Below are 56,644 nucleotides of genomic sequence, written 5' to 3' on the forward strand. Positions count from 1 at the left end.
GCATAAAACCATTCGTGCAGGTCATCAGTATCCTTTCTGACGTCCCGACGTCGCCATTGTGGAATACCGCATACGTGGAACCCGCAACGCCCATCACAGCCCCTGCAGCAGGCCCAGCCTCCGACCCCGGCCGTGGCACGCCACCTTCGCTACGCAGTCGGTGGATCGGCCGTCTGCCCTTGCTCAGCCTCGCATTGTTTCTTGGCGCAATCGCCGCCCTGGTATGGCTGACGCGCGCATACGACAGCGACGAGCAGAAGACCACCCTGATCAGCGACGTGTTGTGGATGGAGCAGAACCTGCGCTTTCATCTCGACCGCAACGAGGTACAGCTGCAGCAGCTCGGCCCCGCCCTCTATGGCGGCAAGCCCAGCGCCCAGACCGAGGCCCAGCTACGCCACCTGCTCAGCCAGGAACGCGGGCTGGTCCGCATCCTGTGGATGAGCACCGACGGCAGTCTGGTGGGCACGATGCCACCGCCGGGCGACGGCCAGACCGACGACAGCGCGCGGCTGGCCGCCGACACCGCCTTTGCGCTCGCACGCAGCGTGGGCCGTCCGGCCTACGGCAACACTTATCCGGTGCTGGGCCACCCGCACTTCCCGATCTACATCCCGGTATGGTCCGACGAGGCCTTGCTGGGCGTCGTGGTCGGCGTCTACTCCCTCTCGGATCTGGTCATCCGTGAGCTGCCATGGTGGTTCTCCGAGCGCTACCGTGTTGCCGTGCTCGACAACGACGGCCGCGAGATCACCGCCAAGTCGAAGGTCGCTCCGATCGCGCCGCAACTCAGCTACCGCATGCCCTTCGACCCCCCGGGTCACGGCCTGACCCTCGACATCACCGCCTACCGCTCCGAGACGCGCTGGATTCCGGTGCTGCTCATCGCATCGATCGTGCTGCTGGCCGGCATCATCGTGTGGAGCGTGATGCAGTTGCGGCGCCAGCTCGCGCGCCGCCAGCGCGCGGAAGCCGCGCTGCTCGAAGAGTCGGCGTTCCGCAAGGCGATGGAAGACTCACTGCTCACCGGCATGCGCGCGCGTGATCTCGACGGCCGCCTCACTTATGTGAATTCGGCGTTCTGCAGCATGACCGGCTATAGCGCCGAAGAGCTCATCGGCCTCAAGCCGCCCATGCCTTACTGGGACCCGGAGCGCATCGAGCGCACCTTCGAGCTGCACAAGGAGATCATGGCAGGCGGCACATCCAGCGAAGGCACTGAAGTGCGCTTGCAGCGCAAGAACGGCGAGGAGCTTGACGTGCTGGTGTTCGAAGCACCGCTGATCGATGCGCGCGGGCGCCAGACGGGCTGGATGGGTTCGGTGCTGGACATCACCGAACAGAAGCACGCACGCGAGCTCGCCCGCCAGCAGGATGAACGCCTGCAGGCCACCTCGCGCCTGGTGACAATGGGCGAGATGGCCTCGACGCTGGCGCACGAACTCAACCAACCGCTCGCGGCCATCGCCAGCTACAGCAACGGCTGCATCAACCGCCTCGGAGGCGATGGCTTCGACCGCGCCGAGATCCTCGACATCCAGCACCGCATCGCACGCCAGGCCCATCGTGCGGGCGAGATCATCCGCCGCGTGCACGACTTCGTCCGCCGCGCCGAGCCGCAGCGCGCGCCCCTGGACCTCAACGCCGTCATCCGCGACGCGGTCGGCCTCATCGATGCCGACGCCCGCAAGCGCCAGATGCGCATCATCAGCGAGCTCGCACCTGCGTTACCGACGGTGCAGGCAGATGCGGTGATGATCGAGCAGATCATCGTCAACCTGGTCCGCAACGGCATGGATGCGATGCGCGACACCCCGGTTGCGCGCCGCCAGGTGCGCATCCGCACCCTTCTCGAAGGGCGTAATGTGCAGGTACGCATCTCCGATCGCGGGAGCGGAATCCCCCCCGAAACAGCCATCCGCCTGTTCGAGCCCTTCTTCACCACCAAACCCGAAGGCATGGGCATGGGACTCAACATCTGCCGCTCGATCGCCGAACTGCATCATGGCCGCCTGACTTTCGCCGCCGACCCCGAGGGCGGCACCCTGTTCACCCTTTCCCTCCCGGTGGATCCCGCATGAACCAAGCCTGCGCTCACATCATCGACGACGACGAAGCCATTCGCGACGCGCTGCAGTGGCTGCTCAAGACCCGCGCCGTCGCCTGCCGCACCTGGGACAGCGGCGAAGCCTTTCTCGAGGCCTGGCAGCCGAGCTGGCGCGGCTGCATCGTGCTCGACATCCGCATGCACGGGATGAGCGGGCTGGAGTGCTTCGACGCCCTGCTTGCGCGCGGTTGCGAGTTGCCGGTGATCTTCATCACCGGTCATGGCGACGTACCGATGGCCGTGGCGGCGCTGAAAAAAGGCGCGTTCCACTTCATCGAGAAGCCCTTCACCGATCACGACCTTGAAGATCTGGTTGAAAAGGCGCTCGCCCTGGATGCCGAACGTCAGCGCGCCGCAGCCAACCGCGACAACATCGAAGCCCACCTGGCCACGCTCACCCAGCGTGAGCGCGAGGTCATGGACTTGATCCTGGAGGGCAAATACAACAAGGTCATTGCCGACCAGCTGTCGATCTCGATGCGCACCGTGGAAGCCCACCGTTCGCGCATCTTCGACAAGATGGCCGTGCGCTCCGCGGTGGAGCTGGCGCAGATGCTGACCGTCCTGCGCGGCTGAGGACACGGACTCGCCGCCTGCCCTGCGCTCAGCGGCCGGGCCGCGGTGCTCAGCGCAACAGCCCCCTGAGCCTGTCCCTGAGCAAGTCCTGCGGTGTGACGGGGGCCGGCGCCTGATCGCCCGCCGCCGCCGGCAGACCCAGCCGGGTGCCGAGTTTCTCGCTTAGCCTCTCGCTGAGCTCGTCCTTGAGCTTCTGCCTCACCGCCGCGGCGGCAACGCTGGACCACTGAATCTTCCAGTCGATGGCGTCGAACGGCCCCGACAAGGCCACCGGTATGCTCACCCCGCGCAAGGCCTCGAGCTCGGCACCGCCCTGGCCGGCGGACGAGGCGATCACGGTGGCGCGCGCCTCGTAGTCGATGCGACCACGTCCGATGTCGAAGCGGCCTTCACCACCGATGCGCAGGAAGGGGCTCTTGATGTCGAGGTCATCGCTGTATGCGACCCCGTCGGCGATGCGCGCGCTGATGCTCAACTCGGAGAAATCGGTCCTTTCGCTTGCCTGTGCCCGTGCGATCGCATCCTGCTGGCGCGACAGCGCGGCCTTGGCCTGGCGCAGCGCGCGTGCCAGGTTGATGCCCTTGATCGCGCCGTCGCGCAGTTGCAGCACGGCCCTGCCGCCCAGCCTGGAGCGCAGCGCAGAGATGGTGCTCCCGCTCGATGCGAGCTCGGCGCTGACATTGCCCCTGCCTTCGAGCAGGTCCTTGCCGGCGACGTCCTTGAGCAGCGGATTCACATCCACACCCCTGGCGTCGAGTTTGGCGGCGATGCCCCCGGTGCTGGCGTCGGCGCTGCCGCTGCCAGCAAAACTGCCGCCCCACGCGCGGCCAGAGAGTGTAGAGACGCGCAGCACCCCCTTGTCGAGCGTGGCGATGAGCCTGGCATCGGCCACCTTGTACTGTCGAAACACCAGCGCGCCAGCCTCCAGCGCCAACTCAGCGTTGACCGCCTGCAGGCCATTGAGCTGCAGCGGCGTATCGGCAGGCTCGGTCGCCGCGGAAGTGGTCATCATGGTGTCCGCCGCAGCCGGCCTGACGGCCGCCAGCAGCTGGTTGAGGTCGAGACTGTCGAAGCGCGCACTGGCCTTGATGTGAGGCACGGTCCCGCCCAGGGTGGCCTGGCCGCTGGTGTGAAAGTGATTGGTATCGAGCGCGCCGTTCAGCTTCCATTGCACCATCCCGGTGTCGGCGTCGGCGCTGCCGTGCGCGGCCAGCGAGCTGGCCCTTACCGTGCTGCCGTCCCAGGCCAGCGCACCTTCGAGCACCAGCGACACGGCGTCGACACCGGCGCCCGTGCTTTCGACGCCGAGCTTGAGCGCGCTCATTGCGATGGCGCGCTCATCGAGGTCAAGCCCCAGCGTCATGCTGCCGTCGAGCGCCAGCTCCACTGCTTGCGGCCGCGTCAGCCGCACCGTCGCACGCAGGGACAGGGGCGACTCCACCTTGTTTGCGAGGCGACCGGAGGAAAACGACAGCAAGACGACTTCGCCGTCGACATCGGCCAGTTCGTCACGCACCCGCAGGCGCAGATCATCGAACTGCACCGCACTGACGTCGAAGCGCATGGCACCAGCGCTCGCGCCCGCGTCCTCACCCACATCCTCGCCGGCCTTGGCCTTGCCGGTCACGAGGTCGTCGATGTTGCGCACGCCCTCGGCGTCACGCGCGTATGTCGCGTGCACGCCGCGCGCGCTGATACGGTCGATCACCAGCTTGTTGCTCAGCAAGGGCATCACGCGCACGGCGAGAGCCGCCTCCTCGACCGCGGCAAACTCGTCGTCGCGACCGGCTTCGGAGAGTCGCAGGGCGGAAACCTTCACCGCCAGCCGCGGGAAGAACGCCAGCTCGATCGGACCGTCGATGGCCAGCGTGCGCTGATGCTCGGTCTTCATCCAGTCGATCGCCACGGTCTTGTAACGATTGGCATCGAAAGTGGCGATCAGCACAGCCGCCGCGGCCAGGAGCAGCAGAACCAGTATGCCGAGAGCAATTGCGATGCGGCCGGTCCAGTTCCTTGTCATGTCGATGCAGCCTCGAGGTGAAGTTCTCGTACTCTCACAGGGGTCGAGACCCCATTGTAGGCGGATGAATTCGTCCGAATCGAATGCGTCCGCTGGCGCCGAGATTTCGAGACCGAATGCAGCGATGTGCTGGCGATATACTTCCTGCATGTTGCGACTGATTATCGCCTTCGTGCTCATGATTGCCGGGATCGCCGTGTTCCAGGACCGCCTGCTCTACTTTCCCGACAAGGCTCCACTGTCGGAACTGATCACCGACCACCTTCGCGCCTGGCCGACGCCCGAGGACTTCCGCGGTCTGGTGGCGGAAGCAGCGGGCCCGGCGCGCGCCACGGTGATCGTCTTTCACGGCAATGCCGGGCATGCCGGACACCGTGACTTCTACGCCACCGCGCTCACCCCGCTGGGCCTGCGCGTGATTCTCGCCGAGTACCCGGGCTACGGTCCGCGCAGCGGCGAGGTGGGCGAACAGCCTTTCGTTGCCGATGCCGAACAGACCATCGCACTCGCGCACCAGCTCTATGGCGAGCCTCTGCTGCTCGCCGGCGAATCGCTGGGGGCCGCCGTGGTGGCGGCTGCGAGCGTGAGCCAGCGCGAGCGGACGGCGGGGCTGCTGCTGATCACGCCATGGGACCGGCTGGAGAACCTTGCCCGCTTCCACTACTCCTGGCTGCCGGTCAAATGGCTGCTGCAGGACCGCTACGACAGTCTGGCTCATCTGGCGAGCTTCGAGCGCAGGATCCTGGTGGCGGTCGCCGAGCGCGACAGCATCGTGCCCGCTCGCTTCGGCGAGGCCCTCCATCGGCTGCTGCCGGGCTCCAGGCTGAGCGTGATGGTGGGCGCCGAGCATAACGACTGGCCATCTCGGGTCGACGCCCTGTGGTGGCGCGACGCGATCTCCTTCCTGCTCGACGAATCCCGCTGACCGGGGCCGAACAGCTGCATTGAAGTCGATGCCCGCGAGGGCTCACGGCGAGTTCCTGACGCCGACCTAAGCCTGCGAGCTCCCCTGCCATTTCCGCCATTGCGGCACCAGTCCGGCATGCGACACAGGGCAGGCGAAATCCGCCGCCAGTCCGATACCGCCGATCCAGGCCGGCTCGCCATCGACCCACAGCACCGGCAGACGGTCGCGCATCCACGCTGGAATCTCCGCCTCCTGGCACAGCTTCTTGAAACTTCGCCGCGGCCGTCCGACCCCCACACGCATGCGCAAGCCAGGCCGCCGTGTGCTCAACACCACCTCCCTGGCGCCATCGAGCACGGCGCGCGCGATGCCCTCACCGTGGCGCGGAAGGAAATGAACTTCACCGCCTCCCCAGCGCAGGGCGTCGCCACCCGACCAGCGCTGCGCCAGCAAAGGCTCAAGCGCAGCGGGCTCCAGCCACAGCCGTCCACGGTAGACACAGCACGCCATATCCCCGAGTTCGACGCGTAACGGATGAGAGGCAGGCACGGCGCGCAGTTGACGCAAGGCCTCGCCCAGGCGCGAGCGCGACGGGGCACGAAAATTGTCCTGACGCGCCCGCCAGCGCAACAGATTGGCAACACGAGCATCGCTCAGCGCAAGCACCCGCTCAAGCTGCAAGGGCTGACCACCACAAGCGGACTGGTCGAGCGCCGCGAGCTCATCGAGCAACTCGCTCGCTTCACGGAAATGCTCAGCCGCGCGCGCGAGCGTGGCCGTCGCCGCAGGAAAACGCTCACCAATGACAGGGAGCACGCGATGACGCAGATGGTTGCGGCTGAAATCGAGCTGCGCGTTGCTCTCGTCTTCGACCCAGGCCAGGCCACGATCGCGCGCCCAGGCCTCGATGGTCGAGCGCGGACAGTCGAGCAAGGGCCGCAGCCGCCCAGGACGGGCAGCGCGCGGCGGATCGACTGCCCTCATCGCCGCTGCGCCGCGCACACCGCTGCCGCGCAGCAAGCGAAACAACAGAGTTTCCGCCTGATCGTCCTGATGATGGCCGAAGACCAGCCAGTCGCACGCGACGCCATCGAGCGCGGCGTGGCGCTGATCTCGCGCCGCGGCTTCAAGTCCAGCGCTCGCATCGCGCGCAACCGACACCTGGAACAAGGAAAAAGGCACTTCAAGCTGCGCGCAACGCGTCGCGCAGGCCTGGGCCCAGGCATCGGCATGCGGGCTCAGACCATGGTGCACATGCGCGGCCTGCAAGGAAAAGCCGAAGCGTGGCGCCAGGGCGTGCAGCACATCGAGCACAACGACCGAGTCCACCCCGCCCGACAGGGCGCAACACAAGCGTGCCCCCGGGCCGACGCCCGCGGCCGTCAGCGCGCGAGCGGCGACCTGCAGCAGCATGTCAGACCGCCACTTCCTTGAAGCGGCCGTAGCCCATGAGCTTCTCGTAACGCTGCGCCACAAGCTCGGACGGTGGCATGTGGTCCACCTGACGCAGGGCGTCGGCGAGCGCGCGCTTGAGCGAGGTGGCCATCGCGCGATGGTCGCGGTGGGCGCCACCGACCGGCTCATTGACGACCTTGTCGACGAGGCTGAGCGACTTCAGGCGCGCGGCGGTGATGCCCATCGTCTCCGCGGCATCCGCTGCCTTGTCGGGGCTCTTCCACAGGATGGAGGCACAGCCTTCGGGCGAAATCACCGAATAGGTCGAGTATTGCAGCATCAGCACCTGATCGCCGACCGCGATCGCCAGCGCGCCACCGGAGCCGCCTTCACCGATGATGGTGCTGATGATGGGCACGCGCAGCTCAGCCATCAGATACAGACTGTGGCCGATCGCCTCGGACTGGCCACGCTCTTCGGCGCCGATGCCCGGATAGGCTCCCGGTGTGTCGATGAAGGTGAACACCGGCAGGCCGAACTTCTCCGCCAGCTTCATCAGCCGCATCGCCTTGCGATAGCCCTCGGGCCGCGGCATGCCGAAGTTGCGCACGATCTTCTCCTTCGTGTCGCGCCCCTTCTGGTGACCGATGATGACGCAGCTTTCGCCGTTGAAGCGTGCCAGACCGCCGACGATGGCCTTGTCATCGGCATACGAGCGGTCGCCATGCAGCTCTTCGAAGTCGGTAAAGATGTGCTGCGCGTAATCGAGCGTATAGGGCCGCTGCGGATGGCGGGCAACCTGAGCGATCTGCCAGGGCGAGAGCTTGGCGTAGATGTCCTTGGTCATGGACTGACTCTTGGCTTCGAGGCGGGCAATCTCTGTGGAGATGTCCACCGCGGGATCATCCGATACGAAGCGCAACTGGTCGATCTTGGCTTCCAGCTCCGCAACCGCCTGTTCGAAATCCAGAAAAGTGGTCTTCATCCAAGCATTCCCACTGAAAAATGTGCGCCATTGTAGCGCCACATGGGGCGAATCGCGCCGCTCGCCGCTCATCGACGCCGCCAATGTCCACCTTGGCGACAAGTAAACAAAAGGGGTGACCGCCCCTCGGCAGCCACCCCGCAAACCATCGCAGCGCGGCGACGATCAGTCGTTGTTCATGAAGCCCAGCAGGTGCAGCAGGCTGGTGAAGAGGTTGAAGATCGACACGAACAGCGTCACCGTCGCCATCACGTAATTGGTCTCGCCGCCGTTGATGATGTTGCTCGTCTCATACAGGATCAGGCCGGACATCAACATCACGAAGGCTGCGGAAACGGTCAGCGACAAGGCCGGGATCTGGAAGAAGATCGCACCCAGGCCGGCCAGAAAGGCCACCAGGATGCCAACCATGAGGAAGCCCCCCATGAAGGAGAAGTCCTTCTTTGTCGTCACCGCGTAGGCCGACAGGCCCAGAAAGATCGCCGCCGTGCCTGCCATGGCCTGCATCACGATACTGCTGCCGTTGGGCAAGGACAGGTAGGCGGAGATGATCGGGCCGAGGGTGAAGCCCATGAAGCCGGTAAGCGCGAACACGAACAGCACGCCCAGGCCACTGTTGCGGAACTTGCTGGTTGCAAACAGCAGCCCGAAATACCCGACCAAAGTCACCACGATACCCAGGCGCGGCGCACCCATGGACATCGAGATTGCAGCCATCAGCGCAGAAAATGCCAGCGTCAGCGACAGCAGCATGTAGGTATTGCGGATGACCTTGTTGGTCGACAGCACCGATGCTTCGGAGCGTGTCATCGTCGAAAATCGGTTTTCCATCATCTTGTCTACTCCAGGGAAAGAATCTTGTTTTGAGAGCGCGCACCGCAGCGGGAGGTCAATTCACTGCGCAGGCGCTGCATGAAGCTCAGGCGGGCAGGACCTGCATGGGCGCCACACGGTTGCGCTCGGCGCCCTGGGTGCGGCGTACACGCTGCGCCAGCACCCGTGCCACGCGCTCTGCGGCCTCATCGATCGCAGCACGCACGTCGAGTTGGGTGATGGCGAACACGACGTCCGGCAGCTTGCGCAAGCGCAGTTGTACCACGCAACGCTTGTCACTGCCGCCTTGTGGCCCGCTGACATCGGCGACCTTCACCCGCGCCCATTGAATATGGTTCCGAAACCGTCCCATCGCGAGGCTCATCCGGCGAGTCACGTAGTCGCGCAGGATGGGAGTGGCTTCAGCGTCATCACAAAGCAGATCGATTCGCATGTGGAACCTCCTTGAATAGTTGCGTATCACCATCAGGCGATCGTCAAGTTCTACGCCTGCTGAATACTAAACCTCAGACTCTTCGATGAAATATCAATTCACCAGAACATTTATCTGTTTTTTTCGAAGTGTTCGCCATTCAGGACGAGCGCTGCGATCAAGCATGCGCAGCGGCGCCGACTCCGAACCGCAGCACCGAGTGGTGGGAGTGCGAGCGCAACAGAAGGTTCCATGCGCGCAATCAGCGCAGCGGCGAACAAGCAGCGCAAGCTGGGGTGAAGCCGGGAATGTGACGCGCAAGGCCAGAAAGGCAGCGGCGAACTGGCGCGCGCCGAGCAGGCATCGCAGCAAGATTTGCCATTGCGCCTGCGGATGATCCAGAATCTCGCCCCTGACGCGGCGGGAACCCGACCTTCGCCCAGGCGACAGGCAGATGCGCTGAAGAGCGCGGTGATGGTGCCGGGAGGGGGACTCGAACCCCCACGCCTTGCGGCGGCGGATTTTGAATCCGCTGCGTCTACCGATTCCGCCATCCCGGCAGGGAAGGCGCGCATTATCCACGAATATTGCTCATTGCAGCAAGCCGGTCGTTGTGCTCCGTGCTGCCGCTACCGCAGGACCCTTGATGCCTCTCACGCTGAACGACTTTGACTACACCCTGCCCCCCGACCTCATCGCCCAGGCCCCGCTCGCGCAGCGCAGCGCCAGTCGCCTGCTGGTCGTACACCCGCCCATGGAGGGCGCCGAGGTCTTGGTGGACCGCAACTTCGCCGACCTGCCCGCGCTGATCGGCCCCCAGGACCTGCTTGTATTCAACGACACGCGCGTGATCCACGCCCGCGTGCACGGCAGCAAGGCCAGCGGCGGCCAGATCGAAGTGCTGATCGAGCGCGCCATTGGCCCGCACGAGGCCCTGGCCCAGGTGCGTGCGAGCAAATCGCCGCGCAGCGGCAGCACGCTGCGTCTGGCCGATGCCTTCGACGTCGAGGTGCTCGGCCGCGTGGGCGAGTTCTACCACCTGCGCTTTCCCGCACACGAGAACCTGTTCGAACTGCTCGAGCGCCACGGCAAACTGCCCCTGCCGCCTTACATCCAGCGTGCGGCCGGTGATGACGACGAGAGCCGCTACCAGACCGTATTTGCCCGCAGCCCGGGTTCGGTCGCCGCGCCCACCGCTGGCCTGCACTTCGACGAAGCCACCCTTGCCCAGGTGCGCGCGCGCGGTGCGCAATGCGCCTGGCTGACACTGCACGTCGGCGCGGGAACCTTCCAGCCGGTGCGGGTGGACAATCTCGACGAGCACCGCATGCACCGCGAGCGCTACTTCATCCCGCCGCAGACCGTCGATGCGATCGCCCGCACGCGCGCCGCCGGCGGGCGCGTGATCGCGGTCGGCACCACCAGCCTGCGCGCGCTCGAAGCCGCCGCGCACAACGGTGCACTGGGCGCCGGTGAGGGCGAAACCGAGATCTTCATCCTGCCCGGCTTCAAGTTCCAGGTCGCGGATGCCTTGCTCACCAATTTCCACCTGCCGAAATCGACGCTGTTGATGCTGGTGTCCGCCTTTGCCGGGCGCGAGCCCATCCGCCGCGCCTACGCCCACGCCATCGCCGCCCGCTATCGCTTCTTCAGCTATGGCGACGCCATGCTCCTCACCCGCAATCAAGACGCCCAACACGATGCAGTTTGAACTCCTCACCTCCGACGGCGGCGCCCGCCGCGGCCGCCTCACGCTGGCCCACGGCGTCGTCGACACCCCGGTCTTCATGCCGGTCGGCACCTACGGCACGGTCAAGGCGATGACGCCGACCATGCTCGCCGACATCGGCGCGCAGATCTGCCTGGGCAACACCTTTCACCTCTGGCTGCGCCCCGGGCTGGACGTCGTCCAGGCTCACGCCGGCCTGCACCGCTTCATGGCCTGGGACAAACCCATCCTCACCGACTCCGGCGGCTTCCAGGTTTTCAGTCTCGGTGCGCTGCGCAAGATCACTGAAGAAGGGGTGAAATTCGCCAGCCCGATCGATGGCGCGAAACTGTTTCTGACCCCCGAGATCTCGATGCAGATCCAGACCGTGCTGAACTCGGACATCGTGATGATTTTCGACGAATGCACGCCCTACCCTGCCACCCACGACGAAGCCGCAAGCTCAATGCGGCTTTCGCAGCGCTGGGCAAGGCGTTCGCGCGACGAATTCGACCGCCTGGAAAACGCCAACGCCTTGTTCGGCATCGTCCAGGGCGGCATGCACGAAGACCTGCGCGACGAATCGCTGGGCGCGCTGGAAGAGATCGGCTTCCACGGCTTTGCCATCGGCGGTCTGTCGGTCGGCGAACCCAAGGAAGACATGACCCGCATCCTCGCCCACACCGCGCCCCGCCTGCCGCAAGGCAAGCCGCGCTACCTCATGGGCGTGGGCACGCCCGAGGACATCGTCGAGGGCGTCGCCGCCGGCATCGACATGTTCGACTGCGTGATGCCAACGCGCAACGCGCGCAACGGCTGGCTGTTCACCCGCTACGGCAACGTCAAGATCAAGAACGCAGTGCACAAGGCCGACACCCGGCCGCTTGATGCGTCCTGTGCCTGCTACACCTGCCGCAACTTCAGCCGCGCCTACCTGCACCACCTGCATCGCACCGGCGAGATCCTCGGCAGCATGCTCAACACCGTGCACAACCTGCATTACTACCAGACCCTCACCGCGGAAATGCGTGACGCCATCGCGGGCGGTAGCTTCGACGCCTATGTGAAACGCTTTCGCACTGAGCGCGCCACTGGCGCCCTGTAATTACGCGCCTCTGAGCCTGTCTGCGCAGGCCTGCACGCAGTCTGTCCTTCAGCACCCCGGAGAGCCTTGCGGCTACTGCTATAATTGTGTGTTTTTTTCGCTAACCCGGAGTAAATGACGTGCTGATTTCCAATGCCTACGCCCAAGCCGCGGGCGGCGACCCCACCAACGGCCTGATGGGCCTGCTGCCCCTGGTGCTGATGTTCGTGGTGCTGTGGTTCCTCATGATCCGGCCCCAGATGAAGCGCGCGAAAGAGCACAAGGCGCTGGTCGAGGCGCTGACTCGCGGCGATGAGGTGGTGACGGGTGGCGGCATCGCCGGCCGCGTGACTGAAGTTGGCGACAGCTTCGTGCAGGTCGAGATCGCCCCCAACACCGTGATCGCAGTACAAAAACAGGCGGTTGCCACGGTTCTGCCCAAGGGCACGCTGAAGTCCTTGTAATTCCATTGCCGCGGCGCCGGAGTCCGTCTCCGGCACCGTGCAACACCGTGTGCAGGCGGCCCTGCCGATGCAGGCTCGCACTGCGGCGCGGTGCAATACTGTTTGCTGCCGACGATGAACCGATACCCTCTCTGGAAGAACCTCCTCATTGGCCTCGTGCTGGTGTGGGGCCTGATCTACACCTTGCCCAATCTCTATGGCGAGGTCCCCGCGGTCCAGGTGTCCAGTGCCAAGGCCACGCTCAAGCTCGACCCCGGCACGGTATCCGAGCGCATGGCTGGCGCGCTCAAGGAAGCCGGCATCGAGCACGAGGGCATCTTCGCCGACCTCAACACCGTGCGCGCCCGCTTTCTCAGCACCGACGAGCAATTGCGCGCCAAGGACGCCATCGAGCGCGCCTTCAATCCCGACGCCGCGGACCCGTCCTACGTCGTTGCCCTGAATCTGCTATCGGCCTCGCCCGCCTGGCTGAGCTCGATCCACGCCCTGCCCATGTATCTGGGCCTGGACCTGCGCGGCGGCGTGCACTTCCTGCTGCAGGTGGATATGCCGGGCGCGCTGACCAAGCGCCTCGACTCCACCACCGGCGACCTGCGCACCCTGATGCGTGACAAGAACGTGCGCCACGCCGGCATCACGCGCGAAGGCACGACCGTGGTCGTGCGCTTCCGTGACGCCGAACAACGCGAAGCCGGTCGCCAGGCCATCCAGAACAGCACCGCCGACCTGCAGCTGGCCAACCGTGATGATGGCTCCGAAGATTTCAAGCTGATCGCCACGCTCACCGCGCAGGCGCAGCAGACGATGCGCGACTTCGCCCTCAAGCAGAACATCACCACCTTGCACAACCGCATCAACGAACTGGGCGTCGCAGAGCCGGTCATCCAGCAGCAGGGTGTGGACCGCATCGTGGTGCAACTGCCTGGCGTGCAGGACGTGGCCAAGGCCAAGGACATCCTGGGGCGCACCGCGACGCTGGAAGTGCGCATGGTGGACGACACCCCGGGCCAGCTCGAGCAGGCGCTCAGCGGCAGCATCCCCTTCGGCACCGAGCTCTACACCGAACGCGGCGGCTCGCCGCTGCTGGTGAAGAAGCAGGTGGTGCTGACCGGCGACCGCCTCACCGACGCCCAGCCCGGCTTTGACGGCCAGACCAATGAAGCGGCCGTGCATCTGACCCTGGATGCGGCTGGCGCGCGGATTTTCCGCGACGTCACGCGCGAGAGCGTGGGCAAGCGCATGGCCATCCTGCTGATCGAAAAGGGCAAGGGTGAAGTCGTCACCGCACCTGTGATCCGCAGCGAAATCGGCGGCGGTCGGGTGCAGATCTCCGGGCGCATGACCACCACCGAGGCCAATGATGTCGCGCTGCTGCTGCGCGCCGGCTCCCTGGCGGCGCCGATGGAGATCATCGAGGAGCGCACGGTAGGCCCCAGCCTGGGCGCGGAGAATATCCAGAAGGGCTTCAACTCGACGCTGTGGGGCTTCATCGCGATCGCGGTGTTCATGTGTGCCTACTACATGTTGTTCGGTGTGGTGTCGAGCATCGCCCTGGCCGCCAACCTCTTGCTGTTGCTGGCCTTGCTGTCGCTGCTGCAGGCCACGCTGACGCTGCCCGGCATTGCCGCGATGGCACTCACCCTGGGCATGGCGATCGACGCCAACGTGCTCATCAACGAGCGCATCCGCGAGGAGCTGCGCAACGGCTCCAGCCCGCAAGCGGCGATCGCCGCCGGCTACGACCGCGCCTGGGACACCATTCTCGACTCCAACGTCACCACCCTGATCGCCGGCATCGCATTGCTGGTTTTCGGCTCGGGTCCGGTACGCGGCTTCGCGGTCGTGCATTGCCTGGGCATCCTGACTTCGATGTTCAGCGCCATCCTGGTGTCGCGCATGCTGATCAACTTCATCTACGGCCGCCGCCGCAAGGTCGACGCGCTGTCGATCGGCCAGGTCTGGAAACCGAGCAAGTAAGCGCTTGAGGCGAAAGGAAAAGTAATCATGGAATTCTTCCGCATCAAGAAGGACATCCCCTTCATGAGCCGCGCGCTGGTGTTCAACGTCATTTCGTTGATCACCTTCGTGCTGGCAGTGTTCTTCCTCGCCACGCGCGGGCTTCACCTTTCGGTGGAGTTCACCGGCGGCACGCTGATGGAGGTGAGCTACGCCGAGGCGCCTCCGCTCGAGCCCATCCGCCAGGGTCTGTCTGCCAGCGGCTATGCCGATGCGCAGGTGCAGAACTTTGGCAGCTCACGCGACGTGCTGATCCGCCTGCCGGATCGCGACGACATGGACACCACCCGCGTCTCGGAAAAAGTGATGGAAGTCCTGCAGGCACAGGCCGGGGCTGCACCCGAGCTGCGCCGTGTGGAGTTCGTCGGGCCACAGGTGGGCAAGGAGCTCGCATCCGACGGTGCGATGGCGCTGCTGCTGGTAATCATCGGCATCATGCTGTACTTGGCGATGCGCTTCGAGTGGCGCTTCGCGGTGTCGGCCATCATCGCCAACCTCCACGACGTCATCATCATCCTGGGCTTCTTCGCCTTCTTCCAGTGGGAGTTCTCGTTGCCGGTGCTGGCAGCCATCTTGGCGGTGCTGGGTTATTCGGTGAACGAGTCGGTGGTGGTCTTCGACCGCGTGCGTGAGACCTTCAAGAAGCGCCGCGACCTGACCACGCCGCAGGTTCTGGACCACGCCATCACCAGTACCATCTCGCGCACCGTGATCACGCACGGCAGTACCCAGATCATGGTGTTGTCGATGCTGTTCTTTGGCGGTGAGACGCTGTACTACTTCTCGCTCGCCCTCACGATCGGCATTCTGTTCGGCATCTACTCCTCGGTGCTGGTCGCCAGCCCGCTGGTGATGTGGCTGGGCGTTTCACGCGAGCAGTTCGTGAAACCGAAGAAGGAGAAAGAAGAAGCGGTGGTCTGAGCGCAGCTTCTTGCTCGACTCAAATACGAAAAAGGCACCCTCGCAGGTGCCTTTTTTCGTTGCTGGGGTGGGAAGACGGAGTGATCGTGCCTGCGCTGCGGTCGTGGGCTGGGCCAGCGCTCGCCGCCTGCATTCGCGGCCTGCGGCTGCCCTCGATGGAGAACGTCGCGGGGGCGGCGACGCAAACTCGTCGCTACGCTCCTCAGACAGGCGTCGCCTTGAGTCCCCCGCGCCGCCCTCCACCTCGGCGCTCATGAAGTTGGCGAGCGCTGGCCCACCCCACGACCCTGTGTCTGATACCCGATCCTGTTGCCTCCCGGCAAAAAGCCTATAAGGCAAAAATCTGCTTCACACGCAAGGTCTCGCCGCGCTCGATCAGACCGATCAGACGGTCGATGTTGGGATGTTTGCCGGGATGCTTGTGCGCGTCCTCGGTGTGCTCGGCATAGAGTTCCATGCCCTTCATTGCTGCTTCTGGCGAGATCGCGCCATAGAGCTGGGCGAGGTGGTTATACACCGCCAGTGAACCGGTTTGCCCGGGTTTGTTCTCGATCGTGGCCACGACCGCATCATCCGCGTCGATCAGGTTCAGCGCCGCGAGATGCGACACGCGCGGCAGGGTCTTGAGCTTGTCGGCAAAAGCCATGGAGGACTCCGGACATTGAAACGCCACCCGCAGGTGGCGCAAGTAGTGAATCGGGTGCGGCCACTGAACAGGCACACCCTGATGGCGTTCAGATGCGGCGTGCGAGCTCGGCTGCCTTGCCGATATAGCTCGCTGGCGTCATCGCCAGCAGGTGGTCACGCGCCTCGGCGGGAATCGCCAGGGTGTGAATGAAGGCCTGCAAGGCCTCGCGGGTGATGCCCTTGCCACGCGTCATGGCCTTGAGCTGCTCGTAGGGGTTTTCGACGCCGTAGCGGCGCATCACCGTCTGCACCGGCTCGGCCAGCACCTCCCAGCAATCGTCCAGGTCGGCTGCCAGGCGCACTGGCTCGACCTCGAGCTTGCCCAGGCCGCGCAGACAGCTGTCGAGCGCGAGCACGGTGTGGCCGAAACCGACACCCATGTTACGCAACACGGTCGAGTCGGTGAGGTCGCGCTGCATGCGCGAGATCGGCAGCTTCTCGGAGAAGTGCTTGAGCACCGCGTTGGCGATGCCGAAGTTGCCCTCGGCATTCTCGAAGTCGATCGGGTTGACCTTGTGCGGCATGGTCGACGAGCCCACCTCGCCGTCCTTGAGCTTTTGCTTGAAATAGCCGAGCGAGATGTACATCCAGATGTCACGACAGGCATCGATCAGGATCGTATTGGCGCGCGCGATGGCGTCGAACAGCTCGGCCATGGCGTCATGGGGCTCGATCTGGATGGTGTATTCGTTGAAGGTCAGACCGAGGGATTCGATGAAACGACGATTGAAGCCCTCCCAGTCAAAGTCCGGCCAGGCCGACAGGTGGGCGTTGTAGTTGCCGACCGCACCATTGAACTTGGCGCTCATGGCCACGCCGGCGATCGCCACACGAGCACGCATCAGGCGTGCGGCGATGTTGGCCATCTCCTTGCCGAGCGTGGTCGGGCTGGCCGGCTGGCCGTGGGTGCGCGACAGCATCGGCAGATCGGCCAGCGCATGGGCGAGTTCGCGGAAGCGCGCAATCACGGCGTCGAGCGCCGGCAGCAACACACGGTCGCGGCCTTCGGCCAGCATCAGCGCGTGCGAGCTGTTGTTGATGTCTTCAGAGGTGCAGGCGAAGTGGATGAACTCGGATGCCTTCATGACTTCGGCGTTGTGGCCGAGGCGCTTCTTGAGCCAGTACTCCATCGCCTTGACGTCATGATTGGTGGTGGCTTCGATCGCCTTCACTGCCTCGCTGTCAGCGGTCGAGAAGGCGCTCAGCACGGCGTCGAGTTCGGCAACGGTGGCGGCCGAAAAGGGTGCGATCTCGGCCAGCCGGGGTTCAGCAGCGAGCGCCTTCAGCCATTCGATTTCCACCTTCACCCGATTACGGATCAGGCCGTGCTCGGAAAAATGCTCGCGCAGGTCCGCGACCTTGCCGTGATAACGGCCATCGAGCGGAGACAAGGCGGTGAGCGGAGACGGTATGGCTTGGGACATGGCTGCGGTTCCGGGCAAAAGTGCTATTTTAACGCCTCACCCCGGCGAAACAGAGAACAAACGACCGTGAACACACCCGAAGCGCCCACCACCCCCTACTGTATCGAAGTATCGGCGAAGGCCGAGTACGTCGCGTCGCAGTCGCGCCCGGAAGACGAGCACTACGTCTTCGCCTATCACATCACCATTCGCAACACCGGCAGCGAGCCCGCACAACTCATCAGCCGCCACTGGGTCATCACCGACGGCAACGGCAAGATGCAGGAAGTGCATGGTCAGGGCGTGATCGGCGAGCAACCCCTGCTCGCCCCCGGCGAGAGCTTTCGCTACACCAGCGGCTGTGTGATGGAGACGCCGGTCGGCACCATGCACGGCAGCTATCAGATGCTCGCGCGTGATGGCCATCGCTTCAACGCGAACATCGCGCCCTTCATGCTGGCGATGCCGCGCATCCTGCATTGAGCTCAGTCCACACGTGCAAGCGCCGCGATGCCAGGATCGCGGCGCTTGATGACAAGTGATCGACGCTGATTACACCTAGCTGCGGTAATCGGCGTTGATCTTCACGTAGTCGTAGGAAAAGTCGCAGGTCCACACGGTGGCTGCGGCCTGGCCGCGTGCAAGATCGATGCGCACGCTCAGCTCGGCGTGCTTCATGATGCGCGCGCCGGCGTCCTCAAGATAGGACACAGCACGCCCGCCGTGCTCGGCCACCAGCACTGACTCTTCGGGATTGCCCAGCCACACACGCAGCTTTGACACCTCCAGATCATCGATCCCGGCGTAGCCGATGGCGGCCAGGATGCGACCCAGATTGGGGTCGGAGGCAAAGAAGGCGGTCTTCACCAGCGGCGAATGTGCCACTGCGTAAGCCACCTTGCGGCACTCGTCACGGTCCGCTCCGCCTTCGACCGTGATCGTCATGAACTTGGTTGCGCCTTCGCCGTCGCGCACGATGGCCTGCGCGAGCGCGATCGACACCTCCACCACCGCATCGCGCAGCGCCTGGTAGTCGGCGCCGTTGGTGGCGGCGATCTCGGCATTGTCGGCCGCGCCGGTCGCGATCAGGATGAAGGAGTCATTGGTCGAGGTATCACCATCGACCGTGATGCTGTTGAAGGACAGATCAGCCGCCTCCGTGACCAGTTGCTCCAGCACTGGCTGCGCCACCGCCGCGTCGCAGGCCAGAAAGCCGAGCATGGTCGCCATGTTCGGCCTGATCATGCCCGCGCCCTTGCTGATGCCGGTCAGGGTCACCGTCTTGCCACCGACCTGCACTTGCCGGGACACCGCCTTGGCCAGCGTATCGGTGGTCATGATCGCGTGTGCGGCGTCGAACCAGCCGTCGGCGCACAGGTTGGCGATCGCTCGCGGCAAGCCGGCGACCAGCCGGTCAACCGGCAGTGGCTCCAGGATCACCCCGGTGGAAAAGGGCAGCACCTGCGCCGCGGTGATGCCCATCTGCGCGGCGAGCGCCGTGCACGTCACACGGGCAGCAACCAGCCCGGCCTCACCGGTGCCGGCATTGGCATTGCCGGTGTTGATCACCAGCGCACGGATCGCCGCGGACGACAGGTGCTCCTTGCACACTTGCACCGGCGCCGCACAGAAGCGATTGCGGGTGAAGACACCGGCCACGCGGCTGCCCTCGGCCAGCTCGATCACGCTCAGGTCGCGCCGTTCGGCCTTGCGAATACCGGCTTCGGTGACGCCCAGGCGGACGCCACCAACCGGCAGCAGGTGGGCGGGATTGGGGGTGTGCAGATTGACAGCCATGCGGATCTCCGACGAAAAGGCTCAGCTCAGTTTGCCATGACAGTGCTTGTACTTCTTGCCCGAGCCGCAGGGGCAGGGATCGTTGCGCCCGGCCCGCGGCCCGCCTTGTGCCAGCGCAGCACCCTGCTTTGCATTCGCCGCGGCCAGCGCTGCGTCCTGATCGGCATGGTGGTACTGCACGTTGTCGAGCACCGGCGGCGCTTCGGCCTCCTCGAGCTGGGCCTCGGTGCGCACCTGCACGGTCATCAGCACCTTGCTGACATCGGCACGCACTGCGTCCAGCAAGGTCTCGAAGAGTTCGAAGGCTTCGCGCTTGTATTCCTGCTTGGGGTTCTTCTGCGCGTAGCCGCGCAGGTGTATGCCCTGGCGCAGGTGGTCCAGCGCGGCGAGGTGCTCGCGCCAGTGCGTATCCAGGCTTTGCAGCATCACATTGCGTTCGAACTGGTGCCAGGCTGCCCTATCGACCACCGCGATCTTCGCCGCGTAGGCTTCCTCGCCCGCAGTGATGATGCGCGCCAGGATGGCATCGTCGTCCAGACTCGGCTCCGCCTTGATCCACTCCCCCACCGGCAGCTTCAGCGCCAGCTCGGACGCCAGCGCCAGCTCCAGGCCGGCGATTTCCCATTGCTCCTCGACACTGTCGACCGGCACATAGCGCCGGAACAAATCGTGTACCACGCCCTGGCGCATGGCCTGGACGGTGTCGGAGATGTCCTCCGTCTCCAGCAGCTCGTTGCGTTGCTGGTAGATCACCTTGCGCTGGTCGTTGGAGACGTCGTCGTATTCGAGCAGCTGCTTGCGGATATCGAAGTTGCGCTGCTCGACCTTACGCTGCGCCGATTCCAGCGAACGCGTGACCATCGCATGCTCGATGGCCTCACCTTCGGGCATCTTGAGCCGCACCATGATCGCATTCAGGCGCTCGCCCGCGAAGATCTTCATCAGCGAGTCTTCCAGCGACAGGTAGAAGCGGCTGGAGCCGGGGTCGCCCTGACGACCGGAGCGGCCACGCAGCTGGTTGTCGATACGACGCGATTCGTGGCGCTCGGTGCCGATGATGTGCAGGCCGCCGGCCGCGATCACCTGCTCATGCACCTTCGCCCATTCCGCGCGCAGGGTGGTGATCTTCGCTTCCTTGTCCTCAGGCGAGAGGCTGGCATCGTCGCGCACCAGCGACACCGGCTGCTCGATGTTGCCGCCGAGCACAATGTCGGTACCGCGGCCCGCCATGTTGGTGGCGATCGTGACCACGCCCGGGCGACCCGCCTGCGCCACGATCTGCGCTTCGCTGTCGTGCTGCTTGGCGTTGAGCAACTGGTGCTCGATCCTGGCCGCCTTCAGCAAGCCGGACAGGAATTCGTTGGTCTCGATCGAGGTCGTGCCCACCAGCACAGGCTGACCGCGCTCGACGCAGCTGCGGATGTCGGCGATCACCGCATCCCATTTTTCGTTCGCGGTGCGATAGACCTTGTCGTTCTCGTCCTTGCGCAGGGTGGGCTTGTTGGGCGGAATGACCACGGTCTCGAGGCCGTAGATGGAATGGAACTCGAAGGCTTCGGTGTCGGCCGTGCCGGTCATGCCGGCCAGCTTGCCGTACATGCGGAAGTAGTTCTGGAAGGTGATCGAGGCCAGGGTCTGGTTTTCGGCCTGGATGCGCACGCCTTCCTTGGCCTCCACCGCCTGGTGCAGGCCGTCGGACCAGCGCCGACCGGCCATCATGCGGCCGGTGAACTCATCGACGATGACCACTTCGTTGTTCTGCACGACGTAGTGCTGGTCCTTGTGGTACAGCGCATGCGCCCGCAGGGCGGCGTACAGGTGGTGCACCAGGAGGATGTTGCCCGGGTCGTAGAGACTGGCGCCTTCGGTGAGCAGCCCCATACGCATCAGGACCTGTTCGGCACTCTCATGACCTTCTTCGGTCAGCAACACCTGATGCGCCTTGAGGTCGACGGTGTAGTCGCCGGGCACGCTGACATCGTCACCTTCGCCTTCCTGGCGCTTCAACATGGGCGCGACCTGGTTCATCTTCAGGTAGAGCTCGGTGTGGTCCTCTGCCTGACCGGAGATGATCAGCGGCGTGCGCGCCTCATCGATGAGGATGGAGTCCACCTCGTCGATGACGGCAAAATTGAGCGCGCGCTGCACGCGCTCATTGGACGCGTAGACCATGTTGTCGCGCAGATAGTCGAATCCGAATTCGTTGTTGGTGCCGTAGGTGATGTCGGCCGCGTAGGCCGCCTGCTTTTCAGCATGCGTCATGCGCGACATGTTGCAGCCGGTGGTGAGGCCGAGAAAGCCGTAGATGCGCCCCATCCACTCGGCGTCACGGCTGGCGAGGTAATCGTTGACCGTGATCACATGCACGCCCTTGCCGGAGAGCGCATTCAGGTAGGCGGGCAGGGTCGCGACCAGGGTCTTGCCTTCGCCGGTACGCATCTCGGCAATCCTGCCGTTGTGCAGCACCATGCCGCCTACGAGCTGGACGTCGAAGTGGCGCATGCCATGCACGCGCTTGCCGGCCTCGCGCACCACCGCGAAGGCTTCCGGCAGCAAGGCCTCCAGGGCCTCGCCGTCGGCCACGCGTTGCTTGAATTCGGCCGTCTTGCCACGCAAGGCCTCATCGGACAGAGCGGAAATTTCCGGCTCCAGCGCATTGATCTTGCGCACCGCAAGGAAGTACTGACGGACAAGGCGGTCATTACGACTACCGAAGATTTTCTTGAGCAGGCCGGAGATCATGTTTTGGGGCTCGACGTCGATTCGGCAAAGGCGCGAGTTTATCATGCCGTACCGGGCGCCCCGTGCCCCATGTCTGCCGCCGCGACGAGAACGCAGGCAAGCTCTGCCTGCGCTTGCGCTCCCTGGCATCATCCCTGCCCACCTTGAACTCAGCCCCACCCACGCTTGCCCGAGAACCATGAGCCGACTCATTCAACGCTTTCTTGGCAGCGGCGAAGCTCTCGCCCGCCTGCAGGATCACGCCGCACGCCTGCGCCGCCTGCAGGGCACGCTCGAGGCCGCCTTACCCGCAGCCCTGGCCGAACAATGCCGGGTGGCCAACTGCAAGGACGGCACTCTGGTCGTGAGCACGCGCAACGGCGCCACCGCGGTGCGGCTCAAACAGATGCTGCCCAGCCTGCTCGAACACTTCGCACGCACCGGCCACGTGCTCGACACGATCAAGGTCAAGGTCGGCACGCCGGAACAGGTGGAGTGGCGTGCGCCGCCGCCAGAGCGCCATATCTCGGCCACGGCAAAACAGGGCCTGAGCGCGTTTGCCGAATCCCTGCCCGCTGATTCGCCCCTGCGTGAGGCGCTGGAGCGACTGGTCAGACGTGGCCGGGAGTAAGTTGCAGCGCAGGCAGAGCCACACTCACAACATCGGCGCCAGCACACGCTCGATGGCAAACAGCGCAAGCACGGCGAACACCAGCATCACGCTGACGCGAAAAATCTTCCATGCCCAAGTGCGATATCGGGGCTTGCCGGTGAGCAGCCACAGCACCATCGCCGCGCCGACGCCCAGCACCGCAAGCATCAGCAAGGCGCGCAAGATCAGCATGACTCAGGCCTGCGCCAGCAAGGCATCACCGAACTGATGCGTGACCGCAGGCGGTGTCAGCTTCGGCTGCTCGAAGCTGACGATTTCCCAGGCCGTTTCGTCTTCCAGCAACACCCGCAAGACCTGGTTGTTGAGGGCATGACCGGCCTTGTGCGCTGAATACGCTGCCAGCAAGGGATGGCCGCAGAGGTAGAGGTCACCGATGGCGTCGAGCACCTTGTGCTTGACGAACTCGTCGGCGTAGCGCAAGCCTTCGGCATTGAGCACGCGATACTCGTCCATCACGATCGCATTCTCGAGGCTACCCCCCAGCGCCAGGCCGTTGGCACGCATGAACTCCACATCCTGCATGAAGCCGAAGGTGCGCGCGCGCGCGACGTCGCGGATGTAGGAGTGCTCGGCAAAATCAATCGTCACCCGCGTCGAGGTGCTGTCGATCGCCGGGTGGTTGAAAACAATCGAAAAGCTGAGACGAAAGCCGTCGTAAGGCTCGAGACGCACCCATTTGTCGCCTTCGACATACTCGACCATCTTCTTGACGCGAAGAAACTTCTTCGCCGCAGACTGCTCCTCGATGCCCGCTGATTGCAGCAGGAACACGAAGGGCGCCGAGCTGCCATCAAGAATGGGAATTTCGGGCGCATCGACATCGACATGGAGGTTGTCTATGCCCAGGCCGGCCAGCGCCGACATCAGGTGCTCGACCGTGCCCACTTTCTCGCCGTCCTTCTCCAGCCCGGAACACATGCGCGTGTCGCACACCGCGTAGGGATCGGCCGGCAGGCTCAAGGGCGGGTCAAGATCAACGCGATGAAAGACGATGCCGGTATCCGGCGCCGCCGGACGCAGCACCAGCGTCACCTTGCGTCCGCCGTGCAGACCGACGCCGGTGGCCTTGACGATGGATTTGAGGGTGCGCTGCCTGATCATTGTTGTATTCCGCATTTATCGGCCCGAATTTTACCACGCAGCCCCATCCAGCAAGACTATCGGCCCCATACCCCCTGCCCGCGTCAGCACAGCCTCCGTAGCGCAATGGTGCAAACGTGATTGGCGCAAAGACTGAGCAAACGACATGGGCACCCGTCACGAACCGGAGGCGGCGGCTCGCAGCGGGTGCCCATCTGTTTCATCCGCGCGCAGGACGAGCGCGGCGCAAAAGCGGGTCAGTCGGCCTGACGACGCAGGAAGGCGGGAATGTCGTAGGTACCCACGCCACTCGTGCTCATGGCCTCGACCGTGGTACGACGACCACTGCGCATCACCGCCGGTACGTCGAGGTTGTTCATGTCGACCGCAGCGCCACCGCTCATCGCCGGACCGTAAGTGCCGGTGCCCTGCACCACCTGCATGACCGGCTGGCGCGCGGCGCGCGGAGCGCCCAGACCCGTCGCCACGACGGTGATGCGGATGCGGTCCTCCATGCTCTCCTCGAACACGGTGCCGTACTTGACGAAGGCTTCGGGCGCGGCGAAAGCCTGTACCGTCTTCACCGCGTCACGCACTTCGGACATCTTCAGCGACTTGCTCGCGGTGATGTTGATCAGCACGCAACGCGCACCGGACAATTCCGTGCCTTCGAGCAGCGGCGACACCGCGGCCTGCTCGGCCGCGATGCGGGCACGATCCATGCCTGCGGCTTCGGCCGAACCCATCATGGCGCGGCCCATCTCGGCCATCGCAGTGCGTACGTCCTGGAAGTCGACGTTGACCAGGCCGGGAACATTGATGATCTCGGCGATGCCACCAACAGCCGAGCGCAGCACGTTATCGGCCGAACGGAAGCACTCCTCGAAGCCAGCATCGTCGCCATAGACGTCGAGCAGTTTGTCGTTGAGCACGACGATCAGCGAATCGACGTGGCGAGTCAGCTCCTCGACACCACTTTCGGCAACGCGGATGCGATTCTCGAAATCGAAGGGCTTGGTCACCACGGCGACGGTCAGGATGCCCATCTCCTTGGCAATCTCGGCCACGACCGGCGCCGCGCCGGTGCCGGTGCCGCCACCCATGCCGCCGGTGATGAACACCATGTGCGCGCCCTCGAGCGCGGCAGCGATCTCTTCGCGCGACTCCTGCGCTGCCGCACGCCCCGCCTCCGGCTTGGAGCCCGCGCCCAGACCACTGCCGCCGAGCTGAAGCTTGTGCGTGGCCAGATTGCGGTTCAGCGCCTGGGCGTCGGTGTTGGCGGAGATGAAATGAACGCCCTTCACCCCTTCACGGATCATGTGATCGACCGCGTTGCCGCCTGCACCGCCCACCCCGATCACCTTGATGACCGTACCGGTTGGCTCTTTTTCAACGATTTCAAACATTTGCCTCGCCTCCTGAATTTGCGACCCTGCTCAACAACGATTGCCGAAAAACCTGCATATAGTGCAAACCGGAAAGTTTAATACTAAATGCGGACTCAATAATCGACTCTCATCCAAAATGATCGGACTTGAGCTGCGTGCTCAGAAATTGCGCTCGAACCACAGCTTGATGCGCCCAAAAAACTGCTTCACGCTGCGCGTGTCGCGTGTCTGCTGACCACGCCGACGCTGAGCGGCGCCCTCCATCACCAGCCCCATTGCGGTCGAGTACCGCGGCTGGCACACGACGTCAGCCAGCGCGCCGTCGTACTGTGGCGCGCCCACGCGCGCCGGCATGTGAAAGACATCTTCGCCGAGCTCCGCCATGCCGCGCATCACCGCAGACCCGCCGGTCAGCACGATGCCCGAGGACAGCAGCTCCTCGTAACCGCTGCGGCGCAGTTCAGCCTGCACCAGCTCGAACAGCTCCGACACCCGCGGCTCGATCACGTCCGCCAGCGCCTGACGTGACAACTTGCGCGGCGGCCGGTCGCCCACGCCCGGCACCTCGATCATTTCCTCCGGGTCCGCCATCTGGTGCATCGCCACCCCGTGGCGGATCTTGATCTCTTCGGCTTCGGCGGTGGGCGTGCGCAGCGCCATCGCGATGTCGTTGGTGATCTGGTCACCCGCGACCGGAATCACCGCCGTATGACGGATCGCACCCTGGGTGAACACTGCGATATCGGTCGTCCCGCCGCCGATATCGACCATGCACACGCCCAGCTCCTTCTCGTCGTCGGTGAGCACGGCGTGGCTGGAAGCGAGCGGCTGCAGGCTCAGATCCATCACCTCCAGACCGCAGCGCCGCACGCACTTGATCACATTCTGCGCCGCCGATTGCGCGCCGGTGACGATATGCACCTTGACCTCGAGACGCACGCCGCTCATCCCGATCGGCTCACGCACACCACCCTGGCCATCGATGATGAACTCTTGGGTGAGGATGTGCAGGATCTGCTGCTCGGCCGGGATGGGCATCGCACGCGCGACCTCGATCACGCGCTCCACGTCCAGGGGCGTGACCTCCTTCTCCTTGATCGCGACCGTGCCGCTGGAGTTGAAGCTCTTGATGTGACTGCCGGCGAGACCCGTATAGACGTCGTGGATCTTGCATTCGGCCATCGACTCGACCTCCTGCACCACGCGCGAAATCGCATCCACCGTGGCCTCGATGTTGACCACCACGCCACGCTTGAGACCGTTGGTGGCCTGCGTGCCGAGGCCGACAATGTTGAGTCTGCCGTCCGGGCGCACTTCGGCGACCATGCAGGTCACCTTGGCCGTGCCGATGTCGAGACCGACGATCAATTCCTTGTATTCCTTGCTCATTGCTTGCCCTTGCTGGCGCCTTTAGGCGCGGACTGCAACAGCACCGTGCCGTCAGCCGGCGTCAGTGCAAATCCATTTGGATAGCGTAAATCCGCCACCTTGATGTCAATGTCGATCTGCTCGCGCACACGCGGCCAGGCGGCGATGAAGCGCTGCAGCCGGTCGCTGAGTTGAGACCTTTCCTGCTCGCGGCCTAGCATGATCACCAGGCCGTTGTCGAGTCTGAGCTGCCACGCCTGGCGCGCGGAGAGCGCAAGACCCACCAGGCGCGCGCCCATCGGCTGCAACAGGGTCGAGAACTCGCCATAGCGTGTCAGCAAACCACTCGATGAGCCCTGCGGACCGTCAAACTGCGGCAGTTCGGCGTCGCTGGCAGCAACGAAGACCTCGCCCTGGGCATTGACCAGGCGCGCCTCCCCACTGTCCGACGCCGTCCAGTAAGCCACCGCCTGATGCTCCTCGACGTGCAGCTCGATCGCATCCGGCCAGCGCCGTCTCACCTCGGCCTTGCGCACCCAGGGCAGCTTTTCGAAAGCGGTTTTCATGCTTGCGAGATCAACGGTGAAGAAGTTGCCGTCGATGGCGGTGCGCGCTGCGTATTCCAGTTGCTCCTCGGTGACGTGTGCGAGCGGGCTGAGGACAACGACCTCACTGAGCGGAAACAGCGGCCGCGACACGAACCAGAGCATCAGCGCCCAGCCCAGCCCGATGGCCCCGAGCAGGGTGAGCAGGTCCGAGACCAGGTTGAGCAGCTCCGGCCTGTGCCACATCCCGTTATCGACGCGCACGCGCGCAGTCCGGCGCGGCAGCCGGGTCGAACGGATGGCAGCAGGGCGCGCGCTCAAATCAGCCAAGGCGGGCTCCTTCAAGGATCTTCAGGCACAAGGCCTCGAACTCCAGCCCCGCAACGCGGGCCGACATCGGCACCAGTGAATGGCTGGTCATGCCCGGCGAGGTGTTCATCTCCAGCAGATAGGGGCGTCCCTGTGCGCTCAGGATCAGATCCGCCCGCCCCCAGCCACGGCAACCCAGAACCTGCGCCGACTTCATCACCAGCGCGCGCAGTTCGGCTTCGTGTTCGGGGGCCAGGCCACAGGGGCAGTCATAGCGCGTGTCGTCGGTGAAATACTTGTGCTGGTAATCGTAGTTGCCATCCGGCGCCACGATGCGCACCAGCGGCAGCACCTGATCCTCGAGGAAAGGCGCGGTCAACTCCTCACCGTCGATGAATTCTTCGGCCAGCACCAGGCGGTCGTACTGCGCCGCCAGTTCCCACGCCGCCTGCAGTTGATCGGCCGCGGTGACCTTGGTCGCGCCCATGCTCGAGCCTTCATGCGCCGGCTTGACGAAGATCGGCAAGCCCAGGTCGGCAACCACCGCGGCCCAATCCGTGTCGGCCTGCAGGATGGCGTAACGCGGCGTGGGCAGGCCACTGGCCAGCCACACCATCTTGGTGCGCCACTTGTCCATCGCCAGCGCCGAGGCCATCACACCGCTGCCGGTATAGGGAATACCCATCAGCTCGAGCGCACCCTGCACCGTACCGTCCTCGCCGCCACGGCCATGGAGCGCGATGAAGACGCGCTCGAAGCCCTCTTCCTTGAGCACATGCAGATCGCGCTCGGCCGGGTCGAAGGCATGCGCATCCACGCCCGCCGCCTGCAGCGCCGCGAGCACCGCACGACCCGACATCAGCGACACCTCACGCTCGGCGGACGTGCCGCCGAACAACACCGCAACCTTTCCCAAGCCTGGCATTACTGCACGTCCTCAATGCGGGCAAGTCTGGCGGGCACCGCACCGATGCTGCCCGCCCCCATGGTGATCACCACGTCGCCATCACGCGCGGCAGAAAGAATCATCCGTGGCATGTCGGCGACATCCTCGACAAACACCGGCTCGACATCGCCGACCAGACGCAGCGCGCGCGCCAGCGAACGCCCGTCAGCGGCCACGATCGGCGCTTCGCCCGCCGCGTACACCTCGGCGAGCAGCAGCCCATCGACCGTCGACAAGACCTTGACGAAATCCTCGAAGCAGTCGCGCGTGCGGCTGTAACGATGGGGCTGGAAGGCCAGCAGCAGACGCCGCCCGGGGAAGGCGCCGCGTGCGGCCGCAATCGTCGCCGCCATCTCCACCGGGTGATGACCATAGTCGTCGACCAGGGTGAAGCTGCCGGCCTCGTCGCCGTCGAGATCGAGCAGGTGCACCTCGCCATAGCGCTGGAAGCGACGCCCGACACCGCGAAAATCGGCCAGCGCCTTGACGATCGCGGCATCGGGCACCTGCACCTCGGTCGCCACTGCAATCGCGGCGAGCGCGTTGAGCACGTTGTGCATGCCAGGCAGGTTGAGCTCGATGGGCAGACGCGAAGTCGTGCCATTGACCCGCACGCAGTCGAACAGCATGCGTCCGCCATCGGCACGCACGTTCTCGGCGCGAATGCTCGCACTCGCGCTCAGTCCGTAGCGCACGATCTGCTTCGATACCTGCGGCATTATCTCGCGCACGTTGGGGTCTTCATCGCACAGCACGGCGACACCGTAGAACGGCAGGCGCTGCAGGAAGTCGACGAAGGCCTGCTTGACACGGCCAAAGTCGTGGCCGTAGGTATCCATGTGATCGGCGTCGATGTTGGTCACCACCGAGATCACCGGACTGAGCAGCAGGAAGGAGGCATCGGACTCGTCCGCCTCGGCCACCAGGAAGTCGCCCTTGCCCAGCCGCGCGTTGGCGCCGGCGGCATTGAGCCGACCACCGATGACGAAGGTCGGGTCCATCGCGCCCTCGGCGAGGATGCTGGCCACCAGCGAGGTGGTGGTGGTCTTGCCGTGGGTGCCGGCGATGGCAATGCCCTGCTTGAAGCGCATCAACTCGGCCAGCATCTGCGCGCGCGGCACGATAGGGATGTGACGCTCACGCGCGGCCACCACCTCGGGGTTGTCGTCCTTGACCGCGGTGGACACCACCAGCACATCCGCGTTGTCCACATTCGCTGCGGCGTGACCACGCATCACGCGCGCGCCCATCTTCTGCAGGCGGGCAGTGGCGGCATTGACGCCGAGGTCGGAGCCGCTCACCGCATAACCCTGATTGACCAGCACCTCGGCGATGCCGCTCATGCCCGAGCCGCCGATGCCGACAAAATGAATATTCCTGACCTTGTGCTTCATGTCTTGTCTCCGCCGGCCAGTTGCTCGCACACGCGCGCCACCTCCGCCGCGGCCAGCGGGCGGGCAAGGGCACGTGCGTGTTCAGCCATCTGCAACAGGCGTGGGCGATCGATGCTGGCGAGAATGCCGGCCAGACGCTCGGCGTTGAGTTCGGTTTGGGGCAACAGGTAAGCGCCACCGCGTTCGGCGAGAAAGCGCGCATTGCCGGTCTGGTGGTCATCCACCGCATGCGGGAAGGGCACCAGCAGGCTCGCCGCCCCCACCACAGCCAGTTCGGCCACCGTCAGCGCGCCGGCACGGCAGATCACCAGATCGGCCTCGGCATAGGCGGTCGCCATGTCTTCAATGAAGGGCCGCAGATCCCCCTCGACCCGGGCGCGGGCATACGCCGCGCGCAGGCCTTCAATCTGCTTCTCGCCGGCCTGATGCAGCACCTGCGGGCGCTGCTCGGCGGACAAGCGTCCAAGGGCTGCAGGAACCGCCTCGTTGAGCGCAGCCGCACCCAGGCTGCCGCCCACGACCAGGATGCGCAGCCGCCCCTCACGCCCGGCGAAGCGCTCGCCCGGCGGCGCCACCGCCGCGATCTCGGCGCGCACCGGATTGCCAACCCAACGCCCCTTGTCGAGCACCGCGGGGAAGCCGGTCAGCACCGCGTCAGCCACTCTGGCCAACACGCGGTTCGCCAGCCCCGCCACCGAGTTCTGCTCATGCAACACCAAAGGACGACCGAGCAGCGCCGCCATCATGCCGCCGGGAAAGCTGATGTAACCCCCCATGCCCAGCACCACATCGGGGCGGGTACGGCGCAGCGCGCGCCATGCCTGCCAGAAGCCGTAGACAAGATTCAGCGGCAGCAGCATCTTGCGCATGACGCCCTTGCCGCGCAGCGCGCCGAAACGCACCCAGGCCGTTTCGTAGCCGTGCGCGGGCACGATGCGCGCCTCCATGCCCTCGGGGTTGCCCATCCACACCACCCGCCAGCCACGCGCACGCAAGGCCTCGGCGACCGCGATACCGGGAAAGATGTGGCCGCCGGTGCCGCCGGCCATGACCATCAGGGTCTTCATGTGGCAACCCCCCGTTTGAGCTGGCGCACCTCCCAGTCACAGCGCAGCAAGATCGCAATCCCCACGCAGTTGGCGACGATGCCCGAACCACCAAAGCTCATCAGCGGCAGGGTCAGCCCCTTGGTGGGCAGCAGCCCCATGTTGACGCCCATGTTGATGAAGGACTGCACCCCTATCCACAGACCGATGCCTTGCGCCACCAGGCCGACGAAGTAGCGCTCGAGCTTGATCGCCTCGCGCCCGATGACGAATGCGCGCTGCACCAGGACCGCAAACATGAGGACGACCGCCATGATGCCGACGAAGCCGAGCTCCTCAGCGATCACGGCAAGCAAAAAGTCGGTGTGCGCCTCGGGCAGGTAGAACAGCTTCTCCACGCTCGCGCCCAGACCCACGCCGAACCATTCCCCGCGCCCGAAAGCGATGAGCGCGTGCGAGAGCTGATAGCCCTTGCCAAAGGCATCCTTCCACGGATCCATGAAGCCGAGCACACGCTCCAGGCGGTAGGGTGAGCTCAGGATCAGGAGGATGAAGCCGATCACCGCCACCACCGCAAGCAGGGCGAACACCCGCCCATTCACGCCGCCGAGGAAAAGCACACCGAAGGTGATGGTGGTGATGACGACGAAGGCACCGAAATCAGGTTCGCGCAACAGCAGCCCACCGACGAGGATGATGACCGCCGTCATCGGCAGAAAGCCACGCTTGAAGCTGCTCATCGCATCGAGCTTGCGCACCGTGTAGTCGGCGGCATAGAGCGCAGCGAAGATCTTCATCAGCTCGGAGGGCTGCAGGTTGATCGGGCCAAGCGAGAGCCAGCGCTGTGCACCGTTGACCTCGCGCCCCACGCCGGGAACGAGGACCAGGATCAGCAACAGCACGCCGGCGACGAACAGGCCTGGCGCCGCGCGTTGCCAGCTCGCCATCGGGAACTGGAAGGCAATCAGCCCACCGAAGATGCCGACGCACATGAAGAGCGCGTGGCGCATCACGAAGTAGTAGGGCTGGTAGCCGGTGAAGCGGCTGCCCTCGGCAATCGCAATCGAGGCCGAATACACCATCACCAGGCCAAGCAGGAGCAGGCCAAGCGCCGACCAGATCAGCAGCGCGTCGAGCTCGCGCACCGAGCTGCTGCCGCGGGCCGAACGATCGCTGGCGCGCGCCGTGCCCTCCGCCCTGCCCGAGGCGCTGGAGAGCATCCCACCCAAGTGGCCACCGAGCTTCATCGCGCCTCCACCTCCGGCAGGCGACGCGCTGCGGCGACGAACACCTCGGCCCGATGCACGTAGTTGCGGAACATGTCCAGGCTGGCGCACGCCGGCGAGAGCAGCACGATGTCCCCGGGGTGCGCCAAGCGCGCTGCACGCAGCACCGCGTCATCGAGATCGGTAGCGCGCTCGATGCGCACGCCTGCGCCCTTGCCGGCGTCCGCACATGCGCCCACGCCGGCAAGCGCAGCCTCGATGCGCGCGGCATCGCGGCCCATCAAGACCACCGCCCGCGCCTTGTGCGCAATGAGCGCGGCCAGCGGCGCAAAGTCCTGACCCTTCCCATCGCCACCCGCGATCAACACCACCGGCGCATCGAAACCAGCAAGGGCTGCAACCGCCGCCCCCACATTCGTGCCTTTCGAGTCGTCATAGAAACGCACGCCATCGGCGCGTTCAGCGACCAGCTGGACACGGTGCGGCAGTCCCCGGAAGGCAAGCAGGCCCGTGATCAGCCGTTTCGGTTCGATGCCAAGCCCGCTTTCGCACAAGGCCAGCGCCGCCAGGACGTTCATCGCATTATGGCGCCCGGCGAGCGGCAGGTCGGCCAGGGCGATCAACGCCTGCTCGCCGCGCACCAGCCAGTCCGCGCCGCCCCTGCGCGCAATGCCGTAATCTTCTACCCCTTCCGGCGCCTGGACACCAAAGCGGATCACCCGCCGCCCGGGCAAGGCCATCGCCGCGACGCGGGCATCGTCACGATTGAGCACCTGCACTCCATTGCCCTGAAAGATCACCGCCTTGGTGGCCGCATAGTCCTGGACGCTGGGGTAGCGGTCGAGATGGTCATCGCTGACGTTGAGCACCGTCGCCGCATCCGCATCGAGACCATGCATGGTCTCGATCTGGAAGCTGGACAGCTCCAGCACCCAGCACTCCGGCAGCGCAAGCCCGAGCTCGAGACGCTCCATCAGCACATCGAGCGCGGCCGGGCTGATGTTGCCCGCCGCCACCGCATCGACGCCGACCGAGCGCGCCAACGCAGCGCTCAGCGCCGTGGTCGTGGTCTTGCCATTGGTGCCGGTGATGGCAAGGATGCGCGTGTGCTCGCGTACCCCGAGCTCACGCAGCGCATCCGCAAGCAGGGTGATTTCGCCGCTGATGGGCAGGCCGCGCCGACGCGCCTCAGCCACCACGCCCACACGCGGGTCCAGCCCGGGGCTGAGCGCGACGAGATCGACGCCGTCCAGCACCTCGGCACCGAAATCACCGCTGATGAGTTCGGCCAGCGGCGCATCTTCACGCAAGGCATCCCGCCCGGGCGGCACACGGCGGCTGTCGGCCACACGCACGCGCGCGCCGCGCAGCGCACACCAGCGCGCCATCGCCAGACCCGACTCTCCGAGCCCGAGCACCAGAACGTGTTTGCCGGTCAGAACACTCATCGCAGTTTCAAGGTCGACAGGCCGAACAGCACCAGCATGATGGTGATGATCCAGAAGCGGACCACGACCTGCGTCTCCTTCCAGCCACTCAATTCATAGTGGTGATGCAGCGGCGCCATGCGGAAGATGCGCTTGCCGCCGGTAGCCTTGAAGTACAGCACCTGCAGCATGACGGACAGGGTCTCGGCAACGAAGAGGCCGCCCATGATGAAGAGCACGATCTCCTGGCGCACGATCACCGCGATCGTGCCCAGCGCCGCACCCAGCCCGAGCGCACCGACATCGCCCATGAACACTTCTGCCGGGTAGGCGTTGAACCACAGGAAACCCAGACCGGCGCCGCAGATCGCGCCGCAAAACACCGCCAGCTCGCCGGCACCCGCGACATAGGGCACGCCCAGGTACTTGGAAAAGCCGACGTGGCCCGCCACATAGGCGAAGATCGCGAGCGCACCGGCAACCATCACCGTCGGCATGATCGCCAGACCATCGAGGCCATCGGTCAGGTTCACCGCATGGCTGGTGCCGTTGATGACGAAATAGCTCAGGGCGATGAAACCGACCACGCCCAGCGGATAGCTCACCGCCTTGAAGAAGGGCACGATCAGCTCGGTCTGCGCCGGGGTTGCGGCGGTGACGCCGAGGTAGATCGCCGCCGCCAGCGCGATCAACGAGGTCCACAGATACTTCCAGCGGCTCGCCAGACCCTTCGGATCACGATGCACGACCTTGCGCCAGTCATCCACCCAACCCACCGCACCGAAACCGAGGGTGACGAACAGCGTCACCCAGACGTAATCATTCCTCAGGTCGCCCCACAGCAAGACGGTGATGCCGATTGAAATCAGGATCAGCGCGCCGCCCATGGTGGGCGTGCCGGCCTTGGTCAGGTGCGACTTGGGACCGTTGTCACGCACCGCCTGGCCGATTTTCTTCGCCGTCAGCCAGCGGATGACGCCGGGCCCGGCGATGAGCGAAATCGCCAGCGCAGTGAGCGCGGCGAGCACCGTCCTCAGCGTGATGTAGCCGAAAACGTTGAAGCCACGAATGTCCTGGCTGAGCCAGAGTGCAAGTTCCAACAACATGTCAGGCGCCGGTTCCGTTCGATGGGGCGGGATTGTGCACTGCCGCAAGTGCGTCCGCCACCCTTTCCATGCGCATGAAACGCGACCCCTTCACCAACACCACCGAATCTGCATCCAGGCGTGCCGACAGCGCGCGCACCAAGGCTTCAGGCGAGCTGAAGTGGTGCCCGCCTTCACTGAAGTTGCGCACCGCAACCGCCGTCATCTCACCCAAGGCAAACAAGCCATCGACCCCCTTGCTTTTGGCATAACCACCGATCTCGTCGTGGATCTGGGCACTGGTCTCGCCCAGCTCACCCATGTCGCCCAGCACCAGCCAGGTATGACCGGGCATGGCGGCGAGCACGTCGATCGCCGCGCGCACCGAGTCCGGGTTGGCGTTGTAGGAGTCGTCCAGCACCAGCGCCCCGCTGGGCGCCCGGCGCCGCTGCAGGCGACCCTGGATGCCTGCAAATCCAGCCAGCCCTTCAGCCACGGCGGCAAGCGTCGCGCCCGCACTCAGGCAGGCCGCCGCAGCGCCGACCGCATTGCGTGCGTTGTGCACACCCGGCACCTGCAGCACGAACTCGATACCTCCCTGAGGGGTGTCGAGTTCGACCCGCGAGCCAAGGCCGCGAAGGGTACACCGACCTGCGATGTCGGCCGCCTGATCGATACCGAATGTCACAATGTCGCGCCCCGCATTGAGTTCGCGCCACAGGCCGGCATGCGCATCGTCGGCATTGATCACCGCCACGCCCGCACTGCCCAGTCCGGCGTAGATCGAACCCTTTTCGTGCGCAACTTCTTCCAGCGTCCCCATGCCCTGCAGATGCGCGCGCTGGGCATTGGTGACGATGGCGACCGTTGGCTGCGCGAGCGCGCTCAGATAGGCAATCTCGCCCGGGTGGCTCATGCCCATCTCGATCACCGCGGCGCGATGAAAGTCACGCAACTCGAGCAAGGTCAAGGGCATGCCGATGTCGTTGTTCAGATTGCCGCGTGTGGCCAGCACCGACTCATCGCCGAAGCCCTCATGGCGGGCCTGGGTGCGCAGGATGGCGGCACACATTTCCTTCATCGTGGTCTTGCCGTTGCTGCCGGTCACGCCGATCAGCGGCAGCGCGAAGCGTGCACGCCATGCCCCTGCCAGGGTGCCGAGGGCAAGCCGGCTGTCGTCGACCACCACCACTGGCAGCGGCGGCGTGGGATTGTCCGCATGCCAGCGCGCATCGACCAGGGCGGCGGCGGCGCCTGCCCTGGCCGCGGCCGCAACGAAGTCGTGACCATCAAAGCGCTCACCACGCAGGGCGACGAACAATTGACCCGGCGCCAGCACGCGGCTGTCGGTGCTAACGCCGTCGAAGCGCAGCGCCTCCGGCAGCAGCGTGTCATGCGCATCGAGCACACGCGCGACATCGTGCACACTCATCATCGTTTCAGGCCTCCTGCATGCCACGCGCGCAACGCGAAACTGGCCTGCTCAAGATCGGAAAAAGGCAGACGCTGCCCGAGAACTTCCTGATACGGCTCGTGACCCTTGCCCGCGATCAGCACCACGTCATTGGCGGCCGCTTCAGCGATGGCGATACCGATGGCCTGGGCGCGATCGACGATGCGTTCGGCAACAGGCCCCGCTCCTGCTGCAACCTCGTGCAGGATTTTCATCGGGTCTTCAGTGCGCGGGTTATCACTGGTAACGATGACACGATCGGCCTGCTGGCCTGCCAACTCACCCATGATCGGGCGCTTGCCGGGGTCGCGATCGCCGCCACAGCCGAACACGCACACCAGCCGCCCCTCGCGCGAACGCACCGTCGCGCGCAAGGCCTGTAGCACTTGTGCCAGGGCATCGGGGGTGTGGGCGTAGTCGATGACGACCAGCGGCTCACACACCCCACCGACCAACTGCATGCGCCCTGCGGGCGGTGTCAGCCGCGCCAGGCTTGGCTGCAGCTCGTCGAAAGGCAGGCCGCGCGCGAGCAGCGCACCCGCGACTGCCAGCAGGTTGGAGACATTGAAGGGGGCGACCATGCGCACCTGGATCTCGACCCCGCGCCCCTCCCACTGCAGCGTGAAGCGCAGCCCGGTGGCAGACAGCTGCAACCGATCGGCGAGCAACACGCGCGCACCGGGCAGCGCATCCAGGCTGGCGCGGTGGTGCGTGCACGCGATCACCTCGCGCCCCTCGCCCAGCAGACGCCGGGCAAGCGTCAGCCCGAAGGGATCATCGATGTTGATGACATTGCTGGCGAGCCCGGGGAGTGCAAACAGGCGCGCCTTGGCCTGAGCATAGACATCCATCGAGCCGTGGTAATCGAGATGGTCGCGGCTGAGATTGGTGAAGATCGCGACGTCGAAGCATGCGCCATTGACACGGCCCTGATCGAGCCCGATCGACGATACCTCCATCACTGCCGCGCCCGCCCCAGCGTCAACAAAGCTCGCCAGCAGACGATGGAGCTCAAGCGCATCGGGCGTGGTATTGAGCGCACTTTCGAGTTCGCCCGCAAAGCCGTTGCCGAGCGTGCCGATGATGCCGCAGCGCGTGCCCAGGCCCTGCAGCGCGCCCGCAAGCATCTGCGTCACCGTGGTCTTGCCATTGGTGCCGGTCACGCCCACCAGCCACAGGCGTTCGGATGGGCGCGCGTAGATTTCATGCGCGAGATGGCCGGCGAGCTCACGCAGGCCCTCCACGGCAAACGAAGGCACCGGCAGCGGACCGGGATTGAAGCCGTCCGCAGCCTCCCACAGCACCGCCGCCGCGCCACGTTCGATCGCCGCGCCAATGAACTGCCGCCCGTCAGTCTGAAACCCCGGCCAGGCGGCGAACACCTGCCCCGCACCCAGCCGGCGCGAGTCAGCCGTGATCCCGGTGGGGCTGACGCCGCTCGCGCGCAGACGCTCGAGAACGGACACCGCCACACTCATCACATGCTCTCCCGCAGCGTCGCTGCATCCGCACGCTCTTCAGTCTGGCGTCGAGCGAGCTGGAGCGGCGTCAGCGGTGCGTCGGGCGCCACGCCCAGCGAGCGCAAGGACGCCTCCATGACGCGCGAGAACAAGGGCCCCGCCACCGTACCGGCGTAATAGCTGCCCGCACTGGGCTCGTCGATCATCACCGCCACCACAAGACGAGGGTTCGAAACCGGCGCGAAGCCGACGAAAGAGGCGATATAGCGCTTGGTATAGCGACCATTCTCGATCTTGAGCGCGGTCCCGGTCTTGCCGCCCACGCGATAGCCCGCCACCTGCGCCTTGGTCGCCGTACCGCCGGTCTGGGTCACCGACTCCAGCATGGCGCGCACCGCGCGCGCGGTCTCCACCGAGAAGATGCGCCGCCCATTGCTGACTTCGCCATCGACGCGCGTGAGCGACAGCGGTACCAATTCACCGTCACGCGCAAAGGTCAGGTAGGCGCGCGCCATCTGGATCAGGCTCACTGAAATGCCGTGACCATAGGACATGGTCGCCTGCTCGATCGGCTTCCAGCTCTTGGCCGGACGCAGCCGCCCGCCTGTTTCACCCGGGAAGCCGAGATTGAGCGGCGTGCCAAAACCGAGATCATCGAACAGCTGCCACATCTCGGTCGGCGAAAAGTACTGGGCGAGCTTCACCGTGCCGATGTTCGACGACTTCTGGATGACCTCGGCCACCGTCATCGGCTTGTTGTGGCGATGTGAATCGGAAATCGTCGCCGTACCGATGGTCATGCGACCTGCGCTGACGTCGACCATCGTCGTCGGCTTGACCTTGCCGCGCTCGAGCGCAAGGCCGGCGATGAAGGGCTTCATCACCGAGCCGGGTTCGAAGCTGTCGGTGAACACCCGGTTGCGCAACTGCTCGCCGGTCAGGTTGGAGCGGTTGTTCGGGTTGAAGGTGGGCGCATTGACCAGCGCCAGGATTTCGCCGCTGCGCGTATCGATCACCACGGCCGCACCGGCCTTGGCCTTGTGCTGCTCCATGGTGTCGCGCAGGGCCGACCACGCGAGGTATTGAATCTTGCCGTCGATCGCGAGCGCGATGTCCTCGCCTTCGCGCGGCGGACGCACGGCGGTGACGTCCTCGATGATCTGGCCGCGACGGTCCTTGATCACCCGGCGCAAACCCGGAGCACCCGCAAGCTGCTTCTCGAACGCAAGCTCGATCCCTTCCTGGCCGCGATCTTCCACGTTGGTAAAGCCGAGGATGTGTGCGCTCACCTCACCGCCGGGATAGTAGCGGCGGTATTCCTTCTGCTCGTGGATGCCAGGCAGCTTCAGATCGGCAATGCGCTGCGCCAACTCGGGCGAGAGCTGACGCTTCAGATAGACGAAGTCGCGCTGGGTGGCGAGCTTGTCGTTGAGCTCGTTCACCTCCATTTCGAGCATGCGCGCCAGCTCACGCGCCTGCGCCGGCTCGAGCTTGGCATCCGAGGGCATGGCCCACACCGAGCGCACGGGGGTGCTGACCGCCAGCATGTCGCCATGGCGGTCGGTGATGCGCCCGCGCGTGGCCGGAATCTCCAGGGTGCGTGCGTAGCGCGACTCACCCTTGGCCTGGAGAAAGTCGTTGTTCACGCCCTGCAGATACAAGGCACGCCCGGTCAGGGTGAGCGAACCTGCCAGCAACGCCAACAGCAAGAAGCGCGGCCTCCACATCGGCAACTCACGCTTGAGCAAGGGGTTGTGATTGAAGGTGACAGTACGCTGGTTCTTTCTCATGACTAGGGCTCCACCACCATGACCTGCCCTTGCGCGGGCGGGCGCATGCCCAGCTTCTCGCGCGCAAGCTTTTCCACCCGGGCATGGGCAGCCCAGGTGCTTTGCTCGAGCTGCAGCTGCCCCCACTCGACCTCCAGGCCGCGGGCACGCACCTGCTCACGCTCGAGCTCGGAATAGAATTTGCGCGCCTGATGTTGCGCAGAAATCACGCCCAGGGCACTCGCCACCACCAGCACCACCAGCACCGCATCGAAGCGCATCTTCATGACGCCACCCCGGTGCGTTCGGCGACGCGCAGCACGGCGCTGCGCGCGCGCGCATTGACGCTGACTTCGGCCGCTCCCGGGCGCATGGCCTTGCCGATCAGGCGCAGCCGTGGTTGCGGCAGGTCGGCGGCGCGGATCGGCAGGCGCGCAGGCAGCACCGGCGGACGCGACTCATCACGCATGAAGCGCTTGACGATACGGTCTTCGAGGGAATGAAAGCTGATCACGGCCAGTCGCCCATCGGTGCGCAAGCGACGCACACAGACTGGCAAGACCCGTGTCAGCTCCTCGAGCTCCTGATTGATGAAAATCCGAAAAGCCTGGAAGGTGCGTGTCGCTGGGTGCTGCCCCGGCTCGCGCGTGCGGACCGCTTTCTCCACGATCGCGGCAAGTTGTCCAGTGGTTGCGACAGCCCCCCCTGTCCGAGCATCTGCAATCGCCTTTGCAACCGCATAAGCAAACCGTTCCTCGCCATAATTTCTGATGACCTCCGTAATCTGGTCGACGGAAGCCTCCGCCAGCCATTGCGCCACGGTCTGACCGCGGCTGGTATCCATGCGCATGTCCAGCGGCGCATCAAAGCGAAAGCTCATGCCCCGCGCGCCATCGTCGAGCTGGGGTGAAGACACTCCAAGGTCGAGCAGCACGCCATCGACCTGCGCCACGCCCAGTTCGTCGAGCGCCTCGTCGAGTGCGCTGAAGGCCGAATGCACCAGGGTCAGCCGCGCATCGCCCAGCGCCTGGCCGGCAGCGATTGCGGCGGGATCGCGGTCGAAAGCGATGAGACGCCCCTCAGGCCCCAGACGCTCAAGCACGGCAAGGCTGTGGCCACCACGGCCAAAAGTGCCGTCCACATAGATGCCATCGGCCTTGATCTCGAGTGCGTCGACCGCCTCTTGCAGCAAGACGGTGACGTGGGCGTTCGGTGCATTCACAGTGCGAGGTTCTCAAAGCCGGGCGGCAAGCCGGTTTTCATCAGCGCCAGCATGGCCTCTTGCTGCTGGCGCCAGCCGGCGTCGGACCAGAGTTCAAAATGACTGCCCTGCCCGACCAGCCAGACCTGCTTCTCGAGCGTGGCGAACTGGCGCAGCGACGGTGCCACCAGCACCCGCCCGGCGGCATCGAGCGCCTCTTCCTGCGCATAACCGACGAAAAGGCGCTTGAACATCGCCGACATCGGATCGAGGCTGGGCGCTGCGAGCACCTTGTCACGTATCGGCACCCAGGCCGGAACCGGATAGACCAGCAGGCAACCGTGAGGGTGGGCGGTCAGGACCACATGACCGCTGTCGGCGGTCAGGGCGTCACGATGCCGCGCCGGAATCGCCAGGCGACCCTTCGCATCGAGACTGAGCGCTGCGGCCCCCTGGAACATCGCCTCCCCCTGACGGTACGGAGGCGCGTCGAAATGACACTCCTCCCCACTTTTTTCCACTTAAACCCACTTTAGTGGAAAGGATGGGGGTGGTCAAGGCTGCAAAACTGGAATTCCCTTGTTACACAATGACTTATACGGCGCTGATCAATACGCAATAAAGCCTGGAAAATCAAGGGCGAGCGTGCGTTAGCTTGGCAAACAAGATGAACTTGCTCACCGTCACACAAAAAGTGGGGGTGAGTGGGAAAAGGCACGCGCAAAAAAGCCTGCGAACCCCTTGCGGGGTGCAGGCGATGAGATCAATGCACTCGGCAGCGCCAGTGCCGCATCGCGGCAACGGCGGATCACCAAGGACGAAAATGGGGTGGGGAAGTTCGCCGATAAGCCGGGTTCTGTCGAACGCCGCCGGCAAGCCGGCGACATCGGGCAGTCATTCCTCTGGGCGACACGTTACCGTGAAGCTCTAGCAGCCTACCCGGGAGCGACGCGAGCCACGCCAATGCTCCCCTATTTGGCCTTGCCCCGGATGGGGTTTGCCGTGCCAGTCCTGTTACCAGTCCTGCGGTGGGCTCTTACCCGCCGGTGCTTTCGCACCGACTCGCGACCTGCTTGCGCAGTTCACGACACCCTTTCACCCTTACCTGATCCCGTTCGCACGGGCCATCGGCGGTTTGCTCTCTGTTGCACTTTCCGTCGCCTCACGGCGCCCGGCCGTTAGCCGGCATCCTGCTCTGCGGGGCCCGGACTTTCCTCCACGCACGACGAGGTGCGCAGCGACTGCCTGGCGAACTTCCCACCGTCGATTATACGCGCGCCCGTCAGCCCCCGTCCGCCGGTGCAGAAACAAAAGCGGGCACACCCTCCTTGAGGGTGAAACTTCCGACCAGACGCCCGGGCGGCTTGCCGGCCGCGTTGTCCCAATCCTGCACGCGACACACCTCGGTGCTGGCGAGATACCAGCGATTGCCCTGATGCAGCGCCCACAAGCGATCTCCCGCCTCGTACACCTGCATGTCGACCAGCTCACGCACACCCGGGTGGATGGTCACTCGCTTCTGGCAGTTGGGCAGGCGCGACGCAATCACCGCCTGCTTGACCTCATCGGTCCAGAACACCTTCTGCTCACGCACCAGGATCAGCGCATGTTCCTTGCCTTCGACCATAAAAGCGGTTGCACTGTTTTCGCACGCCGCCAGCAGCGGCAACAGCGCCGTGAGCAGGAGCGCGCGACGAAAGCGGGAGATACCGATACGCATGAACGATCCTCTTCAGTCAGCGAGTTTCCAGGCGAGCGTTTCGCCAGCACGCAAGGGCACAAGCGGGTCGTCACCGAGGTAGGGGTAGTGGGAAGGCACGGTCCAGCTCTCGCGCTGCAAGGTGATGGTGTCCGTGTTCGGCGCCAGGCCGTAGAAAGCGGGGCCATTGAGGCTGGCAAAGGCCTCGAGGCGGTCGAGCGAGCCTGCCGCATCGAACACCTCCGCATAGAGCTCGATGCCGGCATGTGCGGTGTAACACCCTGCACAGCCACAGGCATTTTCCTTGGTGCTGCGGGCGTGCGGAGCCGAGTCCGTGCCGAGGAAAAAGCGCGCATTGCCGGAAGTCACCGCTGCCACCAGGGCCTCACGATGAGTCTCGCGCTTGAGCACAGGCAAACAGAAATGATGCGGGCGAACGCCACCCTGAAAGATCGCGTTGCGGTTCAGCAGCAGATGATGAGCGGTGACCGTGGCGGCGACATGACTGCCTGCAGCACGCACGAACTGCGCCGCTTCAGCCGTGGTGATGTGCTCGAACACGATCTTCAGCCCGGGGAAGCGCCGCACCAGCGGTGACAAGGTGCGCTCGATGAAGACGCGCTCGCGATCGAACACGTCGACATCGGCGCCCGTCGCCTCACCGTGAACGCAGAGCACGAGCCCGAGTTTTTCCATGCGCTCGAGCACCGGATACACCTTGTCGATCGCCGTCACCCCGGCTGCGGAATTGGTCGTGGCCCCGGCAGGATAGAGCTTGGCGGCAACGATGTGGCCGGCAGCGAGCGCACGATCGATCTCGTCGGGCTCCAGGTCATCGGTGAGGTACAGGCTCATCAGCGGATCGAAGCGCGTGCCCGGCACCACGGCAAGAATGCGCTCACGATAGGCAAGGGCCTGGGCGGTGGTGCTCACCGGCGGCTTCAGATTGGGCATGATCAGCGCACGACCGAAGCGCGCAGCCGTGTGCGGGACCACGGCCGCAAGCGCAGCGTCGTCACGGACATGAAGGTGCCAGTCGTCGGGGCGGATCAGGGTGATCGATTGCATTGTGCTTATCCTTGAGCCAAGGCCCCGATTATAGGCGCTCGCACCCAGCTTGGGCGCAGCCGACGGCGTTCACCCCCGCGCACGCAGCTTGCATCAACCACCGCCCTCACGCAGCTCGAGCGCCCGCGCGTAGAGCGCGTTCTTGGACGCGCCCGTGATCTCCGCCGCGAGCCGTGCCGCACTCTTCAGCGGCAACTCGCCGAGCAGCAGCGCGAGCACACGCTCGGCCTCAGCCTCCAGCCCGGCGTCAGCCTGCTTGCCCGCCACGACCAGCACGAACTCACCGCGACTGCGATTCGAGTCGGCGGCGAACCAGGCCGTGCTGTCAGCCAGCGCCATGCTCACGATCTGTTCGTGCAGCTTGGTGATCTCGCGCGCGATGAGCACTTCACGCTCAGCACCGAAAACTGCCAGCAGGTCGGCGACGCACTCGGCGATGCGATGTGGCGCCTCGTAGAACACCAGCGCGCAAGCCTCATCGCGCAGCGGCTGCAGCGCCGCAACGCGCGCCGTCGACTTCGCCGGCAGAAAGCCGACAAAGCGGAACCCGCCTTCGGCAAACCCCGACACCGACAAGGCCGCGATCGCCGCGCACGGCCCCGGCACCGGCACCACGACATGCCCGGCCGCGCGCACGCGAGCGACCAGGCGCGCGCCCGGATCCGACACCGCGGGCGTGCCCGCATCGGTGATGAAGGCGACCTGCTGCCCTGCCGCAAGCATGTCGATCACCCGCCCGGCGGCCTCTTGCTCGTTGTGCTGGTGCACCGCAAGCATGCGGCCACTGATGCCGTAGGCATCGAGCAGGCGCTGGCTGTGGCGCGTATCCTCGGCCGCGATCACATCGACTGCCTTGAGCACGGCAATCGCGCGCAGGCCCATGTCACCGATGTTTCCGAGCGGCGTCGCCACTACATATAATGACGGTGTGCTTGAGAGCGGGTTCTCTGGCAGCGGAATGGTGGAGTTCATGGCGATGGATGCGATACCCGGCAGGCAGCTGATGAAGACATTCGAATGAGCACGCACAGACGCACTACACGCGTGCCCACAGAGGCGGAAGACATTGTCGGTGGCTCTCCGGGCGCGACGCAAGCGCGCGGCCAGATGGCCGAGGACCTGGCGGCGCGCCACCTCGAGACCCGGGGCGTACGCATCATCGCACGCAACGTCCGCTGTCGCGGCGGCGAGGTCGACCTGATCGGCCTCGACGGCAGCAGCGTCATCTTCGTCGAGGTGCGGCTGCGCACCAACAAGCGCTTCGGCGGCGCCGCCGAGAGCATCACCATCACCAAACAGCGGCGCGTGCTGCTGGCCGCGCGCTGCTGGCTCAATGGCGCGGGGCGCCGCTTTCAAGCGGCCGCCTGCCGCTTCGATGCGGTCTTGCTCGATGCGCTCGATGACGCCCAGCTCACCTGGCTACGTGGCGCCTTCGATGCCGACTGAAGGGGCATGCTAGACTTTTCCGCCCATCGAATGACGAACGCAACATGGATCTCATCGCGCGCATCTCAAGCCAGTTTCAGGACAGCACGCGCACCACGCTCGAGGCCCTGGAGCTGCTGGCCGCGCCGATCGCCGGCGCCATCGAGACCATCACCGCGAGCTTGCTCGACAACGGCAAGGTGCTGGTTTGCGGCGGCAGTGGATCGTCGGGCGATGCCCGCCGCTTCGCCGCTCAGCTGGTCAACGGCTTCGAGCTCGAGCGCCCCTCGCTTGCCGCTTTCGCACTCAGCGCAGACGCATCGACGCTGGCGCCCAGCCCCAGCGCCCCCAACCCGCAAAGCCCTTTTTCACGCCAGATCCTCGCCCTCGGCCAGGCCGGCGACATCCTGCTGGCGCTGACCACGCATGGTGACTCGCCGCGCATCATCGAGGCGATCCGCGCCGCTCACGAACGCGACATGCGCATCATCGTGCTCAGCGGCGCCGATGGCCTGGGCATTGCCGAACACCTCACGGCCAGGGACATCCACCTTTGCGCCCCCACCGAACGCAGCGCACGCATTCAGGAGTTGCACTTGCTGATCCTGCATTGCCTGTGCGACGGTATCGACTGTTTACTACTTGGAGTGGAAGACTGATGCCCCACCTGCCCCCCGCCCTCACCCCCGCCTCAGCCTCCCACGGCCTGGTGCAGGGCACGCGCCGCCGTCTCATGCTCGGTGCGCTTGCCGCCGCCGCCCTGCCGCTGTTGCAGGGCTGCTTCCCGGTGGTGGCCACCGGCGTCAGCGCGGGCGCGGCGATGCTTTCCGACCGCCGCACAAGTGGCTCCTACGTCGAGGACGAAGGCATCGAATGGAAAGTCGGCGCCCGCATCCGCGAGCGCTTCGGCGACAGCGTCCACATCAACGTCACCTCCTACAACCGCAATGTGCTGCTCACCGGCGAAGCCCCCAGTGAGACCGTACGCAGCGAACTCGATCGCATCGTGGCCAGCGTCGACAACGTGCGTGGCGTGATCAACGAAGTCGCGATCGGTCCCAATTCAGCGCTCACGGCACGTGGCAATGACACCCTCATCACCTCCAACGTCAAGGCACGTTTCGTCGATAGCGGAAGCTTCTCGGCACACAACGTGAAAGTCGTCACCGAAGCCAATGTGGTGTTCCTGCTCGGCGTGGTGACCCGCAGCGAGGCCGACGCCGCCGCCGAGGTGGCGCGCACGAGCAAGGGTGTGCGCAAGGTGGTGCGGGTGTTCGAATACATCAGCGAGGAAGAGGCACGCCGGCTCGACAATCCGGTCGGCGCGCGCAAGCAGTAAGCACAGGCAAGCCCGCTTCGACCCGGCTCAGCACACAGCGGCAAGTGCATCGAGCAGCTTCTGATGCACGCCGCCAAAGCCGCCGTTGCTCATCACCAGCACATGATCGCCAGGGCGGGCTGCAGCCACCACCTCGGCCACCAGCTCATCGAGCACGGCATGGGTCCGCACCCGCTCGCCCAGCGGCGCCAGGGCGGCGGCGACATCCCAGCCCAGCGCATTGGCGTAACAGAACACCGCATCGGCCTCGCTCAGGCTGTGCGGCAACTGCGCCTTCATCACCCCCAGCTTCATGGTGTTCGAGCGCGGCTCGAGTACGGCCAGAATGCGCCCCTGCGCCTCGCGCCGGCGCAAGCCCTGCACGGTGAGCGCAATCGCGGTCGGGTGGTGGGCAAAATCATCGTACACCCGCACCCCGTTCTCGGTGCCGCGCAACTCCATGCGGCGCTTGATGCCGGTGAAGCGCGCCAGGCTGGCAATGGCGTGCGCCGGCGTGACACCGACATGACGCGCAGCGGCGACCGCAGCCAGTGCATTTTCACGGTTGTGGCTGCCCGCCAGCGCCATCTGCACCCGACCCTGTTCCACGCCGCCCAGGCTGAATACCGCTTCCGCCTCGCTGTCACCCGCGCCCACCGTCCATTGTGCGGCGTCGTTGAACCACTCCAGCTCGGACCAGCAGCCACGTTCGATCACGCGCTTGAGGCTGTCCTCGCGTGCATTGGCGAGCACCCGGCCGGCAGCAGGAATGGTGCGCACAAGGTGATGAAACTGGGTTTCGATTGCAGCCAGGTCATTGAAGATATCGGCGTGATCGAACTCGAGATTGTTCAGGATGGCGGTGCGCGGCCGGTAGTGCACGAACTTCGAGCGCTTGTCGCAAAAGGCGGTGTCGTACTCATCGGCCTCGATGACGAAAAAAGGCGACTCGGTCAATCGTGCCGACACGCCGAAATTCTGCGGCACGCCACCAACCAGGAAGCCGGGGTTCAGGCCGGCGTCCTCCAGCATCCACGCCAGCATCGAGGTCGTCGTCGTCTTGCCATGCGTGCCCGCCACCGCCAGCACCCAGCGTCCCGCCAGCACCTGCTCGGCCAGCCATTGCGGACCCGAAACATAGGGCAGGCCACGGTCAAGAATGGCTTCGAGCAGCGCATTGCCGCGCGCCACCGCATTGCCGACGACGAACATGTCGGGCGCCAGTTCAAGCTGCGCCGGGTCATAGCCTTCGACCAGGCCGATGCCCTGCTCTTCGAGCTGGGTGCTCATCGGCGGATAGACGTTGGCATCGCAGCCGGTGACCGTATGGCCGGCGGCACGCGCAAGCAGCGCCACGCCCCCCATGAAAGTGCCGCAGATGCCGAGAATGTGGATATGCATGAGGAGGACTCCGAGAGGCCGTCATCCGGATCAAACCGGGCGGTGTAGAATTGGCCGGCATTCTAACCGACCCTTGTCATGCACTCACACGCTCCCAGCAACAGCCCCCTGCGACGCGAGATCGCCGCCCTGGCTGCGCGCATGATGGCCGAAGACGGCATCAGCGACTTTGGCTTCGCCAAGCGCAAGGCAGCCCGGCAGTTGGGCGCATCGGTTTCCGACGCCTTGCCCAACAACGCCGAAATCGAAGCCGAACTGCGCGCCTGGCAGGCCTTGTACCAGGACGAGGAGCAGTCCGAGCGCCTGTTCGAGATGCGCAGCGCCGCCGTCGAAGTCATGCGCCTGCTCGCTGATTTTCGCCCCTACCTGACCGGCGGCGCGCTCGACGGCACGGCAGGCCGTTACTCCGAGCTCGAGATCGATCTCTTCCCCGAAAGCGCAAAGGAAGTGGAGATCTTCTTCCTGAATCAGGACTTCCACTACGAGCACCGCGAACCCCGCCGCCCCGCCCCCAACACTCCGGAAGCGGTCCTCAGCTTCGACTGGAACGAGGTCCCCGTGCGCCTTTCCATCTATTCAGCCGGCGTCGAACGCGGCAGCCGGCGTGGCCAGGAGCGCGCACGCCTGGCGCAGGTCGAGGCCTTGCTGCACGACCCCGACACGACCGACAACAACAGGACCCAACCATGAAACGCAAGCTGCAAACGGCACTGATTGTCGCTGTCGCCGTAGCGGCAGGCATCGGTGGCTACCTCGCCAATCGCAACCCGACCACGACCACGACACAGACGCGCGAGGTCCCGCTCGAGACCGTCAACGCCTTGCTTGCACTCAGGCTTGCGGACACCGAAGGCCAACTCCAGGCTCTGGAGCAGTGGCGCGGCAAGGTCATCGTTGCCAACTTCTGGGCGACCTGGTGCCCGCCCTGCCGCAAGGAAATACCCGATTTCGCTGCTGCCAGCCAGAGCCTGGCTGGCGAACCGGTGCAGTTCATTGGCCTGAGCATCGACAGCGCCGACAAGGTGCGCGCATTCAGGGACGAGTTCAAGGTCCCCTACCCGCTGCTGATCGCCGGCCCTGAGGTTTTGACGCTGGCCGCCGGATTCGGCAATGAGGCGCGCGCACTGCCCTTCACCCTCATCATCGATCGCGACGGCAAGGTACGTCACATCAAGCTCGGCACCTTGAAGCGCGAGGAACTCGAAGGCAAAATCCGCGCACTGCTCGCCTCCTGAGTTCCCGTGCCGAACACGCATATCTGGACAAATTACATCAACTTGCTGCAAACTCGCCGCCATGAGGCGTACAACACGCGGCCAAAAGACAGCAACCACGCGCGACTCCGGCACCCGGAACGCGCCCTTGCCGACCGCAGGACCAAGGCTCTTTGCCTGTCGGCCGCGCCTGCCAGACCATGATGATGCAAATGCCAGCCCCTGTCCTGCTGGTGTTTCAGCCTTGACTCGGTGCGCGCCCTCAGCTCACACCACCCTCACCGCCCAGCACGACCCCAGGCCACCGACCGACAGGTCGGCGCCCGGACGTGGCAACGAGAACCCTGATCGTCGACGATCACCGCGACACGGTGTCGTCCAGTACGGAGAAATAGCATGGATCTGCGCAAGCTGAAGAAACTCATCGACCTCGTCCAGGAGTCGGGAATTTCAGAGCTGGAAATCACCGAAGGTGAGGAGAAGGTCCGCATCGCCAAGCAGGTTGGCGTCGCTGCCCCCACCGCCTACCTTGCACCCGCCGCTGCACCTGCGCTGACCGCGAGTACAGGACCCGCAGCCGCCCCAGCACAAGGCACTGCCCCGGCCCTGCCCGAAGGCGAGCTCATCAAGTCACCGATGGTCGGCACCTTCTACCGCGCCTCTTCCCCCGGCGCCAAGCCGCTGGTCGAGGTCGGGCAGAGCATTGCCGCCGGCGAGCGCCTGTGCATCATCGAGGCCATGAAGCTGATGAACGAAATCGAATCCGAGCTCACCGGCGTGGTCAAGGCCATCCTGGTCGAAAATGGCCAGCCCGTCGAATACGGCCAACCGCTGTTCGTGATCGGCTGAGCGCGCCATGTTCGAGAAAGTCCTCATCGCCAATCGCGGAGAGATCGCGCTCCGTATCCTGCGTGCCTGCCGCGAGCTGGGCATCAAGACGGTGGCCGTACATTCCGAAGCCGACACCGACGCAAAATACGTCCGCCTCGCCGACGAGTCGGTCTGCATCGGTCCTGCCGCATCGTCGCTGAGCTATCTCAACGTGCCGGCGATCATATCGGCCGCCGAAGTCACCGACTCCGAAGCCATCCACCCCGGCTACGGCTTTCTGTCCGAGAACGCCGACTTCGCCGAGCGCGTCGAACAGTCGGGCTTCGTCTTCATCGGCCCACGCTCGGACACCATTCGCCTCATGGGCGACAAGGTATCGGCGAAGGACACCATGAAGGCAGCAGGCGTGCCCTGTGTTCCGGGCTCCGAAGGTGCGTTGCCTGAAGACCCCAAGGAAATCGTCAAGATCGCCCGCGCCATCGCTTACCCGGTGATCATCAAGGCTGCGGGCGGCGGTGGCGGACGCGGAATGCGCGTGGTGCATACCGAAGCCGCGCTGCTCAACGCCGTCGCCACCACCCGTGCCGAAGCGGAGGCCGCGTTCGGCAATGCAACGGTATACATGGAGAAATTCCTCGAGAACCCGCGCCACATCGAAATCCAGGTGCTCGCCGACCAGCATGGCAACGCCATCTATCTGGGTGAGCGCGACTGCTCGATGCAGCGTCGACACCAGAAGGTGATCGAGGAAGCACCCGCTCCTGGCATCGAGCGCAAGCTCATCGCCAAGATCGGCGAACGCTGCGCCGAAGCCTGTCGCAAGATTGGCTATCGTGGCGCCGGTACCTTCGAGTTCCTGTTCGAGAACGGCGAGTTCTACTTCATCGAGATGAACACCCGCCTGCAGGTCGAGCACCCGGTCACCGAATACATCACCGGCATCGATCTCGTCCAGGCGCAGATCCGCGTCGCCGCTGGCGAGAAACTGTGGCTGCGCCAGCGCAACATCGAGTTCCGCGGCCATGCCATCGAATGCCGCATCAATGCCGAGGATCCATTCAAGTTCACACCCTCGCCCGGACGCATCACCAACTGGCACACCCCCGGCGGGCCCGGCGTGCGCGTCGACTCCCACGTCTACAACGGCTACGTGGTGCCGCCGTACTACGACTCCATGATCGGCAAGCTGATCACTTACGGCGACACCCGCGACCAGGCCATCCGTCGCATGCGCATCGCCTTGTCGGAGATGATGGTCGAAGGCATCAAGACCAATGTCCCGCTGCACCAGACGCTGATGCTGGACCCGCGCTTCAACGAAGGCGGCACCAGCATCCACTATCTGGAACACAAGCTGGCCAACCGCAACGAAGTGAAGGGCTGAACGCTGATGTGGATCGCGGTCACCCTGCAGGCTGATGCGGCACGGGCCGAAGCGCTCTCTGATGCGCTGATGGAGGCCGGCGCGTTGTCGGTGTCCATTGAGGATGCCGACGCCGGCACCGCTGCCGAGACCCCGCAATTCGGCGAACCCGGCCACTTTCCCAGCGCCTTGTGGGACCACAGCCGCGTGATCGCGCTCATCGACGGCGGCACTCCAGCCGACGAACTCGAGGCCTTGCTCGCCAGCGCGGCGCAGGCCGCCGGCCTTGCCAGCGTGCCACCGTTCACCACCGCCGAGGTCGCCGAACAGAACTGGGTGCAGCTCACCCAGAGCCAGTTCGAGCCGATTCGCATCAACGACCGCCTGTGGATCGTGCCTTCGTGGCACACCGCCCCTGAGCCCTCGGCGATCAACATCGAGCTCGACCCCGGCATGGCTTTCGGCACCGGCTCGCACCCGACCACCCAGCTTTGCCTGGAATGGTTGTGCGACAACATCACGCCGGGCTGCAGCGTGCTCGACTACGGCTGTGGCTCGGGCATTCTTGCGATCGCCGCGGCCAAGCTCGGCGCTGGCGAAGTGCTGGGCATCGACATCGACGAAAAAGCAGTCGAAGCCGCGCGTGACAACGCCGGACGCAATGCCACCTCGATCCGCCTGCAGCATTCCGGGGTGCCGCTCGGCGACTGCTTCGATATCGTGGTCGCCAACATCCTCACCAACCCCTTGTGCGTGCTCGCCCCCGCGATTGCAGCGCGCGTCGCGCCGGGTGCTCGGGTCACACTCTCGGGCGTGCTCGAAACCCAGGCAGCGCAAGTCATCGAAGCCTGGGCGCCGTTCATCGCCCTGCAGGTCGGGGCGACGCACGAAGGCTGGATCCGGCTCGAGGGGCAGCGCCCCACGGCATGATGCTGACGCGCTGCCCCGCCTGCCAGACCGTGTTCCGGCTCGGCCCCGAGCAATTGCACGCACGCCGCGGCGAAGTGCGCTGCGGCCACTGCTTCCACCCCTTCAACGCCCTCGATCACGAAATCGTTCAGCGCGGGCAGAGCCGCCAATCGCCCCCCACGCCCTCCGCACCCACTGCTCCGCCTGCACCCGCAAGCCCGTCACCCTCGGCGCGGGCGCCGGACCTGAGCTTGCAGCCGGCTCCCGCTGCACATGCAACGCCGGAACCCGACGCGCTGGCGCCTGCGCTCGATTTCATCATCCTCGAGGAGAAGCCGCGCCCTCAGCCTGCGACGCCTGCATCTGCGTCTGCATTGCATGCAGGCGAGCCCCCTGCGAGGGCATCCTCGCCCCCCCCCTCGGCTGCGGACACAGCGCTCTGGCACGCCGCACCCGAGCTCAGTTTCGATACCGTGGACGACCTTTCGCCCACGACCGCGCGTACGCCGGCAATGCCCGAAGTCATGCGCAGCAGCCGCCGCCCCGCGAGCGACGCGACCCGTACCGAACCCTCAGCGCACCCGACATTCAGCACCACTTACAGCGCCGCCCCGGAGCGGCCGCAAGCGCACGAGGGCCCGTCCACGGCCTACGAGCCCTGGGCGGCAGCGGCGCTTTCATCAGCGCCTCAGGGCACGATCGAAGGCGCGCAGAGCGCACGGACGCCTGCCAGCCCCGTTTCCGCCCCCAACACCCCCATCCGGCCTGACCCAGGCCCAGACCCCGACTTCGGCTCCAACGCAGCGGCCGGGATCGAGCCCGCGCAGGGGGCACGGACCGACATCAAGCCGGCCTACATCGCCGTCGAACACCTTGACGCCAAGTACGGCCGGCTGCGCAAACCTGCCAGCCCCCTGCTACGCACCCTGAGCGCGCTGGCAACGGGCGTGCTCGGCGGCGTGCTGGCCGTACAGTGCATTTATCTTTACCGCATGGAGATCGCGCGCGCGCTGCCCGGCCTGCGCCCGCTCATGACCCAGGCCTGCGCCGCGCTGGGGTGCGAGATTCCCTTCCCGCGCGACGCCGGATTGATCGCGCTCGATGCGTCCGAGCTGCAGTCCGAACCCGGCAAGCCGGGCCAGTACGTATTGCACGCCACGGTGAACAACCGCGCCGAATATGCGCAAACCTGGCCGCATCTGGAGCTGACCCTCACCGACGCCGGGGACTCGCCGATCGCACGACGTGTGCTCACACCCGAAGAATGGCTGCCGCCAGATCAGCGCAGCCCAGCCCAGGGCGCCGCGTCCTTCGCCAGCCACAAGGCGGTCAGCGCACGCATTGCATTTACCGTACCGGATCTCGCACCGACCGGCTACCGGGTCTACATCTTCTACCCCTGAGCACCAGCTCTACCCCTGAGCACCAGCTCTACCCCCGGGCACCAGCTTTGCCGCCCGAGCCGCTCTGCTCCTGGGTGGTGGGGGGCCATTCATCAGCGCGAAACGCGTGTGGTGCCGCCGTCGCGCAGCACGCGCACACGCTCACCGGCGCGAAAGCTTTCGCCGCCGTCCGCTTGCACCACGGCAAGGTATTGCCCATTGTCGAGGCGCACGGTCACTTCAACACCCGGCGTGCGCGTCGCACCTTCTTCAAGCGCCGAACCTGCGACACCACCGGCCACCGCACCCAGCACCGCCGCCACCGCCGACCCGCGCCCACCGCCGACGCCACTGCCCGCGATCCCGCCCACGGCCGCGCCCGCCACCGAGCCGATGGGCGTCTTCGTGCCTTCGAGCTGCACGCCACGCACCGACTCGATGGTGCCGAACTGCACCATCATCGCCCGCCGCGCCTCGGTGCGCGAATACGCCCCACCGCCCAGCCCCTGAGCACAGCCACCCAATACCAGCAACGCAAGCACGGCCACCGTGGCCGCGCGCAGTTTCCTGGAAGTTCGATTCAGCATAAACCCTCCGTAAAAGCCTCCACCACCGCGGCCAACTCGGCCTCACGGGGACCCGTCTTGTCGCACTTCAGCAGCCATCAAACCGGCAAGCATTCGTCCTGAGTCTGCCGAATGGCGCTACAAAAACTGGGTCATCAGCCTGAGTTGACCCGGCAGTAGCGCGCCGGTTGCAGGCAAGTGAGTAACTCTTCACTACCGAGAATGGACTGTGCCATGTCCGGATTGCGCAGCGGCCACCCTGCACGCTCAGTCACACACCGCCTCACGCAGACGCGCCGCCATCTCCTCCAGCGCCGCGCGCGGCGGATTCTTCACCGGCCACACCAGCTCCAGACCGTCATCCACCCAGCGCGGGACGACATGGATGTGAAAGTGAAACACCGTCTGCGCCGCTGCGGGCTCATTGGCCTGCAGTACCGTCACACCGGCGCAGCCGGTGAGCTTCTTCACCGTGCGCGCCATGCGCGCCGCCGTGCACAAGGCCGCGCCCGCCAGGGTGTCGTCAAGGCTGTAGATGTTCTCGTGATGGGGCTTTACCAGCACCAGCATATGCCCCGGGTTCACCGACTGCAGGTCCATGATCGCCAGCGTATGCGCGTCCTCGTACACCTTCGATACCGGCAGCTCGCCACGCACGATGCGGCAAAACACGCACTCAGTCATTTTCTTTCCTCGTTTGCTTAAGGGGATCAGCGCAGCCCGTGGCGCTGCGCAAGTCTTCAGCCGGGCACCTGAAACACCTGCCCGTCCTCTAGTCGTACCGCCGTGAGTTTACCGCCCCACACTGCGCCCGAGTCGAGCGCAATCAGGCCCGGCACGCGATGAAAGCCCAGCGCCGACCAATGTCCGCACACAATGGTATGGCTGCGGCTGAGCCTGTCGGGCACCTGAAACCACGGCAGGGTGCCCGCTGGCGCCTGCTCCGGCGGCCCCTTGGCGCGCAGCGCCATGCGCCCATCCGGCGTACAGAAGCGCATCCGTGTGCACGCATTGACGATGACGCGCAAGCGCTCCCAGCCCTGCAAACCATCGTTCCAGGCCTCGGGTCGGTTGCCCGCCAGTTCGCGCAGAAACTCGTGTCTTTGCGCACCCGCCAGCGCGGCGCCCACCTCGCCAGACAGCGCCTGCGCCTGCGCCACCGTCCACCCCGGCAGCAAGCCCGCATGCACCAGCACATGCGAACCCTCCACATGCAGCAAGGGCCAGCGCGCCAGCCAGTGCAGCAAGTCGTCGCAGTCGGGCGCCTCCAGCACCTGTGCCAAGGTGTCGTCGCTGTCGCGCCGAGAATGGCCGGCGGCGACCATCAACAGATACAGGTCATGATTGCCCAGCACAATCGTTGCCGCATCGCCCAGAGCGCGCAACAGTCGCAATACGCGCAGCGACTCCGGCCCGCGATTGACCAGATCACCGACCAGCCACAGGCGGTCGCGCGCGGGGTCGAAGGCGATGCGCTCGAGCAGGTGTGCAAGCGCTGCGTAACAACCCTGGATGTCGCCGATGGCGTAAGTGGACATGCGTTGGATCTGCCGGCACGTGTCGCCACGACCTGAGCGCGGTTGCAGGAAGTGCGCAGTCTACTGGCTCAATCAAGACGGGGCCATAGCAAGGGCTGAAGGCAGCCACATCATGGCGTAAGGCGAGTGCAAGGACGCCACAACGCGCGCGTGAAACGCATTCGAGGCTGGACTGCAGCACGGCCCCACAAGCCGCCACGAACCTGGAGTCAGGCGAAAACCGGCTCAAGCACCAAGACCGGCGCTAGGGCCTCTCCGCCAATTTGATGTTTTGTGCAAGGCGTGTACGAAAAAACGGGAGCCGAAGCTCCCGTTTTGCTTTCAAACCTGTCGGAAGGACAGATTAGAAGGTGTGACGAACGCCAACCACGAACAGATCGGAGTTCTCGCCGCCGTTACGCAGACCGGTCTTGTCCAGATCGGCGATCGGGCCAAGAGCCAGGCCGGTATCGTTGTCGGTACGGTTGTAACCCGTGTAAGCAGTCGTGCGCTTCGACAGGGCGTGGGTGTAGGCCAGCGAGTAGCTCTTCGACTTCGCGCTGTTGCTGCCAACCACATTGTCAGCCTTGACTTCACCGTAGCCCAGATGGACGTTACCCGCGGCGCCGACCGGGACGATGACACCCAATTGCCACAGCTTGGCATCCTCGCCCTTCATTCTGCCGAGGCTCTCTGCGTCCTGGTAGGACAGCGCCAGGGTTGCGGCACCAAAGTCATAGCTACCGCCCAGCAGCCATTCGGTCTGGTCATCAGCCGCTGCCGCGTTGCTGGCCGTCTGCAGCATCTGGTACACCGCACCGACCTTCAGCGGGCCGTTTGCATACTCAAGGCCCAAACCCATCGCGTCGTCATCTGACGGATCAGCCCAGTTGCCAGCGGCCAGGGAGGTGGTGCGAGTATCTTCACCTGCGGCCATGCTGTAGATGGCGCGAACCTTCAGCCCCGAGAACATGCCGTTGTAGGCCACCGAGTTGTCCCAGCGAGCAAAGCTGGACGCCGAGAGGGACGAACCCACACCAGTCGACAGGATGAATTGCGGCGAAATGGCGGACGCGAGCAGCGCGTCGTACTGGAAGTCGAAGCCCGGAGCGTACTGACGGCCGAGGCTGATGGTACCGAAGGCGCCGCTCAGGCCAACAAGGGCTTGGCGGGAGAAGACCGAGTCGCCACCGACGCTCGACCAAGCAACGCCATTGCTGATGTCAACACCTTGCTCCAGCGTGAACACGGCCTTCAGGCCATTGCCCAGATCCTCAGCGCCACGGAAGCCCAGGCGGCTACCGGACAGGCCACCGCTTTGCACCGCGGCCAGGTCGTTGCCACCGTGGTTGCCGAAGCCCATGTAGGCATCGGCAACACCGTAGATGGTCACGTTCGACTGAGCGAAGACCGGGGCCGAAACGAGGCCGGCAACGGCCAGCGCGATCAGTTTCTTTTGCATGTGTTTCTCCTCAAATATGAAGTTGTGACCTCGGCGCTTGCCTTGGTCCTACTCACCTCTCTGGCGAGAAGTTGGAGCGATT

The 56,644-nt window shown here is 65.2% G+C and carries 53 protein-coding genes, 1 tRNA gene and 1 other RNA gene; 19 read left to right on the forward strand and 36 right to left on the reverse strand.

From position 1 onward, the window contains the following. The first annotated feature begins 164 nt into the window (after window positions 1-164). Both M622_RS31325 and M622_RS31330 read left to right on the forward strand, forming a co-directional pair. Window positions 165-2,081 carry a PAS domain S-box protein gene (locus M622_RS31325; RefSeq protein WP_031346953.1) on the forward strand — a complete coding sequence of 639 codons (1,917 nt, stop codon included), beginning with the start codon at window positions 165-167 and terminating at the stop codon, window positions 2,079-2,081. Next, window positions 2,078-2,683 (forward strand): response regulator transcription factor, encoded by a 606-nt coding sequence (locus M622_RS31330; protein WP_021249613.1) that lies wholly within the window; start codon window positions 2,078-2,080, stop codon window positions 2,681-2,683. The genes M622_RS31325 and M622_RS31330 overlap by 4 nt, the downstream gene beginning before the upstream one ends. 49 nt (window positions 2,684-2,732) lie before the next feature. Here M622_RS31330 and M622_RS31335 read toward each other — a convergent pair whose 3' ends face one another. After that, window positions 2,733-4,703, reverse strand: coding sequence for an AsmA family protein (locus M622_RS31335; protein WP_040830866.1), 1,971 nt, complete (start codon window positions 4,701-4,703; stop codon window positions 2,733-2,735). 148 nt (window positions 4,704-4,851) lie between these two features. On the opposite strand from M622_RS31335, the gene M622_RS31340 reads away from it, so the two are divergent. After that, window positions 4,852-5,628 carry an alpha/beta hydrolase gene (locus M622_RS31340; protein ID WP_021249615.1) on the forward strand — a complete coding sequence of 259 codons (777 nt, stop codon included), beginning with the start codon at window positions 4,852-4,854 and terminating at the stop codon, window positions 5,626-5,628. A 66-nt stretch (window positions 5,629-5,694) separates the two neighbouring features. Here the strand turns inward: M622_RS31340 and tilS are convergent, their stop codons facing one another. The 5 genes from tilS to M622_RS31365 all read right to left on the reverse strand — a co-directional run bounded on the left by tilS (window position 5,695) and on the right by M622_RS31365 (window position 9,796). Further along, window positions 5,695-7,023, reverse strand: a complete 1,329-nt coding sequence (tilS, locus tag M622_RS31345; RefSeq protein ID WP_021249616.1) for a tRNA lysidine(34) synthetase TilS — start codon at window positions 7,021-7,023, stop codon at window positions 5,695-5,697. Between the two features lies 1 nt (window position 7,024). Beyond that, a complete protein-coding gene (locus tag M622_RS31350; protein WP_021249617.1) occupies window positions 7,025-7,990 on the reverse strand; it encodes an acetyl-CoA carboxylase carboxyltransferase subunit alpha in 966 nt (321 codons plus the stop codon). Window positions 7,991-8,155: 165 nt separating this feature from the next. After that, a complete protein-coding gene (locus tag M622_RS31355; protein WP_031346954.1) occupies window positions 8,156-8,821 on the reverse strand; it encodes a Bax inhibitor-1/YccA family protein in 666 nt (221 codons plus the stop codon). Between the two features lie 88 nt (window positions 8,822-8,909). Continuing rightward, window positions 8,910-9,257 carry an HPF/RaiA family ribosome-associated protein gene (locus M622_RS31360; protein WP_021249619.1) on the reverse strand — a complete coding sequence of 116 codons (348 nt, stop codon included), beginning with the start codon at window positions 9,255-9,257 and terminating at the stop codon, window positions 8,910-8,912. A gap of 454 nt (window positions 9,258-9,711) precedes the next feature. Continuing rightward, a tRNA-Leu gene (locus tag M622_RS31365) sits at window positions 9,712-9,796 on the reverse strand. Window positions 9,797-9,882: 86 nt separating this feature from the next. Between M622_RS31365 and queA the strand changes: the two genes are divergently transcribed. The 5 genes from queA to secF all read left to right on the forward strand — a co-directional run bounded on the left by queA (window position 9,883) and on the right by secF (window position 15,429). Next, window positions 9,883-10,947 carry a tRNA preQ1(34) S-adenosylmethionine ribosyltransferase-isomerase QueA gene (queA, locus tag M622_RS31370; protein WP_021249620.1) on the forward strand — a complete coding sequence of 355 codons (1,065 nt, stop codon included), beginning with the start codon at window positions 9,883-9,885 and terminating at the stop codon, window positions 10,945-10,947. Beyond that, entirely contained in the window at window positions 10,937-12,049 is a 1,113-nt protein-coding gene (tgt, locus tag M622_RS31375) for a tRNA guanosine(34) transglycosylase Tgt (protein WP_021249621.1), read from the forward strand. Before queA ends, tgt begins: the two co-directional genes overlap by 11 nt. 119 nt (window positions 12,050-12,168) lie before the next feature. Next, the gene (gene yajC, locus M622_RS31380) at window positions 12,169-12,492 is read left to right on the forward strand and encodes a preprotein translocase subunit YajC (protein ID WP_021249622.1); all 324 of its coding nucleotides are present in this window, start codon (window positions 12,169-12,171) and stop codon (window positions 12,490-12,492) included. A gap of 114 nt (window positions 12,493-12,606) precedes the next feature. Continuing rightward, window positions 12,607-14,469 carry a protein translocase subunit SecD gene (gene secD / locus M622_RS31385; protein WP_031346956.1) on the forward strand — a complete coding sequence of 621 codons (1,863 nt, stop codon included), beginning with the start codon at window positions 12,607-12,609 and terminating at the stop codon, window positions 14,467-14,469. 27 nt (window positions 14,470-14,496) lie between these two features. Then, window positions 14,497-15,429 carry a protein translocase subunit SecF gene (gene secF, locus M622_RS31390; protein WP_021249624.1) on the forward strand — a complete coding sequence of 311 codons (933 nt, stop codon included), beginning with the start codon at window positions 14,497-14,499 and terminating at the stop codon, window positions 15,427-15,429. 328 nt (window positions 15,430-15,757) lie between these two features. Here secF and M622_RS31395 read toward each other — a convergent pair whose 3' ends face one another. Next, entirely contained in the window at window positions 15,758-16,075 is a 318-nt protein-coding gene (locus M622_RS31395; protein ID WP_021249625.1) for a DUF2322 family protein, read from the reverse strand. Between the two features lie 88 nt (window positions 16,076-16,163). Further along, window positions 16,164-17,540: an adenylosuccinate lyase gene (gene purB, locus M622_RS31400; protein WP_021249626.1), complete on the reverse strand. Its 1,377-nt coding sequence runs from the start codon at window positions 17,538-17,540 to the stop codon at window positions 16,164-16,166. Window positions 17,541-17,606: 66 nt separating this feature from the next. Here purB and apaG point away from each other — a divergent pair, with 66 nt between their 5' ends. Then, on the forward strand, window positions 17,607-18,002 hold the full coding sequence (apaG, locus tag M622_RS31405; RefSeq protein WP_021249627.1) for a Co2+/Mg2+ efflux facilitator ApaG/CorD: 396 nt from the start codon (window positions 17,607-17,609) through the stop codon (window positions 18,000-18,002). Window positions 18,003-18,077: 75 nt separating this feature from the next. On the opposite strand, the gene argJ is transcribed toward apaG, so the two are convergent. Next, window positions 18,078-19,316, reverse strand: coding sequence for a bifunctional glutamate N-acetyltransferase/amino-acid acetyltransferase ArgJ (argJ, locus tag M622_RS31410; protein WP_021249628.1), 1,239 nt, complete (start codon window positions 19,314-19,316; stop codon window positions 18,078-18,080). A gap of 21 nt (window positions 19,317-19,337) precedes the next feature. After that, entirely contained in the window at window positions 19,338-22,058 is a 2,721-nt protein-coding gene (gene secA, locus M622_RS31415; RefSeq protein ID WP_021249629.1) for a preprotein translocase subunit SecA, read from the reverse strand. A gap of 178 nt (window positions 22,059-22,236) precedes the next feature. On the opposite strand from secA, the gene M622_RS31420 reads away from it, so the two are divergent. Further along, on the forward strand, window positions 22,237-22,668 hold the full coding sequence (locus M622_RS31420; protein ID WP_021249630.1) for a DciA family protein: 432 nt from the start codon (window positions 22,237-22,239) through the stop codon (window positions 22,666-22,668). Window positions 22,669-22,692: 24 nt separating this feature from the next. Here M622_RS31420 and M622_RS31425 read toward each other — a convergent pair whose 3' ends face one another. The 21 genes from M622_RS31425 to rsmI all read right to left on the reverse strand — a co-directional run bounded on the left by M622_RS31425 (window position 22,693) and on the right by rsmI (window position 44,146). Continuing rightward, window positions 22,693-22,881 carry a hypothetical protein gene (locus tag M622_RS31425; protein ID WP_021249631.1) on the reverse strand — a complete coding sequence of 63 codons (189 nt, stop codon included), beginning with the start codon at window positions 22,879-22,881 and terminating at the stop codon, window positions 22,693-22,695. 3 nt (window positions 22,882-22,884) lie between these two features. After that, window positions 22,885-23,811, reverse strand: a complete 927-nt coding sequence (gene lpxC, locus M622_RS31430; RefSeq protein ID WP_021249632.1) for a UDP-3-O-acyl-N-acetylglucosamine deacetylase — start codon at window positions 23,809-23,811, stop codon at window positions 22,885-22,887. A 236-nt stretch (window positions 23,812-24,047) separates the two neighbouring features. Next, window positions 24,048-25,196: a cell division protein FtsZ gene (gene ftsZ, locus M622_RS31435; protein ID WP_021249633.1), complete on the reverse strand. Its 1,149-nt coding sequence runs from the start codon at window positions 25,194-25,196 to the stop codon at window positions 24,048-24,050. A 141-nt stretch (window positions 25,197-25,337) separates the two neighbouring features. Next, on the reverse strand, window positions 25,338-26,567 hold the full coding sequence (gene ftsA, locus M622_RS31440; RefSeq protein WP_021249634.1) for a cell division protein FtsA: 1,230 nt from the start codon (window positions 26,565-26,567) through the stop codon (window positions 25,338-25,340). Continuing rightward, window positions 26,564-27,421, reverse strand: coding sequence for a cell division protein FtsQ/DivIB (locus M622_RS31445; RefSeq protein ID WP_021249635.1), 858 nt, complete (start codon window positions 27,419-27,421; stop codon window positions 26,564-26,566). The genes ftsA and M622_RS31445 overlap by 4 nt, the downstream gene beginning before the upstream one ends. After that, complete coding sequence (locus M622_RS31450) at window positions 27,414-28,325, reverse strand: D-alanine--D-alanine ligase (RefSeq protein ID WP_021249636.1); 912 nt, start codon at window positions 28,323-28,325, stop codon at window positions 27,414-27,416. The genes M622_RS31445 and M622_RS31450 overlap by 8 nt, the downstream gene beginning before the upstream one ends. Continuing rightward, window positions 28,325-29,740, reverse strand: a complete 1,416-nt coding sequence (gene murC / locus M622_RS31455) for a UDP-N-acetylmuramate--L-alanine ligase (RefSeq protein WP_021249637.1) — start codon at window positions 29,738-29,740, stop codon at window positions 28,325-28,327. Before murC ends, M622_RS31450 begins: the two co-directional genes overlap by 1 nt. Then, on the reverse strand, window positions 29,737-30,807 hold the full coding sequence (gene murG, locus M622_RS31460) for an undecaprenyldiphospho-muramoylpentapeptide beta-N-acetylglucosaminyltransferase (RefSeq protein ID WP_031346959.1): 1,071 nt from the start codon (window positions 30,805-30,807) through the stop codon (window positions 29,737-29,739). The genes murC and murG overlap by 4 nt, the downstream gene beginning before the upstream one ends. Beyond that, window positions 30,804-32,033 carry a putative lipid II flippase FtsW gene (ftsW, locus tag M622_RS31465; protein WP_021249639.1) on the reverse strand — a complete coding sequence of 410 codons (1,230 nt, stop codon included), beginning with the start codon at window positions 32,031-32,033 and terminating at the stop codon, window positions 30,804-30,806. The genes murG and ftsW overlap by 4 nt, the downstream gene beginning before the upstream one ends. Next, on the reverse strand, window positions 32,030-33,460 hold the full coding sequence (gene murD, locus M622_RS31470; RefSeq protein WP_021249640.1) for a UDP-N-acetylmuramoyl-L-alanine--D-glutamate ligase: 1,431 nt from the start codon (window positions 33,458-33,460) through the stop codon (window positions 32,030-32,032). The genes ftsW and murD overlap by 4 nt, the downstream gene beginning before the upstream one ends. Then, complete coding sequence (gene mraY / locus M622_RS31475; protein WP_021249641.1) at window positions 33,457-34,545, reverse strand: phospho-N-acetylmuramoyl-pentapeptide-transferase; 1,089 nt, start codon at window positions 34,543-34,545, stop codon at window positions 33,457-33,459. Before mraY ends, murD begins: the two co-directional genes overlap by 4 nt. A gap of 1 nt (window position 34,546) precedes the next feature. Then, window positions 34,547-35,959, reverse strand: coding sequence for a UDP-N-acetylmuramoyl-tripeptide--D-alanyl-D-alanine ligase (locus tag M622_RS31480; protein ID WP_021249642.1), 1,413 nt, complete (start codon window positions 35,957-35,959; stop codon window positions 34,547-34,549). Next, complete coding sequence (locus M622_RS31485) at window positions 35,956-37,455, reverse strand: UDP-N-acetylmuramoyl-L-alanyl-D-glutamate--2,6-diaminopimelate ligase (RefSeq protein ID WP_021249643.1); 1,500 nt, start codon at window positions 37,453-37,455, stop codon at window positions 35,956-35,958. Before M622_RS31485 ends, M622_RS31480 begins: the two co-directional genes overlap by 4 nt. Continuing rightward, window positions 37,455-39,227 (reverse strand): peptidoglycan D,D-transpeptidase FtsI family protein, encoded by a 1,773-nt coding sequence (locus M622_RS31490; RefSeq protein WP_021249644.1) that lies wholly within the window; start codon window positions 39,225-39,227, stop codon window positions 37,455-37,457. Before M622_RS31490 ends, M622_RS31485 begins: the two co-directional genes overlap by 1 nt. Window positions 39,228-39,229: 2 nt before the next feature. After that, window positions 39,230-39,493, reverse strand: coding sequence for a cell division protein FtsL (ftsL, locus tag M622_RS31495; protein ID WP_031346960.1), 264 nt, complete (start codon window positions 39,491-39,493; stop codon window positions 39,230-39,232). Then, entirely contained in the window at window positions 39,490-40,428 is a 939-nt protein-coding gene (gene rsmH / locus M622_RS31500) for a 16S rRNA (cytosine(1402)-N(4))-methyltransferase RsmH (RefSeq protein WP_021249646.1), read from the reverse strand. The genes ftsL and rsmH overlap by 4 nt, the downstream gene beginning before the upstream one ends. Continuing rightward, complete coding sequence (mraZ, locus tag M622_RS31505; RefSeq protein WP_021249647.1) at window positions 40,425-40,868, reverse strand: division/cell wall cluster transcriptional repressor MraZ; 444 nt, start codon at window positions 40,866-40,868, stop codon at window positions 40,425-40,427. The genes rsmH and mraZ overlap by 4 nt, the downstream gene beginning before the upstream one ends. Window positions 40,869-41,236: 368 nt before the next feature. After that, an RNA gene (rnpB, locus tag M622_RS39375) (RNase P RNA component class A) lies at window positions 41,237-41,664 on the reverse strand. 25 nt (window positions 41,665-41,689) lie between these two features. After that, complete coding sequence (locus M622_RS31510; RefSeq protein WP_021249648.1) at window positions 41,690-42,127, reverse strand: hypothetical protein; 438 nt, start codon at window positions 42,125-42,127, stop codon at window positions 41,690-41,692. Between the two features lie 12 nt (window positions 42,128-42,139). Beyond that, window positions 42,140-43,174, reverse strand: coding sequence for a dihydroorotase (gene pyrC / locus M622_RS31515; RefSeq protein WP_021249649.1), 1,035 nt, complete (start codon window positions 43,172-43,174; stop codon window positions 42,140-42,142). A 93-nt stretch (window positions 43,175-43,267) separates the two neighbouring features. After that, the gene (rsmI, locus tag M622_RS31520) at window positions 43,268-44,146 is read right to left on the reverse strand and encodes a 16S rRNA (cytidine(1402)-2'-O)-methyltransferase (RefSeq protein ID WP_031346962.1); all 879 of its coding nucleotides are present in this window, start codon (window positions 44,144-44,146) and stop codon (window positions 43,268-43,270) included. 45 nt (window positions 44,147-44,191) lie between these two features. On the opposite strand from rsmI, the gene M622_RS31525 reads away from it, so the two are divergent. Genes M622_RS31525 through M622_RS31535 form a run of 3 tightly spaced genes read left to right on the forward strand, consistent with a single transcriptional unit; the run spans window position 44,192 to window position 45,938 of the window. Further along, window positions 44,192-44,620, forward strand: coding sequence for a YraN family protein (locus M622_RS31525; RefSeq protein WP_031346963.1), 429 nt, complete (start codon window positions 44,192-44,194; stop codon window positions 44,618-44,620). A gap of 44 nt (window positions 44,621-44,664) precedes the next feature. Beyond that, entirely contained in the window at window positions 44,665-45,258 is a 594-nt protein-coding gene (locus tag M622_RS31530) for an SIS domain-containing protein (protein ID WP_021249653.1), read from the forward strand. After that, window positions 45,258-45,938, forward strand: coding sequence for a BON domain-containing protein (locus tag M622_RS31535; RefSeq protein ID WP_021249654.1), 681 nt, complete (start codon window positions 45,258-45,260; stop codon window positions 45,936-45,938). Before M622_RS31530 ends, M622_RS31535 begins: the two co-directional genes overlap by 1 nt. A 27-nt stretch (window positions 45,939-45,965) precedes the next feature. Here M622_RS31535 and mpl read toward each other — a convergent pair whose 3' ends face one another. After that, complete coding sequence (gene mpl, locus M622_RS31540) at window positions 45,966-47,318, reverse strand: UDP-N-acetylmuramate:L-alanyl-gamma-D-glutamyl-meso-diaminopimelate ligase (RefSeq protein WP_021249655.1); 1,353 nt, start codon at window positions 47,316-47,318, stop codon at window positions 45,966-45,968. A gap of 141 nt (window positions 47,319-47,459) precedes the next feature. On the opposite strand from mpl, the gene M622_RS31545 reads away from it, so the two are divergent. The 6 genes from M622_RS31545 to M622_RS31570 all read left to right on the forward strand — a co-directional run bounded on the left by M622_RS31545 (window position 47,460) and on the right by M622_RS31570 (window position 53,038). Beyond that, the gene (locus M622_RS31545; protein WP_370696040.1) at window positions 47,460-48,008 is read left to right on the forward strand and encodes a hypothetical protein; all 549 of its coding nucleotides are present in this window, start codon (window positions 47,460-47,462) and stop codon (window positions 48,006-48,008) included. Next, window positions 48,005-48,553, forward strand: a complete 549-nt coding sequence (locus tag M622_RS31550) for a TlpA family protein disulfide reductase (RefSeq protein ID WP_021249657.1) — start codon at window positions 48,005-48,007, stop codon at window positions 48,551-48,553. The genes M622_RS31545 and M622_RS31550 overlap by 4 nt, the downstream gene beginning before the upstream one ends. A gap of 375 nt (window positions 48,554-48,928) precedes the next feature. Next, window positions 48,929-49,381, forward strand: a complete 453-nt coding sequence (accB, locus tag M622_RS31555; protein ID WP_021249658.1) for an acetyl-CoA carboxylase biotin carboxyl carrier protein — start codon at window positions 48,929-48,931, stop codon at window positions 49,379-49,381. Between the two features lie 7 nt (window positions 49,382-49,388). Further along, the gene (accC, locus tag M622_RS31560) at window positions 49,389-50,747 is read left to right on the forward strand and encodes an acetyl-CoA carboxylase biotin carboxylase subunit (protein ID WP_021249659.1); all 1,359 of its coding nucleotides are present in this window, start codon (window positions 49,389-49,391) and stop codon (window positions 50,745-50,747) included. A 6-nt stretch (window positions 50,748-50,753) separates the two neighbouring features. Further along, window positions 50,754-51,656, forward strand: coding sequence for a 50S ribosomal protein L11 methyltransferase (prmA, locus tag M622_RS31565; protein WP_021249660.1), 903 nt, complete (start codon window positions 50,754-50,756; stop codon window positions 51,654-51,656). Beyond that, window positions 51,653-53,038 (forward strand): DUF3426 domain-containing protein, encoded by a 1,386-nt coding sequence (locus tag M622_RS31570; RefSeq protein ID WP_021249661.1) that lies wholly within the window; start codon window positions 51,653-51,655, stop codon window positions 53,036-53,038. Before prmA ends, M622_RS31570 begins: the two co-directional genes overlap by 4 nt. Window positions 53,039-53,130: 92 nt before the next feature. Here the strand turns inward: M622_RS31570 and M622_RS31575 are convergent, their stop codons facing one another. The 4 genes from M622_RS31575 to M622_RS31590 form a co-directional block, all read right to left on the reverse strand. Continuing rightward, the gene (locus M622_RS31575) at window positions 53,131-53,604 is read right to left on the reverse strand and encodes an outer membrane lipoprotein (protein WP_021249662.1); all 474 of its coding nucleotides are present in this window, start codon (window positions 53,602-53,604) and stop codon (window positions 53,131-53,133) included. A gap of 246 nt (window positions 53,605-53,850) precedes the next feature. Then, window positions 53,851-54,267, reverse strand: coding sequence for an HIT family protein (locus tag M622_RS31580; protein ID WP_021249663.1), 417 nt, complete (start codon window positions 54,265-54,267; stop codon window positions 53,851-53,853). Between the two features lie 56 nt (window positions 54,268-54,323). Beyond that, window positions 54,324-55,121 (reverse strand): symmetrical bis(5'-nucleosyl)-tetraphosphatase, encoded by a 798-nt coding sequence (locus M622_RS31585; RefSeq protein WP_021249664.1) that lies wholly within the window; start codon window positions 55,119-55,121, stop codon window positions 54,324-54,326. Window positions 55,122-55,464: 343 nt separating this feature from the next. Beyond that, window positions 55,465-56,562: a porin gene (locus M622_RS31590; protein ID WP_021249665.1), complete on the reverse strand. Its 1,098-nt coding sequence runs from the start codon at window positions 56,560-56,562 to the stop codon at window positions 55,465-55,467. Window positions 56,563-56,644 lie beyond the last annotated feature (82 nt).

The organism is Thauera terpenica 58Eu (genome assembly GCF_000443165.1).
GTDB classification, from domain to species: Bacteria; Pseudomonadota; Gammaproteobacteria; order Burkholderiales; family Rhodocyclaceae; genus Thauera; species Thauera terpenica.

Excerpts from the sequence above, each read along its gene's own strand:
- M622_RS31330 (WP_021249613.1), top strand. The coding sequence starts at position 2,078 with ATGAACCAAGCCTGCGCTCACATCATCGACGACGACGAAGCCATTCGC.
- M622_RS31335 (WP_040830866.1), bottom strand. The coding sequence starts at position 4,703 with ATGACAAGGAACTGGACCGGCCGCATCGCAATTGCTCTCGGCATACTG.
- M622_RS31340 (WP_021249615.1), top strand. The coding sequence starts at position 4,852 with ATGTTGCGACTGATTATCGCCTTCGTGCTCATGATTGCCGGGATCGCC.
- tilS (WP_021249616.1), bottom strand. The coding sequence starts at position 7,023 with ATGCTGCTGCAGGTCGCCGCTCGCGCGCTGACGGCCGCGGGCGTCGGC.
- M622_RS31350 (WP_021249617.1), bottom strand. The coding sequence starts at position 7,990 with ATGAAGACCACTTTTCTGGATTTCGAACAGGCGGTTGCGGAGCTGGAA.
- M622_RS31355 (WP_031346954.1), bottom strand. The coding sequence starts at position 8,821 with ATGGAAAACCGATTTTCGACGATGACACGCTCCGAAGCATCGGTGCTG.
- M622_RS31360 (WP_021249619.1), bottom strand. The coding sequence starts at position 9,257 with ATGCGAATCGATCTGCTTTGTGATGACGCTGAAGCCACTCCCATCCTG.
- queA (WP_021249620.1), top strand. The coding sequence starts at position 9,883 with ATGCCTCTCACGCTGAACGACTTTGACTACACCCTGCCCCCCGACCTC.
- tgt (WP_021249621.1), top strand. The coding sequence starts at position 10,937 with ATGCAGTTTGAACTCCTCACCTCCGACGGCGGCGCCCGCCGCGGCCGC.
- secD (WP_031346956.1), top strand. The coding sequence starts at position 12,607 with ATGAACCGATACCCTCTCTGGAAGAACCTCCTCATTGGCCTCGTGCTG.
- secF (WP_021249624.1), top strand. The coding sequence starts at position 14,497 with ATGGAATTCTTCCGCATCAAGAAGGACATCCCCTTCATGAGCCGCGCG.
- M622_RS31395 (WP_021249625.1), bottom strand. The coding sequence starts at position 16,075 with ATGGCTTTTGCCGACAAGCTCAAGACCCTGCCGCGCGTGTCGCATCTC.
- purB (WP_021249626.1), bottom strand. The coding sequence starts at position 17,540 with ATGTCCCAAGCCATACCGTCTCCGCTCACCGCCTTGTCTCCGCTCGAT.
- argJ (WP_021249628.1), bottom strand. The coding sequence starts at position 19,316 with ATGGCTGTCAATCTGCACACCCCCAATCCCGCCCACCTGCTGCCGGTT.
- secA (WP_021249629.1), bottom strand. The coding sequence starts at position 22,058 with ATGATCTCCGGCCTGCTCAAGAAAATCTTCGGTAGTCGTAATGACCGC.
- M622_RS31420 (WP_021249630.1), top strand. The coding sequence starts at position 22,237 with ATGAGCCGACTCATTCAACGCTTTCTTGGCAGCGGCGAAGCTCTCGCC.
- M622_RS31425 (WP_021249631.1), bottom strand. The coding sequence starts at position 22,881 with ATGCTGATCTTGCGCGCCTTGCTGATGCTTGCGGTGCTGGGCGTCGGC.
- lpxC (WP_021249632.1), bottom strand. The coding sequence starts at position 23,811 with ATGATCAGGCAGCGCACCCTCAAATCCATCGTCAAGGCCACCGGCGTC.
- ftsZ (WP_021249633.1), bottom strand. The coding sequence starts at position 25,196 with ATGTTTGAAATCGTTGAAAAAGAGCCAACCGGTACGGTCATCAAGGTG.
- ftsA (WP_021249634.1), bottom strand. The coding sequence starts at position 26,567 with ATGAGCAAGGAATACAAGGAATTGATCGTCGGTCTCGACATCGGCACG.
- M622_RS31450 (WP_021249636.1), bottom strand. The coding sequence starts at position 28,325 with ATGCCAGGCTTGGGAAAGGTTGCGGTGTTGTTCGGCGGCACGTCCGCC.
- murC (WP_021249637.1), bottom strand. The coding sequence starts at position 29,740 with ATGAAGCACAAGGTCAGGAATATTCATTTTGTCGGCATCGGCGGCTCG.
- murG (WP_031346959.1), bottom strand. The coding sequence starts at position 30,807 with ATGAAGACCCTGATGGTCATGGCCGGCGGCACCGGCGGCCACATCTTT.
- ftsW (WP_021249639.1), bottom strand. The coding sequence starts at position 32,033 with ATGAAGCTCGGTGGCCACTTGGGTGGGATGCTCTCCAGCGCCTCGGGC.
- murD (WP_021249640.1), bottom strand. The coding sequence starts at position 33,460 with ATGAGTGTTCTGACCGGCAAACACGTTCTGGTGCTCGGGCTCGGAGAG.
- mraY (WP_021249641.1), bottom strand. The coding sequence starts at position 34,545 with ATGTTGTTGGAACTTGCACTCTGGCTCAGCCAGGACATTCGTGGCTTC.
- M622_RS31480 (WP_021249642.1), bottom strand. The coding sequence starts at position 35,959 with ATGATGAGTGTGCACGATGTCGCGCGTGTGCTCGATGCGCATGACACG.
- M622_RS31485 (WP_021249643.1), bottom strand. The coding sequence starts at position 37,455 with ATGAGTGTGGCGGTGTCCGTTCTCGAGCGTCTGCGCGCGAGCGGCGTC.
- M622_RS31490 (WP_021249644.1), bottom strand. The coding sequence starts at position 39,227 with ATGAGAAAGAACCAGCGTACTGTCACCTTCAATCACAACCCCTTGCTC.
- ftsL (WP_031346960.1), bottom strand. The coding sequence starts at position 39,493 with ATGAAGATGCGCTTCGATGCGGTGCTGGTGGTGCTGGTGGTGGCGAGT.
- mraZ (WP_021249647.1), bottom strand. The coding sequence starts at position 40,868 with ATGTTCCAGGGGGCCGCAGCGCTCAGTCTCGATGCGAAGGGTCGCCTG.
- M622_RS31510 (WP_021249648.1), bottom strand. The coding sequence starts at position 42,127 with ATGCGTATCGGTATCTCCCGCTTTCGTCGCGCGCTCCTGCTCACGGCG.
- pyrC (WP_021249649.1), bottom strand. The coding sequence starts at position 43,174 with ATGCAATCGATCACCCTGATCCGCCCCGACGACTGGCACCTTCATGTC.
- rsmI (WP_031346962.1), bottom strand. The coding sequence starts at position 44,146 with ATGAACTCCACCATTCCGCTGCCAGAGAACCCGCTCTCAAGCACACCG.
- M622_RS31525 (WP_031346963.1), top strand. The coding sequence starts at position 44,192 with ATGAGCACGCACAGACGCACTACACGCGTGCCCACAGAGGCGGAAGAC.
- M622_RS31530 (WP_021249653.1), top strand. The coding sequence starts at position 44,665 with ATGGATCTCATCGCGCGCATCTCAAGCCAGTTTCAGGACAGCACGCGC.
- M622_RS31535 (WP_021249654.1), top strand. The coding sequence starts at position 45,258 with ATGCCCCACCTGCCCCCCGCCCTCACCCCCGCCTCAGCCTCCCACGGC.
- mpl (WP_021249655.1), bottom strand. The coding sequence starts at position 47,318 with ATGCATATCCACATTCTCGGCATCTGCGGCACTTTCATGGGGGGCGTG.
- M622_RS31545 (WP_370696040.1), top strand. The coding sequence starts at position 47,460 with ATGATGGCCGAAGACGGCATCAGCGACTTTGGCTTCGCCAAGCGCAAG.
- M622_RS31550 (WP_021249657.1), top strand. The coding sequence starts at position 48,005 with ATGAAACGCAAGCTGCAAACGGCACTGATTGTCGCTGTCGCCGTAGCG.
- accB (WP_021249658.1), top strand. The coding sequence starts at position 48,929 with ATGGATCTGCGCAAGCTGAAGAAACTCATCGACCTCGTCCAGGAGTCG.
- accC (WP_021249659.1), top strand. The coding sequence starts at position 49,389 with ATGTTCGAGAAAGTCCTCATCGCCAATCGCGGAGAGATCGCGCTCCGT.
- prmA (WP_021249660.1), top strand. The coding sequence starts at position 50,754 with ATGTGGATCGCGGTCACCCTGCAGGCTGATGCGGCACGGGCCGAAGCG.
- M622_RS31570 (WP_021249661.1), top strand. The coding sequence starts at position 51,653 with ATGATGCTGACGCGCTGCCCCGCCTGCCAGACCGTGTTCCGGCTCGGC.
- M622_RS31575 (WP_021249662.1), bottom strand. The coding sequence starts at position 53,604 with ATGCTGAATCGAACTTCCAGGAAACTGCGCGCGGCCACGGTGGCCGTG.
- M622_RS31580 (WP_021249663.1), bottom strand. The coding sequence starts at position 54,267 with ATGACTGAGTGCGTGTTTTGCCGCATCGTGCGTGGCGAGCTGCCGGTA.
- M622_RS31585 (WP_021249664.1), bottom strand. The coding sequence starts at position 55,121 with ATGTCCACTTACGCCATCGGCGACATCCAGGGTTGTTACGCAGCGCTT.
- M622_RS31590 (WP_021249665.1), bottom strand. The coding sequence starts at position 56,562 with ATGCAAAAGAAACTGATCGCGCTGGCCGTTGCCGGCCTCGTTTCGGCC.